The 56,421-nt window shown below is 64.5% G+C and carries 49 protein-coding genes (1 of these 49 cut by a window edge); 25 read left to right on the top strand and 24 right to left on the bottom strand.

The window, feature by feature from the left end:
• Window positions 1-7 precede the first annotated feature (7 nt).
• Window positions 8-5,752 carry an alpha-2-macroglobulin family protein gene (locus tag IGS61_RS23205; RefSeq protein ID WP_230541766.1) on the top strand — a complete coding sequence of 1,915 codons (5,745 nt, stop codon included), beginning with the start codon at window positions 8-10 and terminating at the stop codon, window positions 5,750-5,752.
• Window positions 5,753-5,769: 17 nt separating this feature from the next.
• Window positions 5,770-7,866 (top strand): penicillin-binding protein 1C, encoded by a 2,097-nt coding sequence (gene pbpC, locus IGS61_RS23200; RefSeq protein WP_230541845.1) that lies wholly within the window; start codon window positions 5,770-5,772, stop codon window positions 7,864-7,866.
• On the opposite strand, the gene IGS61_RS23195 is transcribed toward pbpC, so the two are convergent.
• The 10 genes from IGS61_RS23195 to IGS61_RS23150 all read right to left on the bottom strand — a co-directional run bounded on the left by IGS61_RS23195 (window position 7,867) and on the right by IGS61_RS23150 (window position 19,829).
• Complete coding sequence (locus IGS61_RS23195) at window positions 7,867-9,489, bottom strand: type VI lipase adapter Tla3 domain-containing protein (protein WP_230541765.1); 1,623 nt, start codon at window positions 9,487-9,489, stop codon at window positions 7,867-7,869.
• 113 nt (window positions 9,490-9,602) lie between these two features.
• Window positions 9,603-11,921 carry a T6SS effector phospholipase Tle3 domain-containing protein gene (locus IGS61_RS23190; RefSeq protein ID WP_230541764.1) on the bottom strand — a complete coding sequence of 773 codons (2,319 nt, stop codon included), beginning with the start codon at window positions 11,919-11,921 and terminating at the stop codon, window positions 9,603-9,605.
• A 92-nt stretch (window positions 11,922-12,013) separates the two neighbouring features.
• Window positions 12,014-12,700: a hypothetical protein gene (locus IGS61_RS23185; protein WP_230541763.1), complete on the bottom strand. Its 687-nt coding sequence runs from the start codon at window positions 12,698-12,700 to the stop codon at window positions 12,014-12,016.
• 63 nt (window positions 12,701-12,763) lie between these two features.
• The gene (locus IGS61_RS23180; RefSeq protein ID WP_230541762.1) at window positions 12,764-13,054 is read right to left on the bottom strand and encodes a hypothetical protein; all 291 of its coding nucleotides are present in this window, start codon (window positions 13,052-13,054) and stop codon (window positions 12,764-12,766) included.
• 105 nt (window positions 13,055-13,159) lie between these two features.
• The gene (locus IGS61_RS23175; protein WP_034758888.1) at window positions 13,160-14,506 is read right to left on the bottom strand and encodes a sigma-54-dependent transcriptional regulator; all 1,347 of its coding nucleotides are present in this window, start codon (window positions 14,504-14,506) and stop codon (window positions 13,160-13,162) included.
• Window positions 14,507-14,509: 3 nt separating this feature from the next.
• Complete coding sequence (locus tag IGS61_RS23170) at window positions 14,510-16,408, bottom strand: sensor histidine kinase (protein WP_230541761.1); 1,899 nt, start codon at window positions 16,406-16,408, stop codon at window positions 14,510-14,512.
• A gap of 122 nt (window positions 16,409-16,530) precedes the next feature.
• Window positions 16,531-17,322, bottom strand: a complete 792-nt coding sequence (locus IGS61_RS23165; protein WP_230541760.1) for an ABC transporter ATP-binding protein — start codon at window positions 17,320-17,322, stop codon at window positions 16,531-16,533.
• Window positions 17,323-17,333: 11 nt separating this feature from the next.
• Complete coding sequence (locus IGS61_RS23160; RefSeq protein ID WP_442908093.1) at window positions 17,334-18,143, bottom strand: ABC transporter permease; 810 nt, start codon at window positions 18,141-18,143, stop codon at window positions 17,334-17,336.
• Between the two features lie 42 nt (window positions 18,144-18,185).
• Entirely contained in the window at window positions 18,186-19,187 is a 1,002-nt protein-coding gene (locus IGS61_RS23155) for an ABC transporter substrate-binding protein (RefSeq protein WP_230541758.1), read from the bottom strand.
• 396 nt (window positions 19,188-19,583) lie between these two features.
• A complete protein-coding gene (locus IGS61_RS23150; protein WP_230541757.1) occupies window positions 19,584-19,829 on the bottom strand; it encodes a hypothetical protein in 246 nt (81 codons plus the stop codon).
• A gap of 481 nt (window positions 19,830-20,310) precedes the next feature.
• Between IGS61_RS23150 and IGS61_RS23145 the strand changes: the two genes are divergently transcribed.
• Together IGS61_RS23145 and IGS61_RS23140 are read left to right on the top strand one after the other, a co-directional pair.
• The gene (locus IGS61_RS23145) at window positions 20,311-20,811 is read left to right on the top strand and encodes a winged helix-turn-helix domain-containing protein (RefSeq protein ID WP_223278908.1); all 501 of its coding nucleotides are present in this window, start codon (window positions 20,311-20,313) and stop codon (window positions 20,809-20,811) included.
• A 230-nt stretch (window positions 20,812-21,041) separates the two neighbouring features.
• Entirely contained in the window at window positions 21,042-21,914 is an 873-nt protein-coding gene (locus tag IGS61_RS23140) for a zinc-dependent peptidase (protein ID WP_230541756.1), read from the top strand.
• Between the two features lie 8 nt (window positions 21,915-21,922).
• Here IGS61_RS23140 and IGS61_RS23135 read toward each other — a convergent pair whose 3' ends face one another.
• On the bottom strand, window positions 21,923-22,624 hold the full coding sequence (locus IGS61_RS23135; protein WP_230541755.1) for a LytR/AlgR family response regulator transcription factor: 702 nt from the start codon (window positions 22,622-22,624) through the stop codon (window positions 21,923-21,925).
• Window positions 22,621-24,261 carry a histidine kinase gene (locus tag IGS61_RS23130; RefSeq protein WP_230541754.1) on the bottom strand — a complete coding sequence of 547 codons (1,641 nt, stop codon included), beginning with the start codon at window positions 24,259-24,261 and terminating at the stop codon, window positions 22,621-22,623. The genes IGS61_RS23135 and IGS61_RS23130 overlap by 4 nt, the downstream gene beginning before the upstream one ends.
• Window positions 24,262-24,434: 173 nt before the next feature.
• Here IGS61_RS23130 and IGS61_RS23125 point away from each other — a divergent pair, with 173 nt between their 5' ends.
• The 7 genes from IGS61_RS23125 (at window position 24,435) to IGS61_RS23095 (ending at window position 30,868) form a co-directional block, all read left to right on the top strand.
• A complete protein-coding gene (locus IGS61_RS23125; protein WP_230541753.1) occupies window positions 24,435-26,561 on the top strand; it encodes a serine hydrolase domain-containing protein in 2,127 nt (708 codons plus the stop codon).
• 119 nt (window positions 26,562-26,680) lie between these two features.
• On the top strand, window positions 26,681-27,511 hold the full coding sequence (locus tag IGS61_RS23120) for a transporter substrate-binding domain-containing protein (protein WP_230541752.1): 831 nt from the start codon (window positions 26,681-26,683) through the stop codon (window positions 27,509-27,511).
• Between the two features lie 20 nt (window positions 27,512-27,531).
• Entirely contained in the window at window positions 27,532-28,209 is a 678-nt protein-coding gene (locus tag IGS61_RS23115; RefSeq protein ID WP_230541751.1) for an amino acid ABC transporter permease, read from the top strand.
• Window positions 28,209-28,901, top strand: a complete 693-nt coding sequence (locus tag IGS61_RS23110; protein ID WP_230541750.1) for an amino acid ABC transporter permease — start codon at window positions 28,209-28,211, stop codon at window positions 28,899-28,901. The genes IGS61_RS23115 and IGS61_RS23110 overlap by 1 nt, the downstream gene beginning before the upstream one ends.
• Complete coding sequence (locus IGS61_RS23105) at window positions 28,898-29,641, top strand: amino acid ABC transporter ATP-binding protein (RefSeq protein WP_230541749.1); 744 nt, start codon at window positions 28,898-28,900, stop codon at window positions 29,639-29,641. The genes IGS61_RS23110 and IGS61_RS23105 overlap by 4 nt, the downstream gene beginning before the upstream one ends.
• Before the next feature lie 104 nt (window positions 29,642-29,745).
• Window positions 29,746-30,312: a glycine zipper domain-containing protein gene (locus IGS61_RS23100; protein WP_230541748.1), complete on the top strand. Its 567-nt coding sequence runs from the start codon at window positions 29,746-29,748 to the stop codon at window positions 30,310-30,312.
• A 196-nt stretch (window positions 30,313-30,508) separates the two neighbouring features.
• Window positions 30,509-30,868, top strand: a complete 360-nt coding sequence (locus IGS61_RS23095; RefSeq protein ID WP_070224943.1) for a hypothetical protein — start codon at window positions 30,509-30,511, stop codon at window positions 30,866-30,868.
• Window positions 30,869-30,889: 21 nt separating this feature from the next.
• Here the strand turns inward: IGS61_RS23095 and IGS61_RS23090 are convergent, their stop codons facing one another.
• Window positions 30,890-31,756 (bottom strand): universal stress protein, encoded by an 867-nt coding sequence (locus IGS61_RS23090; RefSeq protein WP_230541747.1) that lies wholly within the window; start codon window positions 31,754-31,756, stop codon window positions 30,890-30,892.
• 86 nt (window positions 31,757-31,842) lie between these two features.
• Window positions 31,843-32,163, bottom strand: a complete 321-nt coding sequence (locus IGS61_RS23085; protein WP_150130844.1) for a hypothetical protein — start codon at window positions 32,161-32,163, stop codon at window positions 31,843-31,845.
• Between the two features lie 231 nt (window positions 32,164-32,394).
• Here IGS61_RS23085 and phbB point away from each other — a divergent pair, with 231 nt between their 5' ends.
• A complete protein-coding gene (phbB, locus tag IGS61_RS23080; protein WP_230541746.1) occupies window positions 32,395-33,141 on the top strand; it encodes an acetoacetyl-CoA reductase in 747 nt (248 codons plus the stop codon).
• Between the two features lie 175 nt (window positions 33,142-33,316).
• On the opposite strand, the gene IGS61_RS23075 is transcribed toward phbB, so the two are convergent.
• The 6 genes from IGS61_RS23075 to IGS61_RS23050 form a co-directional block, all read right to left on the bottom strand.
• The gene (locus tag IGS61_RS23075; RefSeq protein WP_230541745.1) at window positions 33,317-33,697 is read right to left on the bottom strand and encodes a TraR/DksA family transcriptional regulator; all 381 of its coding nucleotides are present in this window, start codon (window positions 33,695-33,697) and stop codon (window positions 33,317-33,319) included.
• A gap of 108 nt (window positions 33,698-33,805) precedes the next feature.
• Complete coding sequence (locus IGS61_RS23070; RefSeq protein ID WP_230541744.1) at window positions 33,806-34,222, bottom strand: VOC family protein; 417 nt, start codon at window positions 34,220-34,222, stop codon at window positions 33,806-33,808.
• 80 nt (window positions 34,223-34,302) lie between these two features.
• On the bottom strand, window positions 34,303-34,770 hold the full coding sequence (locus tag IGS61_RS23065; RefSeq protein WP_230541743.1) for a hypothetical protein: 468 nt from the start codon (window positions 34,768-34,770) through the stop codon (window positions 34,303-34,305).
• Complete coding sequence (locus tag IGS61_RS23060; protein WP_230541742.1) at window positions 34,755-35,573, bottom strand: hypothetical protein; 819 nt, start codon at window positions 35,571-35,573, stop codon at window positions 34,755-34,757. The genes IGS61_RS23065 and IGS61_RS23060 overlap by 16 nt, the downstream gene beginning before the upstream one ends.
• Window positions 35,574-35,661: 88 nt before the next feature.
• Complete coding sequence (otnI, locus tag IGS61_RS23055) at window positions 35,662-36,462, bottom strand: 2-oxo-tetronate isomerase (protein WP_230541741.1); 801 nt, start codon at window positions 36,460-36,462, stop codon at window positions 35,662-35,664.
• Window positions 36,463-36,595: 133 nt separating this feature from the next.
• Window positions 36,596-37,966: a DEAD/DEAH box helicase gene (locus tag IGS61_RS23050; protein WP_128139990.1), complete on the bottom strand. Its 1,371-nt coding sequence runs from the start codon at window positions 37,964-37,966 to the stop codon at window positions 36,596-36,598.
• Between the two features lie 290 nt (window positions 37,967-38,256).
• Between IGS61_RS23050 and IGS61_RS23045 the strand changes: the two genes are divergently transcribed.
• The 4 genes from IGS61_RS23045 (at window position 38,257) to IGS61_RS23030 (ending at window position 44,100) form a co-directional block, all read left to right on the top strand.
• On the top strand, window positions 38,257-39,978 hold the full coding sequence (locus IGS61_RS23045) for a methyl-accepting chemotaxis protein (RefSeq protein ID WP_230541740.1): 1,722 nt from the start codon (window positions 38,257-38,259) through the stop codon (window positions 39,976-39,978).
• 95 nt (window positions 39,979-40,073) lie between these two features.
• Complete coding sequence (locus IGS61_RS23040) at window positions 40,074-40,451, top strand: BlaI/MecI/CopY family transcriptional regulator (protein ID WP_230541739.1); 378 nt, start codon at window positions 40,074-40,076, stop codon at window positions 40,449-40,451.
• 3 nt (window positions 40,452-40,454) lie between these two features.
• Window positions 40,455-41,882 carry a M23/M56 family metallopeptidase gene (locus tag IGS61_RS23035; protein WP_230541738.1) on the top strand — a complete coding sequence of 476 codons (1,428 nt, stop codon included), beginning with the start codon at window positions 40,455-40,457 and terminating at the stop codon, window positions 41,880-41,882.
• A gap of 73 nt (window positions 41,883-41,955) precedes the next feature.
• Window positions 41,956-44,100 (top strand): TonB-dependent receptor plug domain-containing protein, encoded by a 2,145-nt coding sequence (locus IGS61_RS23030; RefSeq protein ID WP_230541737.1) that lies wholly within the window; start codon window positions 41,956-41,958, stop codon window positions 44,098-44,100.
• A 7-nt stretch (window positions 44,101-44,107) separates the two neighbouring features.
• On the opposite strand, the gene IGS61_RS23025 is transcribed toward IGS61_RS23030, so the two are convergent.
• Window positions 44,108-44,362 carry a hypothetical protein gene (locus IGS61_RS23025; RefSeq protein WP_230541736.1) on the bottom strand — a complete coding sequence of 85 codons (255 nt, stop codon included), beginning with the start codon at window positions 44,360-44,362 and terminating at the stop codon, window positions 44,108-44,110.
• Window positions 44,363-44,581: 219 nt separating this feature from the next.
• Here IGS61_RS23025 and IGS61_RS23020 point away from each other — a divergent pair, with 219 nt between their 5' ends.
• Both IGS61_RS23020 and IGS61_RS23015 read left to right on the top strand, forming a co-directional pair.
• A complete protein-coding gene (locus IGS61_RS23020; protein ID WP_230541735.1) occupies window positions 44,582-45,235 on the top strand; it encodes a hydrolase in 654 nt (217 codons plus the stop codon).
• A 70-nt stretch (window positions 45,236-45,305) separates the two neighbouring features.
• Entirely contained in the window at window positions 45,306-47,162 is a 1,857-nt protein-coding gene (locus IGS61_RS23015; protein WP_230541734.1) for an amidohydrolase, read from the top strand.
• Window positions 47,163-47,173: 11 nt separating this feature from the next.
• On the opposite strand, the gene IGS61_RS23010 is transcribed toward IGS61_RS23015, so the two are convergent.
• The 3 genes from IGS61_RS23010 to IGS61_RS23000 are packed head-to-tail and all read right to left on the bottom strand — an operon-like array spanning window position 47,174 to window position 49,688.
• Window positions 47,174-48,538, bottom strand: coding sequence for a vWA domain-containing protein (locus tag IGS61_RS23010; RefSeq protein WP_230541733.1), 1,365 nt, complete (start codon window positions 48,536-48,538; stop codon window positions 47,174-47,176).
• Entirely contained in the window at window positions 48,538-49,143 is a 606-nt protein-coding gene (locus IGS61_RS23005; protein WP_230541732.1) for a TadE/TadG family type IV pilus assembly protein, read from the bottom strand. Before IGS61_RS23005 ends, IGS61_RS23010 begins: the two co-directional genes overlap by 1 nt.
• Window positions 49,143-49,688 (bottom strand): TadE family protein, encoded by a 546-nt coding sequence (locus IGS61_RS23000; protein ID WP_230541731.1) that lies wholly within the window; start codon window positions 49,686-49,688, stop codon window positions 49,143-49,145. Before IGS61_RS23000 ends, IGS61_RS23005 begins: the two co-directional genes overlap by 1 nt.
• A gap of 315 nt (window positions 49,689-50,003) precedes the next feature.
• On the opposite strand from IGS61_RS23000, the gene IGS61_RS22995 reads away from it, so the two are divergent.
• The 7 genes from IGS61_RS22995 to IGS61_RS22965 form a co-directional block, all read left to right on the top strand.
• Window positions 50,004-51,614: a sensor histidine kinase gene (locus IGS61_RS22995; RefSeq protein ID WP_230541730.1), complete on the top strand. Its 1,611-nt coding sequence runs from the start codon at window positions 50,004-50,006 to the stop codon at window positions 51,612-51,614.
• Window positions 51,615-51,655: 41 nt separating this feature from the next.
• The gene (locus IGS61_RS22990; protein WP_230541729.1) at window positions 51,656-52,345 is read left to right on the top strand and encodes a response regulator; all 690 of its coding nucleotides are present in this window, start codon (window positions 51,656-51,658) and stop codon (window positions 52,343-52,345) included.
• Between the two features lie 387 nt (window positions 52,346-52,732).
• Window positions 52,733-52,900 carry a Flp family type IVb pilin gene (locus tag IGS61_RS22985; RefSeq protein WP_230541728.1) on the top strand — a complete coding sequence of 56 codons (168 nt, stop codon included), beginning with the start codon at window positions 52,733-52,735 and terminating at the stop codon, window positions 52,898-52,900.
• Between the two features lie 127 nt (window positions 52,901-53,027).
• Window positions 53,028-53,621, top strand: coding sequence for an A24 family peptidase (locus IGS61_RS22980; protein ID WP_230541727.1), 594 nt, complete (start codon window positions 53,028-53,030; stop codon window positions 53,619-53,621).
• A gap of 27 nt (window positions 53,622-53,648) precedes the next feature.
• Window positions 53,649-55,004, top strand: coding sequence for an ATP-binding protein (locus tag IGS61_RS22975; protein WP_230541726.1), 1,356 nt, complete (start codon window positions 53,649-53,651; stop codon window positions 55,002-55,004).
• A gap of 16 nt (window positions 55,005-55,020) precedes the next feature.
• Window positions 55,021-55,857, top strand: coding sequence for a Flp pilus assembly protein CpaB (gene cpaB / locus IGS61_RS22970; RefSeq protein ID WP_230541725.1), 837 nt, complete (start codon window positions 55,021-55,023; stop codon window positions 55,855-55,857).
• 24 nt (window positions 55,858-55,881) lie between these two features.
• Window positions 55,882-56,421, top strand: the 5' end (the start) of a protein-coding gene (locus IGS61_RS22965; protein ID WP_230541724.1) for a type II and III secretion system protein family protein. 996 nt of this gene lie beyond the right edge of the window; the window shows 540 of its 1,536 coding nt (coding positions 1-540); it begins with the start codon at window positions 55,882-55,884; its stop codon lies beyond the right edge, outside the window.

Genomic DNA, 56,421 nt, shown 5'->3' with positions numbered 1-56,421 from the left:
GTTACCCGTGCATGATCGTCCCCGTATTTTTTCTTCCCCGCTGTCTGGCAAGCTGGGCCCGCTGGGTCTGCTGTTGTCGCTGGGCCTGGCTATGCCGGCCTGGGCCGATAGCGGCGTAGCCTTGTTTTCACCGAGCGGCACGGTCAAGGCCGTGCGCCAGGTACGGGCCCAGTTCGCCACGCCGATGGTGCCGTTCGGCGACATGGGCTTGCCCGCGCCGTTCGCCATCGATTGCGGCAAGGCCGAGCCTGGCGTCGTGGCGGGCGCGGGGCGCTGGGCAGATGAGCGCAACTGGAACTACGATTTCGAGCGCGACTTGCCGGCCGGCGTGGCCTGCAGCTTCACCTTGAAGCCAGGGCTGAAGGACTTGGCGGGCCAGGCCTTGCAGGGCACGGCGGCGTACCGCTTTTCCACGGGCGGCCCGGCCATCGTCGAGGCCGTACCGTATGACGGCCAGCCGTATATCGATGAAAACCAGATCTTCGTGCTGGGCCTGGACGCCGCGCCGAACGAGGCCAGCGTGGCCGCCAACGCGTATTGCCGCGCCGATGGCATCAATGAAAAGATTCCCGTGCGCTTGCTCAAAGGCAAGGAACTGGAGCAGGTATTGACCCTGCGCAAGAGCTTCCTCGACCGCTACCTGACCGTGTACTTCAAGAAGCGGGGCACGCTGTGGAAAGTGGGCATGCCCGTCGCCAGCAAGGGCGCGCCGCCGCTGCCCGTCACGGTGCTGCAATGCAAGCGCAGCTTCCCGGCCAACGCCAAGGTGTCGCTCGTATGGGGCGAGGGCATTGCCAGCGCCAGTGGCATCGCCACGGACAAGGCGCAAACCCTGCAGTACAAGACGCGGCCCGATTTCACGGCCAAGTTCAGCTGCGAGCGCAGCAACCCGAAGGAGCAGTGCATTCCCTTCCTGCCCATGCGCGTGCAGTTTTCCGCGCCCGTGAGCGCGGCGCAGGTGCGCGCCATGACCCTGAAGGGCGGCGGCAAGACGTATGCGCCGACGATTGCAAAAGAGGAAGAAAAGGCGGAGTTCCTGTATAGCGCCACCTTCAACGGCCCCTTCCCCGTGCAAGCCAGTTTCGTGCTGAACTTGCCGCCGAAGCTGACAGACGATGCGGGCCGCGCCTTGCTCAACCGCGCGCGCTTCCCCATGACGGTGCGCACGGGCGAACAGCCGCCGCTGCTGAAGTTCCCGGCCCCGTTCGGCATCATCGAAGCGAAGGGCGACGGCTTGCTGCCCGTCACCGTGCGCAATATCGAGCCCGTGCTGTCAGGCAAGGAAGTCGCCCAGCCATCCGCTGCCGCCACGGGCGCCACCTTGCGCGTGCCCGACAATGACGACAAGTTCATCATCGAGTGGATGCAGCGCCTGGCCGGCGATGGCGCCGGCGGCGAGTACTGGCAGCCGTACGCCCAGTATGCGGGCAACATGAGCAAATCCGTGCTGGCCGACGCCGCCGGCGCGCGCCCCATCAGCCTGCCGCGTCCCGATGGCAAGAAAACCTTTGAAGTGATCGGCATCCCCCTGCTAAAGCCGGGCTTTTATGTGGTCGAGCTGGCCAGTCCCATCCTGGGCAAGGTGCTGCTGGGCAAACCGACGACGGCGTATATCCGCACGGCCGCGCTGGTGACGAACCTGGCGGCCCACTTCAAGCATGGCGCGCAATCGTCGCTCGTGTGGGTGACGTCGCTGGACAAGGGCGCGCCTGTTGCGAAAGCGCAAGTGGCCGTGCGCGACTGCGCCGGCAAGCTGCTGTGGCAAGGCGCCACGGGCGCGGACGGCGTGGCGCACATCCCCGGCGAGCTGGCCGCTTCCAGCTGCAAGAACAATGGCCGCTACTTTATCAGTGCGCGCAGCGGCGGCGACATGACCTTCACCCTGTCGGACTGGGTGGGCGGCATCGAAGCCTGGCGTTTCAATCTGCCCACGGACGACACGCGCGCCGACAACACCTTGCTGGCCACCGTATTCGACCGCACCTTGCTGCGCGCCGGCGAAACCGTGCACATGAAGCACTTTATACGCAAGCACACGGGCGAGGGCATGAGCCTGGTCGACAAGAACAACGGCCCCGGCAGCGCCACGTCCATCGTCATCACGCACCAGGGCAGCGACCAGAATTACCAGTTGCCGCTGCGCTGGTCCGCCAGCGGCACGGCGGAAAGCGACTGGCTCATTCCCGCCGACGCCAAGCAGGGAGAGTACAGCGTCACCATGGCGGGCCGTCCTTCCGGCAGTTTCCGCGTTGAAGCCTTCCGCGTGCCGACCATGAAAGCCGTGCTGCAGGGGCCGAAAGCGCCCGCCGTGCAGGCAAAGCAGGTGGCCCTCGATGCGCAGATCACGTATCTGGCCGGCGGCGCCGCCACGAATGCGCCCGTCAAGCTGCGCACGGTGCTGCAAGACAAGAGCGTGACGTTTGCCGATTATCCTGATTTCAGCTTCAGCAATGGCGACGTGAAGGAAGGCCTGGTGAAACAGGGCACGGGCTATGACGACGATGAAGGCGAGTGGCAGGACGAAGGCCGTGGCGGCCCCTCCGGCGCCGGAGCGACGGCCGCGCGCACGCAAAGCTTGAGCCTGGACAAGGCCGGCGGCGCGCGCATCGTCATCGACCAGCTGCCGCAACTGTCCGTGCCGCGCGACCTGGTGGCGGAAATGGCTTTCCAGGATGCAAATGGCGAGACGGCATCCGTCGCCACGCGCGTGCCGCTGTGGCCATCCAACTATGTGATCGGCATCAAGCCCGACGCCTGGGCCCTGAGCAAGGATGCGTTCAAGTTCACGGTCGCCGTGCTGGGCACGAATGGCAAGCCCGTGGCGAATGCGCCCGTCGCCGTCGATTTCTTCCAGCGCAACAGCTATTCGCACCGCCGGCGGCTGATCGGCGGCTTCTATGCGTATGAAAACAGCAGCGAAGTCGTCAAGCTGGGCCCGGCGTGCTCGGGCAAGACGGACAGCAAGGGCCTCTTGATGTGCGACGTGAAGGCGCCCGCCAGCGGCAATCTGATCCTTCGCGCCCGCACGCAGGATGCGTCCGGCAATGCGGCCGTGGCCAACCGCGAAACCTGGGTGGCCGGCAGCGGCGACTGGTGGTTCAACGCCAGCGACAATGACCGCATCGACGTCTTGCCTGAAAAGAAACGCTATGAACCGGGTCAGGAGGCGAGCTTGCAGGTGCGCATGCCGTTCCGCTCGGGCACGGCGCTGATCACGGTCGAGCGCGAAGGCATCCTCGACACCTATGTGCGCCAGCTCAATGGCCGGGAACCGGTGGTGACCATCCCGGTCAAACCGAATTACGCGCCGAATGTGTATGTGTCCGTGTTTGTCGTGCGGGGCAGGGTGGATGGCGTGCAGCCGACGGCCCTGGTCGACCTGGGCAAGCCCGCCTACAAGATGGGCATCGCGCCGCTGAACGTGGGTTGGCAGGCGCATGAACTGAATGTCATGGTCGTGTCCGACAAGGAAGTCTATAAAACGCGCGACAAGGCGGAAGTCTCCGTGCGCGTGCGCCGCGCCGACGGCAAGCCGCTGCCGGCGGGCGCCGAAGTGGCGCTGGCGGCCGTCGATACGGGCTTGCTGGAACTGATGCCCAACGATAGCTGGAAGTTGCTCGATACCATGATGGCGCAGCGCAGCCTGCAGGTGGAAACGGCGACGGCGCAGATGCAGGTGATCGGCAAGCGCCATTTCGGCCGCAAGGCCTTCCCGGCCGGCGGGGGCGGCGGCAAGGGCGCCAGCCGCGAGCTGTTCGACACTTTGTTGTTCTGGAAGGGCACCGTCAAGCTCGACGCCAAGGGCGAAGCGACCGTGCAAGTGCCGCTCAACGATTCCTTGACGGGCTTCCGCATCGTTGCGATTGCCAGCGCGGGCAAGGAATTGTTTGGCACGGGCAGCACGGACATCCGCAGCTCGCAAGACCTGATCTTGATGTCGGGCTTGCCGACCCTCGTGCGCGAAGGCGACCAGCTGCGCGCAGGCTTTACTGTGCGCAACACCTCGGCCGCCCCCCTGAGCGTGGAACTCAATGCCAGCGCGGCCGGCAAGGCGCTACCGCGCCAGAGCTTGACCCTGGCGGCGGGCGAAGCGCGCGAAACGGGCTGGGATTACCAGGTGCCGCTCGGCGCGCAAACTGTCGTGTGGGAGATCAGCGCCAAGGCGGGTAGCCATACGGATAAACTGAAAATCACGCAAAAAGTGGGCCAGGCCACGCCCGTGCGCACGTATCAAGCCACCTTGCTGCAGATCGACAAGCCCGTCAATATGTCCGTGCAGATGCCGGCCGGCGCCTTGCCGGGCCGGGGCGGCCTGCAGACGAGCTTTGTCGCCAGGCTGGGCGGCGAGCTGCCCGGCGTGCGCGAGTACATGGCCGCCTACCCGTACACCTGCTTCGAGCAAAACACGTCGAAGGCCATCGCCCTGCAAGACCAGGAGGCGTGGAACCGGCTGGCCGCCAGCCTGCCCGCCTACCTCGATGGCGACGGCTTGCTGAAATACTTTCCCATCATGGAGCAGGGCAGCGACAGCCTGACGGCCTACGTGCTGTCGGCCACCAGGGAAGCGGGCTACGCGATTCCGGAACAGACGAAGAACCGCATGGAAGCAGCCTTGACGGCCTTCGTGCAGGGCAAGATCGTGCGCCGTTCCGCGCTGGCCACGACCGACCTGGCCGTGCGCAAGCTTGCTGCGCTGGAAGCGCTGTCGCGTTCGAATAAAGTGCCGCCCGATGCGCTGGAGAGCATCAGCATCAGCCCGAATTTGTGGCCGACGTCCGCCGTCATCGACTGGAGCTTGTTACTGCAACGCACGCCAAGCCTGGCGCGCCGCGATGCGCTGCTGGCCGAGACGCAGCAGATTTTGCGTTCGCGCCTGAATTTCCAGGGCACGACCATGGGCTTTTCCACCGAGCGCAAGGATAACTGGTGGTGGCTGATGGTCTCCGGCGACGTCAACGCCAACCGTTTATTACTGGCCGTGATGGACAACCCGGCGTGGAAGGACGATATCGGCCGCCTGGTGCGCGGCAGCATGGGCCGCCAGAAGAAGGGCCGCTGGGATACCACGGTGGCCAACGCCTGGGGCACCCTGGCGATTGCCAAATTCTCGGCCAAGTTCGAGTCCACGCCAGTGACGGGCGCCAGCGCCGTCAAGCTGGGCAGCGATACGCAGGCGCTCGTGTGGAATGGCGCGGCGAAAGTGGGACCCGTGCTGCAGGCGTGGCCGAAGGGCACGGACACCCTGGGCCTGGCGCACAGCGGCACCGGTAAACCGTGGGCTACCGTGCAAAGCCTGGCGGCCATCCCGCTCAAGGCGCCCGTCTCCAGCGGCTACACGATCAGGAAAACCATTACGCCCGTGGAACAGAAAACGGCGGGCGCCTGGTCGCGCGGCGACGTCTACCGCGTGCGCCTGGACTTGTCGGCGCAGGCGGATATGAGCTGGGTGGTGGTCGACGACCCGATCCCGGCCAGCGCCAGCGTGCTGGGCAATGGCCTGGGCCGCGATTCGCAGCTGCTGACGGCCGGTGAAAAATCCACGGGCTGGGTCTGGCCCACGTTCGAGGAACGGGCGTTCGACGCCTTCCGCGCCTATTACGCGTTTGTGCCGAAGGGTAACTGGAGCGTGGAATACACGGTGCGCCTGAACAATGCCGGGGATTTCAGCCTGCCGGCCACGCGCATCGAGGCCATGTATTCGCCCGAGATGTTTGGCGAAGCGCCGAACGCGAATGTCAAGGTGGGCCAGTGAAGCGGTTGATCTTGATCATGGGCTGCCTGCTGGCCAGCCCGGTCTTCGCCGAGGCGGTCCTGACGCCGGCCCAGGTGCAGGCCGCTTACCGCAGTTCGGAAGCGCAGTTGCTGGACCGCAGCGGCGCGCCCTTGCAATCGTTACGCGTGGACATGAAGGTACGGCGCTTGCCGTGGGTGCCGCTGGCCGATATTTCTCCCGCCCTGCAGCAGGCCGTGCTGCTGGCGGAAGACCAGCGCTTCATGCGCCATGGCGGCGTGGATGTGTCCGCGCTGGCCACGGCCGCCTGGGACAATCTGTTTGCCAAGAAAGCCCGTGGCGCCTCGACCATCACCATGCAGCTGGCGGGCCAGCTCGATGCTGACTTGCAGGCGCAAGCGGGCGGACGCAGCCTGCGCCAGAAATGGGACCAGATGCGCGCCGCCCAGGCGATCGAGGATAGCTGGAGCAAGGCGCAGATTTTCGAGGCCTATCTGAACCTCGTATCGTTCCGGGGAGAGCTGCAGGGCATCGCCTCCGCTTCGTACAGCCTGTTCGGCAAGGCGCCGTCGGGCCTGAACCAGACCGATGGCATCATTTTGGCCAGCCTCGTGCGGGCGCCGAATGCGCCGCCGGCCGCCGTCACGCGCCGTGCCTGCGCGCTGGCAAAGGAGTGGCGCATGGACAGCAGTTGCCAGTTGATCGGCCAGCGCGTGCAAACGGCCTTGCAGCGCACGGCCCTGTACGCCGACCTGGCGCCTGCGCCGCAAGTGGCGCAGCAACTGCTGAAGCAGCCGGGCGCGCAAGTCGCCAGCACGCTCGACGGTGCGCTGCAGCGTTTCGCCCAGGAAAACCTGCGTCAGCAGCTGGGATCTTTGCGCGAGCGCAATGTCAACGACGGCGCCATCATCGTGCTGGACAACCGCAGCGGCGAGATCCTCGCCTATGTGGGCAATGCGGGCGGCAGCCACGTCGATGGCGTGACTGCCTTGCGCCAGGCCGGTTCCACATTAAAGCCTTTCCTGTATGAACTGGCCATCGAGCGCCGCCTGATCACGGCCGCCTCCGTCATGGACGACTCGCCGCTGGACGTCGCCACGGCGTCCGGCATGTATGCGCCGCAAAACTACGACCGCAATTTCAAGGGCTACGTCAGCGCCCGCACCAGCCTGGCCAGTTCCCTGAACATTCCCGCCGTGCGCACGGTGTTGCTGACGGGGCAGGACGGTTTTTATAACCGCCTCAAGGACGTGGGCTTGTCCAGCCTGACGGAACCGGCCGAATACTACGGCCCTTCGTTGGCGCTGGGCTCGTCGGAAGTAACCCTGCTGGAACTGGCCAACGCCTACCGCGCGCTGGCGAATGGCGGGCTGTACAGCACGGCCAGCCTGCAGCCGGGGCAGGCTGGCAAGGACCGGCGCCGCGTGATGGAGGCGGGCGCCGCCTTCATCGTGAGCGATATCCTGGCCGACCGTGCCGCGCGCAGCATGACCTTTGGCTTGCGCAACGAGCTGGGGACGAATTTCTGGAGCGCCGTCAAGACGGGCACGAGCAAGGACATGCGCGACAACTGGTGCATGGGTTACTCGGAACGCTACACGGTGGGCGTGTGGGTGGGCAATTTTGACGGCAAGCCCATGTGGGACGTGTCGGGCGTGACGGGCGCCGCGCCCGTGTGGCGCGACGTAATGGATTATCTGCACAAGAACGTGCCCAGCCATGCCCCGAAAGCGCCGCCAGGCGTGCTGCAGCAAATGGTGGCCTACCAGCCCGCGCTGGAAGCGCCGCGCCGCGAATGGTTTATTGCCGGCACGGAAAGCCCCGTCATCGCCGTGCTGGGCGACACCGTGAAGCCGCCCGCCATCGTCTATCCGGCCGAGGACAGCATCCTCGCCATCGACCCCGACATCCCGCCCGCTCTGCAGCGCGTGTTCTTCCAGGCGCAAGGCAGCCACGGCTTGCGCTGGGTGCTCGACGGCAAGGATATGGGCGGCGCAGCGGAGAGCATCAGCTGGCGCCCCGTGCCCGGCAAGCATGCGCTGGCCCTCGTCGATGACGCTGGCAAGACGGTGGCGCAGGTGGCATTCCAGGTGCGGGGCAATGCCCTGGCGCAGCTGGCCGCACAGGGAAAATAATCAATTCGATGGATAGTTCGCCGGGTCGATGGCCGGCGTGACGTAGTGCCGCAGCACATCGCCGCCGTGCGGGTGTTTTTGCGTGCGGCGTTTTTCTTCCGATGGCGGGCTGACCAGCACGATGGTCGCCTCGTCCGGATTGCGCAGGTTCACCACCGCGCTGACGCCGCCATCGCGGTAGCTGCCCATCACGCCGATGGCCATCTGCACGAACAGGGTGGCCGCGCCCGTGTTGCCCAGGCGCCGGTCCGTATCGATCCATTGCGCCGTGTTGCCGCTGTCGAGTTCCGTGCCGCCATCTTCCGCATGTTTCAGCAAAGTCTTGTGCAGCGCCAGCAGCTGCGCCTGATTGCCGCCGGTGGCCGCGACCAGGCGCGCCGGTGCGGCGGGCCGCTCGGCTTCCGGCAAGCTGCGCAAGGCTTGCTGCCAGCCCGCCTGCAGGGCGTGTTCGCGCTGGTCGCGCCGCGTGAGCGGCTTGCCGTGTTCATCCGTCAATTTGATAAAAGTGGGCCGGTGGAGGAAGCCGAAGGTGGGCAGGCGGTCCAGCTGCGCCAGCTGTTCCTTGTTAAACGGCAGGGGAAACCAGGGCGTGGGCTGCCAGTCTTTCGGCGGCTGATAGGTCTTGTGCTGAAGCCTGTCGAGCATGCTGAAGCTGCCCGTGCCGCGGATGTCGGGACGCCGGGCGAATTGCGCGGCGACGGGCAGCCATTCGGCGATGCTGGGCTGGCGCCGGGTGATGGCTGTGGGATCAGTTTCCAGGCGTGCCTGTGGCACGGTGCCCATCAAATCATAGTAGGCCAGGTACAAGCGCCGCGCCACGCCGTAGGTATTCAAATCGTCGACGCTGTCCTCGGGCGGCGCATCGTCATACGCAAACTTGCGCACGGCATCGATGCGTTCGCGCCGGGCCAGCACGAACAGGGCGGAGGCGTCGGGCATTTCGGGGATGTAGCGCCCATCCTTCACAAGTGATGGCGAATCAATTGGCCGGTACAGATCGCGCGTGGGCGTGCTGTCTTCGGAATTGAGTACGATGTAGGGTACATCGGGGTTGGCGTCAAAAAAAGCGAACACGTCTTCCAGGATGCGGTCCGGATGCTCACTGAAGCGGCGCGGACCGGCAATGAACAGATGCCAGTGCAGGCCGGAGGGGGCGGCGCCAGCGGCCAAACCTATTACCGGCGCATCGGGGCGGTCCAGCATGCGTGAATTAAAGATCGGTGGTTCTGCGTTAAACACGGGCACACCAAAATACATGGGGATGTACTTTGCGCCATTTTCCAGCGCATCACCACTGCGGCCCCCCGACATTCCCGATCTTTCCATGGCATCCCATGGATATTTTTCCTTGTCCTGTTCGCGGATGCTGGCATAGGCGTTTCCCTTCTGCAGGGCTTCCCAAAGCTTGTCCTGACGATACTTGTCCAGGGTGACGCCAAGACCGATCACTTCCAGCACATATTCCCGCTTTTCCTGCTCTGTAGGCGCCGCCTGCTGCACTTGCGGCTTTGCGATGGGTACAGGCTTGGAGGAGTGCAGCCAGCGTTCACCAAGCAATGCGGCCGCCACGATGGGCGGGATCAGCAAGAGCCATCTCAGGTGTTTCCATATTTTGCTGCTCATCGTTGCCTCCAGCAAGAAAGGTGAGTGATTGCTCAGTGCAGACCAAAGCAGTAGCAGTGCCAGTGCACCAAGGCCAGCAATGAGCGGATACGTCAAGCGCGGAAGCAAGTTGTTCATTTTGGGATGTCATCGCTGGCTTTGTGAACGACTGGCGTGATGACCGATTCGGTGCGTCTGCCCGTTACGGTTTCACACACGACGGTGGAGGGCAGGCCAGCTTGCAGGTCAGGTAACCAGGCCGGTAGCACTCCCGAACTGTAGTATTGGGCATTACCTTCGATAATTTGTCTGCGTTGCGTGGATTCAGATGCCCAATAGACGCCAAATTGCGTCAGGAACTCTTCCCATCTGCGAATAGACGGCCGGTGAGGTATCAGTGCATCTCGTTGCAGCCGCCAATCCGCCACCGCACACAAATACCGGTAAAACTGCGGATCGCTGCTCGCCTTCCCGCTGCCGATGGCCACGTCATACGCCGTCACATTGCGGTGGTTTTTCGCGTTGCCGATGATGGCGCCGTGGAAGGATTTGGGGCTGACCTCGTTCTGCCAGCGCTTGCGCGCCTGGTTCGGGGTTTCCAGCGGATCGATGTATAGCAGGTCACCGCCGCGCGGGTAGCGGGCCACGCGTTCCAGCTTGCGCCAGTCTCCCGGTTCTTTGCCCAGATTGAGAGCTTGCTCCACCTGTTTGAGTGCGGACGGACTGAAGGGGCCATAGTTGTATTCCGATTTCCGGTCGTGCAGGGGGCGAGGATCGTCGACGACTTCTCTCGGAAGTTTTCGCACGCCTTTTTTACTGGTAATGGCAATGGCCGCATCGATCGGATCGACCTCTTCGCACGGTCCTTGCTGGTCGCGCGGCAGCTTGGCCTGGTCGGAATCCTTGGGGAATTGCGCCGGCTTGACTTCGCCGCCGTCGAGTACGGCCGCCCTGGGCGCGCGCAGCGCTTCGCCATTGATCGTGCGCAAGCCTTCGCGCCGGCCCGCTTCCGTGGAAAAGATATTCCATTTGCCGGGTTTGACGGGCGGCCATGGTGCCTCGTCATGGTTGCCGCGATGGCCACGGTTGGCGCCGGCCACGTGGGCGTGGTCGTCCTCGTCTTCCAGGCGCAGGGCGAAGTCGTGCGGCGGCAGCCCGACGAGTACCGGGCCGCTGTTTTTTCCAGCTGCATCGGACCGCTGTTTGTTGGTAAAGACCCGCTGGTAAAATCCTGCGCCCAGCTCGGCCAGCGGCTTGCGCATCTGGTATTGCTTGTCCCACTGAGTAGGGCCGGCGCCCCAGATGCCTCCGTCTTTCTTGCCCTCGGTTTTCGACAGGCCATGGCCATTCTGATGATCGGGCACGCCCTGCCAGCCGATGCCTTGCATATTGTCCAGCGCCACCGTCATGTCTTCGGGACAAAAGTACAGGTAGACCTTGCCCCGGTTGTCGCGGTCCGCCTCCGCGCGCCATGCCGCGCCGGCCATGCCGTGACAGACGGCGTGATCCTTGATCTGCGCAAAGGCGGGTGTGGCATGTTTTTTTGCCACCACGCCCTGCACGATCTGCACCAGCGTTTGCAGGCGCGCATGGAAGGTCTGGCGGTCGTTGATGGCCATGTACTGCTTGCGCATGACCGCATCCTGGCCGCCGCCGAAGATGCGGCTCGATTCCGCCGCGCCGAAGAACATGGACGTGTCTTCCACCAGGCTGTAGGGTGGGTGCGTGAGGATCAAGGTGTCGGCGGGGCGCTTGCCCTCGTCGAGCAGGAAGGCCTGCGCCAGCAGCGAGATCAGACAGCCCTGGCTGTGCGCGACGATGGAAACCACGTCGTTGCTGTCGTAGTCGCGGATCATGGCGATGAGTGCGGCCAGGCGCTTGGCCGCCAGCACCATATACATGCGCCCGGGTGCCGTCATCAGGGGCCGCACGGGGTCGCCGCCCACGTCGTAGGGCGAGAACAAGCCCTTGTTCCACATGTCGGGCAGGGTGTTGGTGGCATTGCCGAACGGGCCGCCGTTCTTCGACATGTCCTTGTCCAGGCGGTTGCCGTAGCGGTCCGTGTTCTGGCCGTTGACCACTTTGCTGGCGTTGCCTTGTTCGCGAAAGCCCCAGTAAAACGGGATCACGGGGCTGTACGTCGTATCGTCAGGCTTGCGCTTGAAATAGATGGCGTCCGGATCGGCGATCACTTCACGCTTGTCGGATTCCTGCGGCATGCGGTAGGCGGCCGGGGTGAACACGTGGCCGCCGCCATACATGCGCGCATCGAGTCCCTGGCAGAGTCCCTTTTCCACGGCGCCGAAACTGGTGCCCACATCGTTGACGCCATGGATGACGATGATGTTGCCGGGCAGCTCAGGGCGGATGCGCACGATGGCGTCCTGCATGCGGCCGCAATGGAGCAGGGCGCTGCTCTTGCCGCTGGTGTAGGGAAGTTTGGGATACGCCATCGCCGCTCCATGCTGACCAGTCAGGACAGTGTAGAGAGGCGCGATGGCGGATTAGTTGCGATTACGCAAACTTTGCGGGAAAGAATGCGGTCTTACGGCGCGCTGATGATCTTCGTCAGCGCGATGCGGTACGCGGGCTGCACGTCGCCATCCTGGTCCAGCTTGTCCGTCATGATCACGCCGAAACCCTGCGCGTACCACACGTATTCGCCGCTCTTGCCCTTGCTCTTGCCGCCCACGTCGTGCAATTCGAACTTGCAGGCGTCGGGGAAGCGGCGCCCGCCCAGTTCCAGGCGTTCCCAGCCCAGGAAGGTGATCGAGAAATCGCGTTGATCGGTGCGCGTGGAGGTGGTGATCTTGTCGGACAGTCCCGCCAGCGGGTAGTGGGTGCTCGTTTGCGTGTCCGTGAATTGCACGCGCACTTCCTGGCCCGGGCGCATCCTGGCGGGGATGGCCGACTGCGGCGCGTAGACGTTCTTGCTGCGCACAGTGCCGTCTTCGTTGTAATGGACCGTGCCCGTCAGGAAGACCTGGCCGTCGCGGATGTCCTGGTAGGACGTGGCCAGCAAGACGCCGCCGTCGAGGATCAGCTGGATACCCTTGAGTTTCTTGCCTTCGAAGACTTCCTCGACGTTGACTTGCGCGTCGCCATTGTTCTTGCTGAACTTGACGCCCGTCGTCAATTCCATGCACTCGCCCACCGTCGGCGCCGCCTGTACGCCCGCGGCCGCCAGTACGCCTGCCGCCACCAACACTTGCCATGCTGCTTTCATTGTCATCCCGGCTATCTTGTAAAGGCGTGATGATAGCGTGCCCTGGAGCAATGTGGCGCAGCGCTGACCCTATTTCGCCGGGGCGACGGGGATGCTGGGCACAGCGGGTGTGGACGCCGGCGGCGCCGTCGGCTTGCCGCGCCGCGTGCGCTTGTCCGTGCGTGTTTTGGCAGGCTTGGCGTCGTGGATCAGCCTGCCCTTGTTGTCGAGCTTGTCGGACTGGTCCGATTGCTGGCCTGGATCGTTGGCATTGTTGGTGTGGTTGCCCGTCTGGTTGACGTTCGTCGTCGACTGGGCTTGCACCCAGGCGCCGCCGACGGTCATCAGGGTGGCGGCCAGCAAGAGAGCGGCGGTTTTCATGGCGGTGTCCTGTGCAGAAGTGAGTAAGAACTGGCATTCTCACACAGGAGACTGCCAGCACGGGTAGGACGCCGCCGCATGGCTGTGTCGGCTAGTTGCTAGTGCTTATCGGAATTGCTCCGTCGAGATGTCAAAGCGCTTGAGCTTGTCGTACAGGGTTTTCTTCGGGATATTCAGCGAGGCGGCCGCATCGATGACGTTGCCATTGTGGCGGCGCAAGGCTTCTTCGATGATGGAAATCTCGAAGGTGTCGACCTGTTCGGCCAAGGATGCCTCGCGGCAGCCGGCCGGGCTCAGGGTATCGTCCAGCAGGCCCAGCACGAAGCGGTCGGCCACGTTGTGCAGCTCGCGCACATTGCCGGCCCAGCGCTGTGCCATCAGCGAGGCGATCAGTTCGCCGCTGACGAGGGCGGCCGGCTGGCCATAGCGCAGGGCCGCCTGCAGCACGAAAAATTCGAACAGCAGGGGGATATCCTCGCGCCGGTTGCGCAGCGCGGGCAGGGTGAGGCTGGCCACGTTCAGGCGGTAATACAGGTCGGGCCGGAACTTGCCCTGTTCCGCCAGAACATTCAAATCTTCCTTGGCGGCGGCAATCACGCGGAAATTGACGGAAATCAATTTGTTGGAACCGAGCCGTTCCACCTGGCGCTCCTGCAGCACGCGCAGCAGTTTTACCTGCAGGGCCAGCGGCATGCTTTCGATTTCGTCGAGGAACAGGGTGCCGCCGTTCGCGTATTCGATCTTGCCGATGCGCTGGCGCTGCGCGCCCGTAAACGCGCCTTCCTCGTGGCCGAACAGTTCCGATTCGAAGATCGATTCGGGCAGGGCACCGCAATTGATGGCCACGAAAGGGTGGTCGCGCCGCTCGCTGAAGTCGTGCAGGCAGCGGGCGATGAGTTCCTTGCCGGTGCCCGTTTCGCCCAGGATGATGATGTCGGCCGACTTCGGCGCCAGGTTCAGCACCAGCTGGCGCACCTTGGCCATGGCGGCGCTGCGGCCCACGATGCGCGCCTCGATGCCGACCCGCTGTTCGAGCTGGCGGCGCAAGTTCATGTTTTCCAGCACCAGGTGGCGTTTATCCAGGGCGCGGCGGCACACTTCCACCAGCAGGTCGGCGGAAAACGGTTTTTCGATGAAATCGTAGGCGCCCCGGCGCATGGCGCCCACGGCCATCGACACGTCGCCGTGACCGGTCACGAGGATGACGGGCAGGCTGGCATCCTGTGCCACGGCGATATCGAGCAGTTTCAAGCCATCCATGCCGGGCAGCTTGATATCGCTCAATAAAATGCCGGCAAATTCGGGCACCAGGTAAGGCAGCGCTTCCTCGGCCGTGGCGACGGCCGTCACTTGCAGACCCGCCAGTTCCAGCGATTGCCGGGCGCCCTTGCGCACGACAGCATCGTCTTCCACCAGCAGCACTTGCATGCCTTCAAAATTATTCTCGTGCATTCCCTATTCCTTCGTCTCTAGCTTATTCTCCCCCGGGGCGCAGCTCAGGGTGATGGTAAATTGTGCGCCGCCCCCTTCCTGCGCGCTGCGGTTGCGCACGGCCAGGGCGCTGCCGGCCGCGCGCAGTATGCCAGCGCTGATCGACAATCCCAAGCCCAGCCCGTGTTCCTTGGTGGTATAGAAGGGGTCGAATATCTTGTCGAGCGAGGCCAGCGGGATGCCGGGGCCATTATCGGTGATATGCAGCACGGCAAGGCTGCCTTCGCGGCGCACCTGGAACCAGATCTGCACGGGTTCGCTTTCCGGCACGGCATCCATGGCATTCGTGATCAGGTTGGTAAATACCTGTTCCAGGCCGATGGCGTTGCACAGCACGATGATGTCGTCCTCCAGCCAGCTTTCATGCAGGCTCAAACGCTGCGAATGCTTGCGCGTGCGGATTTGCAGCATGGTTTGCGCAAACGCCTGGCGCACGCTGACGGGTTTGCGGGCATCGTCGCTGCGCCGCGCAAAGCCCTTCAGTTGCGACGTCACGTAGCCGAGGCGCTTGACGAGGTCGGAAATGGTCGACAGGTTGTCGAGCGCGTCGTCGATCTGGCCGCGTGCCAAAAACACCTTGGCATTGTCGGAAAATGTCTGCAGGGCGGCCAGCGGCTGGTTCAGTTCGTGCGTGACGCCGGCCGCCATCTGGCCGATGGCTGCCAGCTTGCCGCTTTGCACCAGTTCCGCCTGGGCATAGCGCAAGGTCTGCTCGGCCCGCTCGCGCTCGGCAACTTCCGCCTGCAGGCGGCCGTTCGCGTGGACGAGGTCGGCCGTGCGCTGCTCGACCTTGATTTCCAGCTGTTCATAGGCACGGGCCAGGGTTTGCTGCGCATTGAGCTTGTCGGCGATGCGGCGCCGGCGCTGGCGCGCATACATCAGGGCCAGTAGCAGCAGGGCCCAGCCCAGCGCGGCGGCGATGGCCGCGTTGCGCGCCGCCTCGTCGACCTGGTCGAGCTCGGCCAGCACGGTGATTTGCCATTGCAGCGGGCCCAGCACGCGGTTCACGGCCAGATAGTCCGCCTTGTCGGCATTGCCGGACAGGGCGGGGGCGTCGCTCGTCTGCGGGCGTTCCAGCGTCATCACGCTGGCGCCGTCGGCGAACTGGCGGCTGACGCGGTGCGGCAAGATGGGCAGATTTTCCTGCAGGAACTGACGCTGTTCGCTGATGTCTTTCTTGGCGGCCGGCGACAAAGGCGCCAGCGTCTTGAACTTGAAGGCGGGGGTGGTGGCCAGGATGATCACGCCATTCGCATCCTTGACCCAGATCTGTTCACCGGCGCCGGGCGTGCGCCACGATTGCTCGATCCAGTCCAGGTTGACCTTGGCGGCGACGATGCCGAGGATGCGCCCGTCGCGCTGCACGGGCTGCGAAATGAAGTAGCCGGCCTCGAAGGTGGAAAAGCCGATGCCGTAGAAGCGGCCGATGCCGCCCGCGATGGCGTTCTTGAAATACGGGCGGAAGCCGTAGTTGACGCCCACGTAGGAGCTGCGGTCTTGCCAGTTGCTCGACGCCAGGGTCGTGCCCTTGTCGTCGAGCACGTAGACGGCAAAGGCGCCCGCGCGGCGGTTCATGTCGACCAGGTAGGCATTGATCTGCGTCACTCTGTCGGCGCTGGGCTGTTCCAGCAATTGCGCCACCGCATCGCTCTGGGCCACGGCCAGGGGCAGGAATTCGTACTTGTTCAGGGCGCCGCCGATGGACGCCGCATACAGTTCCGCGCGCGAATCTAGCGTGCGGTGCAATTCATCGAGCTGGCGCTGCTTGACCCAGGCATACGAGGCCCACGTCAGCACGACCAGCGAGCCCACGGCCAGCAGGGGGGCAAGCAGCTGTCTCAGGGGCCATTTGCCGAATGCCATGGTGCTCCGTGTGTCGGGTTAAATACAGCGATATTGTAAAGCTGAAACCCGCAAGTCGAAGACTGGGGTCGGACCTTAAGGTCCGACCCCGGTACTTGCTTTCGGATTAGCTTGCGCGGCGATTAATCAGCAGTGCTGGCCATGGTTTCCGCGTTATGGTGCCTTTGCTGCTCTTCCATCACCATCTCGCCCAGCATGCGCTTGAGGCGGTTGAACTCGGGGTCGCTCGGGTCGCGCGGGCGGGGCAGCTCGATGGCCACGTCGCGCTTGATGGTGCCGGGACGGTAGGTCATGACGATGGTGCGGTCGGCCAGGTAGATCGATTCCTCGATCGAGTGCGTCACAAACACGATGGTGGTGCCGAAGACTTTCCAGATTTTCAGCAATTCATCTTGCAGGTTGCGCCGCGTCAAGGCGTCCAGCGCGCCGAACGGCTCATCCATCAGCATGATCGGCGAATCGAGGGCCAGCACGCGGGCGATCGCCACGCGCTGGCGCATGCCGCCGGACAAGTCTTTCGGGTAGCGGGTACGGAATTCCGTCAAGCCCAGCATGCTCAGCAGCATGTCGACCCGCTCCTTGATCTCGGCCGGCGTCTTGCCGGCGATTTCCAGGCCGAAAGCGATATTGCTTTCGATGGTCATCCATGGGAACAAGGCATATTCCTGGAACACCATGCCGCGGTCGGGGCCGGGTTCGGTGATCAGCTTGCCGCCGGCCAGGATCTGGCCCGACGTGGGCTGCGAAAAGCCGGCGATGGCGTTCAGCAAGGTCGACTTGCCGCAGCCGGACGGCCCCAGCAGGCAGATGAACTCGCCGCTGGCGATTTCCAGGTTGATATCCTTCAGGGCGATGACGTCCGCGCCGCCCGTGGTGAAGATTTTATTGACTGCATTGATATTGATCGTGGTCATGGCCGTTCCTCTCAGTGTTCCAGGCCGCGGTGCCACTGCAGCAAATGATTATTCAGGGCATTCATGGCCATGTCGATGGCCAGGCCGAACAGGCCGATGGTAAACATGCCGGCGATAATCTTGTCAGACCAGAAATATTCGCGCGCTTCCAGGATGCGGAAACCGAGGCCGCTGTTGACGGCGATCATTTCCGCCACGATCACGACGATGAAGGCCGTGCCCATGCCGATGCGCGCGCCGGCCAGGATGTACGGCGTGGCCGCCGGCAGGATGACGCGGCGGAACATGGTCATCTGGCTGGCGCCCAGGTTGCGCGCGGCGCGGATGTAGATGCCGTCGACCTGGCGCACGCCGGCGATGGTATTCATCAGCACGGGGAAGAAGGAACCGATGCTGATCAGGAAGAAGGCGGGCGGGTTGCCCAGGCCGAACCATAAAATGGCCAGCGGAATGTAGGCGATCGGCGGAATCGGGCGCAGCACCTGCACCAGCGGGTCGAACAGTTTATAGATGGTCTTGTTGGTGCCCATCAGCAAGCCCAGCGGCAAGGCCAGGCCGGCGCCGATGGCAAAGCCGCCCAGCACGCGCGACAGGCTGGCCCAGGCGTCGTGCGGCAGTTCGCCGGAGAACATCCACACCAGGTAATTGCCCGCTTCGGGCGTGTACGCTTGCATCGGGATCAGGTATTCATACCATTTCACCAGCACGGCCACGGGCGAAGGCAGGATTTGCGGGTTGATCCAGCCGAAGGTCGACATGGCTTGCCACAGCAGCAGCACGGCGACGGGCACGGCGGCGCCGTGCGCGAAGCGTTTCATCATTTGCATATTCATCGTGACACTTTCAGATTAGCGAGGTCGTGGTTAGCGTGGGACATAGGACTTCTTGGCTTTTTCCAGCAGGTCCAGCTTGACCCAATCCTTGGCGGCAGGCGCCTTGGCCATGCGGCCCACGCCGAATTTCACCATGTAGTCGGTGGTCAGCTGCACGTGGCTTTGCGTGATGTCTTCCGTGAAGATGGCGTTGTCGATGGCGTCGCGGTAATCCTCGGACGTGATCTGGTTCTTGAACATCGATTCGCGCACGTATTTTTCCGCCAGTTTCGGGTCGGCCAGGAAGGCGCGGGTGGCGGCGACGAAGCAATCCATGAAGCGCTGGGCCACGGCCGGCTTTTCCTTGTACATCTTTTCCGTCATCACGAGGGCGCGCACGGGCTCGCCCAGCGGCGTGTCGTAGGGCTTGATGACGGCCGCGCCATATTTCTTGTGGATCGCCTGCGTCGAGTACGGTTCGGACTGGCTCATGACGTCGATGTCCTTGGTCAAGAGCGCCTGGTTCAGGTCCGGGTAGCCCATGTACAGGATCTGCACGTCCTTGCCCGGCTTGTCGGACCAGGTCAGCTTGGCCTTGGTCAGTTCGGCAAACAGCAGGATTTCCTGCGGGCCGCCGCGCGTGACGCCGACTTTCTTGCCTTTCAAGCCAGCAATATCCTTGATGTTCAGGTCGGGCCGGGCGACGATCTGCACGCCGCCCTTGGCGAAGCCGCCCACCAGATACACGGGCAAGCCCGTGGCGCGGCCCGTGATGGCCGCTTCCAGCGCGCTGGCGGACACGTCGATTTCGCCGGCGATCATGGCCGGCACGATGTCGAGGCCCTTGGCGAAGATGCGTTCCTCGATCTTCAAGTCGTATTTGGGCGCGATTTCCTTCATGTAGGCAACGGCGCCGTAATGGGCGAATTTCAGGTTGCCCAGGCGAACCAGGTCGGCCGCATGGGCGGCCAGCGGGAATTGCGCGGCCAGGGCGACGGCCACGGCCAGTGCCTTGGTGTTGAGGAAGGACGAGATGCGGAAGGTGCGTGCCATGCTGTTGTCTCCAAAAAAGGTAGATGGTTTTTATATTGGGTGAGGCTGCCGCTCTGATGGCGCTTATGAAAATATAAAAGCATCTTCCGTGCCAGTGGAGCGCATTTTGGCGTTTATTGCAAGTGATTGTTTATAAAGGCTTAATTTGAATCTATTGAAAATGGGAAATGGCGAGATTCCGCCTTTCCGCACGGCGAGGGGAAAGACTGTGCGGATTGCCGCATTGCGGCCGCTGCTGGCGAGGCGTGCCGGCGCCGCAGATGCGGGTGAACCTTCATGGCGCGGGCGACTCCAAACGTAAAAAAACGCGTTGCAAACCGGCTGGCAACGCGTAACTCCCCCGTGGAGTAGGGATGGCGCCGCGTGGGCGCCTGATGGAGGCCTTCGTCTGTCGCCTTATTTCGGCGTGGCGGGCGGCAGGGCGGGCGCGGTGGCGGGATCGGTCAGCGGCGCAGGCGGCGTCGTGCTGCCGGGGCCCGCTTCCGGCATGGCTGGCGTGACGGGGGCAGGCATCACTTGTGGCGTGGAGGCGGGATTCGGCGCCGTTTCGGGCAGGGGCGCTTCGGCCGGTTTTTTACAGGCGGACAAGGTGACGAGCAAGGCGGCGGCCCACAGGGCAGGCATTAGGGCAGGCATTTTCATGATGTTTCCTTTGCAAGAGTCGAAGGATCGCGGTGCGGGCGGCAGGCGCCGCGCGCGAAGCTTGAATTTATTGCAATGGCGACTCTGCTTCTGTTCGCTATTTCACTTTGTGCCATGTATGGGACACAGTGAATGAGACACAGTGTTTTTTTAGATGCCTTTTTTAGATGCCACGAGAGAAATGATTCAACAGGGAAATATTTTTCACTTTCTTGCTTCTAATGTTCGTTAACGCACAGACCAGCGCCGCCGGCACAGGCATTCTGTGTCCAGACGCTCAGGATTCGTGGCGTTCTGGTATAAAAATTGCCAAGAACTTAACAATCCGGGCTACCGGCAATCGTTTAAAAGGAGTATTCAAATGCATGCAATGACTCAGTCTCACGTGAAGAGCGAATTAAAGGCAGCGCACCAGGAACTTCGTAGCCCCGAAAAAGGCTCGCAAATGGTCGAACGCGCAGCACCCATCCCCCCGGAACGCATGAATCCCATTTCCATGGCACCGATCGAGCGCGTGCGTTCGACGTCGGCCACCCTGCGCCGCATCGAAAACATGCAAAAACTGATCGGTGAATTGTCGCTGCACGAGATGCTGGCCGACGAAATCGCCTGGTTCCTCAAGTTTTCGCCATCGGGCGCCCGCAAATACATCCGCGACCTGCGCGAAGCGGGCGTGATCGAACTGGCCCGCTACATCGAAGGCACCGCCACCTACCTGGGCAAGGCAGTGTACCAGCTGACGCCGGACCCTGAGCGCGTGCGCGCCTTCCTGGCCGCCATCGTCCAGCCGAAACGCGAAGGCGCGCCACCGCGCAAGGACCGTCCCGGCTTGCGCGAGCAAAGCATGGCAGGCAGCGGCCGCCACTTCCACATCCTGGCCGATGACACGCATTACGCCATCCGCGTCAACCGCGGTCCCGTGACGCGCGATCCGCTGGTGGCCGCCTTGTTTGGCGCGCCACAGCAAAAGTCGGCCGAGTAAAACCTATCGGTTTTGTCAGGCGTTGTGACGTAATAGAAGCCGGGTTGCAACCCGGCTTTTGGCGTTGGGGCAAGCCCTTTGACCTTGGCGGATTGAAAAGATATTAATCAACCCCATGTGGGCTGGACTGCCGCCCGCAACGCGCGGGTTCACTTGAAGGAGCTGTCCTTGTCTGCCTACGCCGTGTTTTCCTGCCCCCATGCCTTCATTGTCCTGACGCGGGCCGCCGCATGAACCCGCTGCTGTGGATCGCCCTCGTCACGGCAGCCATCGTCTTTTCGCTGTGGTTCCCCCGCTGGCGCCTGAAGCGGGCCCTGGCGAAACCCTTGCCGGCCGAAGGCCTGGCCGTGCTGGAAAGCAATATTCCCGTCTACCGGCATATGCCGGCGCCGCTGCAGGAACAGTTGCGCCGCCTGGTCGTGCAATTTTTGTATCAGAAGAAATTCGTCGGTTGCGGCGGCCTGGAGATCACGGACGAGATGCGCTACACCATCGCCGGCCAGGCGTGCTTGCTGTTGCTCAATCGCCAGACCCAGGTGTATCCGGAACTCGATACCATCCTCGTGTATCCCACGGAATTCATCGTCACGCGCGATGAAGTGGGGCCGGGCGGCGTCGTCACGCCATCGGCCAACGGCTTGTTGGGCGAATCCTGGGGCGATGGCCGCGTCGTGCTGGCCTGGGACCACGTGCAGCGCGGGGCGGCCGACTGGACCGATGGCCACAACGTGGTGCTGCATGAATTCGCCCACCAGCTCGACAGCGAATCGGGCGCCGCGAATGGCGCGCCCTACCTGCCCAGCGTGTCGAGCTACCGCAGCTGGGCCACGGTGCTGTCGCGCGACTTCGACAACCTGCGCCACGACGCCATCTATCAGCAGCAAAGCGTGATGGACCACTACGGCGCCACGAATCCCGCCGAATTCTTTGCCGTGGCCACGGAAACCTTCTTTGAAAAACCGTACCAGATGGCCGAGCACCACGAAGAACTGTATGCGCAATTCTTGCAGTACTACAAGGTTGACCCGCGCGACTGGATGGCGCCGCCCGTGGAACCCGAACACATGGCCTCTCCATTCCCGAACTTTGCGCCGCACTGGTAAACGGGACTTCAGCCCAGCAGCCGCCGTTTCAGCGCGGGATAGCTGCTGCGCGACACGGGAATACCCGTGCTGGTCTGCGTGTCGAGTGCGTACTTGCCGCCCGCGGCGATCTGCAGCCGCTTGAAGCCCAGGCTGTTGACGAGGTAGGAGCGGTGCACGCGCACGAAGTGGGGCGGCAGCAGGGCCATGAGCTTGTCGATCGGCAAGTCATGAAAACACTGTTCGCCGCTGCGCAGCACGATATTGCTGTAGTGGCCATCGGCTTGCACGTGATCGATGTCGGCCATGGCGATCCATTCCAGCGCGCCCCGTTTCTTGACGGCCAGCGAGGCCGCTTGCGTATGCCGCCCCGTGTAGCGCTGCAACGCCTTGTGCAGCCGTTCGCGGCTGAAGGGCTTGGCGACGAAGTCGAGCACGCCGAATTCGAAGGCCGTGATCGAGCGCTCCGCGTGGGCCGAGACGATGATGGTCTGGAATGGGGCTTGTTGGGCCAGGCGCAGCAGGTCATAGCCATCCCCGCCGTGCAAATTTAAATCCAGCAGCAGCAAGTCGACCTGCTCTTGCCCCTGCTTCTGCGCCAGGGCGGCCAGGGCTTGCGGGACATTGTCATGCAGCACGAGATTGCTGAGTCGCGCGCCGAAATGCGCGCGCACTTCGCGTTCCAGGCCTTGCGCGATCAGCGGTTCATCTTCCAGTATCAATACGTTCATGGGGCCGCCGGCAAGGTAAAAGTGAGACGCCAGCCAGCCTGATGCTGTTCGCTGGCATAGTGGGCCGCATCGCCAAACACGGCATGCAGGCTGGCGCGGATGTACTGTTCGCCCACGCCGCCGCCCGCATGGGGGCGCGTCTCGCCTTCGGGCAGGACCAGCGTAAGTATTTGCGTTTGCGCAAGCCTGGCGCTGCGCAGCACGAAGTGGGCACCGTGGCGGTAGCGGTTGTGGCTGAACGCGTTTTCGAGCGCCGTCAGCAACAGGGCGGGCGGCACGGCGATGCCCGCCGCGTCGCCATCGAGCAGCAGGCTGCACGGCTGCTGCAGCCGCGTGCCCATGATGCTCAGGTAGTTCTGGCACAGGGCCAGTTCTTGCGTCAGGGCGATGCTGGGCTGCTGGGCAAATTCATTGAGCATGCGCAACTCGGCCCCCAGCGCCTCGATGAAGGTTTCGGCCGCCTGCGGCGATTGAGCGTTGAGTTCGCTGATCAGGCTCAAGGAATTCATCAGGAAATGCGGCTGCATGCTTTTGCGCAAGAGCTGGTTTTCCAGCTGCCGGGCGCGCGCCGCCTTGCCGCGTTCGCTCAACAGCTGGGCCAGCAATTGCGCGCACAGGGGCAGCAGCAAGAAGCACACGACGAGGGCGAAGCCGCCTTCGGCAAACTGGCTGCCCGTCAGCAGGAACAGGGTGCACGAGGCCAGCGCGATCAAGGTGCCGCCGCGGCTGCCCGGCAGGCGGCGCCACAGGGCGCCCAGGTTCAGCAGCAGGCTCGCCGCCAGACCCGTCATAAACATCAGCCAGCAGCTGGCGTCGAAATGCGCGGGCAAGGCGCCGGCCAGCGCGCTGCACGCCAGCAACACCGCCGCCGCCAGCGGCCAACGGGGCAGGCGGTACGCCGTATAAAAATACAGGGGCAGCAGGGCAGAAAACAGCCACGTCAGGGTGCTGACGGCATACAGGCGCGGCAAGTGCCAGGGGTAGGCATAGCCGGTAACGCTGCGCCAGAGTTCCACCACCAGCAGCAGCGCCGCCGCCAGGCACAGCGCGGTAAACATGGCCCAGTGCCGCTGCCGCTGGTACAGCACCGTCAAGGCGAGGAAGAGCAGGGCGACGGCGCCCAGCGCGCCCGCCAGCAGCAGCGGCGGCAGCCTGTACCAGGCCAGCGCCGCGCGGTAATCTTGCCGGTCGACCAGATACAGCGCATAGAATGGCGACGCCAGGCGCGCCGGCGCCTGCTGCGTCGACAGCAGCAGGCGCAGGTGGTGCTTGCCCACGGCCAACTGTTGCGGCGTCAGGTGGATGGCGAAATCGATGTCGCCCGGCCTTTCATCGACAACCTGGCGGGCCGGCTGGCCATTGCTGCCGATCAAGTTGCCATCGAGCCACAGCTCGCTGGAAGCCAGCGCCGACAGCACCAGCAGCTGCGTCGACGAGGGCGTGGCGGCCAGGACCAGTTCGCGCTCGACGCACAGCAGCTGGCCCGGCCGGAGCAACTGCCGCAGCGCGGCGGCTGGCGCGGAGGGCGTGTTGCCGCAGGCGCGCCAGCCTTCGTCCAGCGGCAGGCGATCCATGGCGCCGGCGAAAGAGGGCAAGGCCAGGCAGCACAGCAACAGGTAGCGGAAGAAAGGGGGCATGGCGGGCATTGTAGCTGCTCATTTGCTACTCCTTTGCAACATTTCCATGCTCCCCGGTGCCGTTCATGCAGTCCGCGTGCATTTCGTGCATCGCCCGCCTATGGCGCTGTCATGATGCTTATCATGCATCAGCGCCGCGTGGTGGACGCGGCCCTCACCATGGAATCATGACTATGCAAAGCAGCAAATACTACGGTTTCGCCGGCGCGCTGGCGCTGTTGTGCGGCGTGGCGCAGGCCGCCCCCGCGCCTTCCTCTGTTTCACCCGCTGCTCCTTCCGCCGCGCTGGCCGCGCGCCTGGCGGACTTCGACGGCTGGGTGGCCCGGCGCATGGCCGCGCAGCGCATCCCGGGCGTGACCGTCGGGTTCAGCCAGGGCGACGTGGAATGGGTAAAAGGCTATGGCTATGCGGACCTGGAAAACCGCGTGCCGGCCACTGCCCGGTCCAGCTACCGGCTGGCGTCCGTCACCAAGCCCATGACGGCGGTGGCCATTTTGCAACTGGCCGAGCAGGGCAAGATCGACCTCGATGCGCCCGTGCAAACCTATGTGCCGTACTTCCCCGTCAAACCGTTTACTGTCACGGTGCGCCAGTTGCTGGGCCACCTGGGCGGCATCGACGCCTACCGCAATAGCCAGGCGGAGCAGCATTTCAAGGAGCACAAGGATACGCGCCAGTCCATCGCCGTCTTCGAACAGTTCGACCTGGTGGCCGAACCGGGCACGCGCTTCCGCTACACGAGCTATGGCTATAACTTGCTGGGCGCCGTCATCGAGGGCGCCTCGGGCGAAAGCTATGGCGGCTACATGCGGCGCCACGTGTGGGGGCCGCTGGGCATGGACACCACCGTGCTGGACGACCCGGACGCCGTGATCGCCCACCGCGTGCGCGGCTACCGGCTGGCCGGCACGGCATTGAAGAATTCGGAATTCGTCGACATCAGCAGCCGCTTTTCCGCCGGCGGCACGCGCGCCAGCGTGCCCGACATGCTGGCCTTCGGCCGGGGCGTGCATGAAGGCAAGATTCTGTCGGCGGCCAGCGTGGCGGCCATGGTGCAGCCGATGGCCACGCGCGCGGGCCGCTTGACGCACTACGGCATGGGCTGGGAAATCCTGCCGACGGGCGGGCGCTACGCCATTGCGCACAGCGGCCAGCAGCCGGAAACCGTGACCTATCTGTACAGCTTTCCCTCGCGCAAGCTCACTCTTGCCGTCGCGTCCAATCTCGAGCGCGTCAATCCGGAAGCCTTCGTGCAGCGCCTGTTCGAGGTGGTCACGGGCGAACCTTGGCAGCTGAACACGTATATCGCCGACGCGGGCGCGCAGCGCGCTTACCAGGTGGCGCAAGGCTTGTTCGAGGAAGGCCGGGCCTACGCCGAGCGCACGGATCAAGCGTATGCGGATGCGGCCGCCACGCGGGCAGCCTTTGCGCAAATCAACCAACAAGCGCTGGCGCCCGACGCCACGGCCGCGCGCGCCTTCATCGAAATGGCCCGCCATCCCGCGGGAGGGCGCGTGTTTCTCACGGCCGGCGCCAGCATGGCCGGGGCATTGCGCGAATCGGGCGCCGACCTGAATACCTATTCGCGCGGCGGCGCGCTGGCGTTTGCGCGCGACTATATTCTGTTGTCGCAAGGCAAAGCGTCCGGCACCTTGCCCCGTTTCGATCCTGCCTTCGAGCAAGCCATCGTGGCCCTGGCCGCCAGCTGGGACCGCACGGCCGCCATCGCCTGGCCGCAGGCCCCCGTATCCATCGCCGCACTCGATGGCCAGCTGCGCGCAGCCTTCCGCGGCCAGCGCGCCTATCCCGATTTCGTGCCTGAGCTGCTTGAGCTGGCGCAAGCATCGGCCGCGCGCGGCGAAGCGGAGGCGGCGCTGGCGGCCGGCCGCCTGGCCGTGGAACTGTATCCGCTCAGCGACGGCGCGCATGCGCTGCAGGGCTTGACCTTGCTGCGCGCCGGCAAGACAGAACCGGCCCTTGCCGCCCTGCGCGTGTCGCTGGCCCGCGACCCGCTGGGTGCGGCCAGCCCGGCGGCGCTGAACCTGGAAGCGTATCGATTGAAAGGCAGCGGCGCCGTGGCGCAAGGCATGGCCGTGCTGCAGGCGGCCGTCAGTCTGCATCCGCAGAACGCGAACCTGCACGACAGTCTGGCCGAGTTTTATGTGGAGCAAGGCTTGCGCCCGCAGGCCGTCGAGGCTTACCGCCAGGCATTGCAGCTTGACCCCCGCTATCCGGGCGCCGTGGGGGCCAGGGCGGCGATCCTGCGCCTGGGCGGCGAGACGAAGGCGCTGGCGCCTTAGCTGAGGTCTTCACTGATGCCTTAGATGAATTCTTCATAAGCAAGGCTGAAAAGATTCCTTTTTGGAAATAAGGACGCTGCGGTCTAATGGCGGCATTCGTTATCCACCAGAGGAATCCCATGCAGACCCGTCTTCATTTCGCCGCCCTGTTATTCACCAGCATCGCCTTCACTCAGGTGGCGCAAGCGGACCAGCTGGCCGCCATCAAGGCGAAGGGCGAGCTGGTCTGCGGCACCCTGGGCACGGACGAGCCGAACAGTTTCATCGACGCCAGGTCGCGCCAGCTGGTCGGCTATGAAGTGGACCTGTGCCGCGCCATCGCCCAGGGCCTGGGCGTCAAACCGGTGATCAAACAGCTGGCCGTGGCCGCCCGGATTCCCGAATTGCAGCAGGGCCGCATCGATATCCTGACGGCATCCTTGACGCACAACAAGGAACGCGAAGCGCTCGTCGATTTCTCGCTGTCCACGTTCTACACGGGGCAGCGCGTGCTGGTGAAAAAAAGCAGCAATATCACGACGGTCGCGGGACTGGCCGGCAAGAAAGTGCTGACCGTCAAGGGTGGCACGCAGGAACCGAATATTCGCAAGGCCGTGCCCGGCGTGGAGGTGGTGACGTTCGAGACGGCGGGCCAGGCGTATTTGGGCTTGCAGCAGGGCAAGGGCGTCGGCTATGTCGACGATGAAGTCTCGCTGCTGAATAATTACGCCAAGCTGGGCGCCGCGCAAAAGGACTATATTGTGCTGCCGCAAAACATCAGCGAGGAAGTGTTTGCCTTCGGTATCCGCAAAGGCGAGAAGGGCGTGAAAACGGCCGTCGACCAGGTGCTGCGCGGGCTGGAAAAGTCGGGCGAGGCGGAAAAACTGTTTTTCAAATGGTATGGCCCGACGAGCAATGTGAAATTTGAAAAACGCACATTCAAGATCGAATCGGACAAGATCGACGCCTGAACCTTGCCTGACGCTTCCGCATGTTTGATCTGAACTTTTTGCTGGCCGGCGACTACCGCGACTGGCTCGTCTCCGGCTTGCTGCTGTCCCTGCAACTGATGGGCATTACCTTGCTGCTGGCCCTGCCGCTGGCGTGCGGCGTGGCCATGCTGCGCCTCGCCCCGTCGCGCCTGCTCAATGGGCTGGGCGTGGCGTACGTTGAGCTGATCCGCAACGTACCGTTGCTGGCCCATTTCCTGTTCTGGTATTTCGGCGCGCCCGAACTCTTGCCCGACTCTTGGAAGGAGCGCTTGTATGCCGGCAATATTGAAGCCGTCAGCGCCGTCACGGCCCTGACTTTATATACGGCCGCCTACATGGCGGAAGACATCCGCAGCGGCATCCGCGCCATTCCCGCCCAGCAATTCGAGGCGGGCCGGGCGCTGGGCTTCAGTTTTCTCGCCACCATGCGCCTGTGCATCGTGCCGCAGGCGCTGCGCCTGGCCGCGCCGCCGCTGCTGTCGCAAACCCTGACCCTGTGGCAAAACACCAGCATCGCCACCGTCATCGGCGTAGCCGAGCTGATGTACCAGACGCAGCGCGTGGAAGCGGCCTCGTTCCGCAGCGTCGAGGCCTTCGTCTTCGCCAGCGCGGCCTACCTGGCCGTCTCGCTGCTGATCGCGGGCCTGGCGGCCTTGCTGCAAAGGAAGGTGTCCTGATGCTGGAACTGCTGCATGATTACTGGCTGTATTTTCTGGTGGGACGCTATCCCGAGGGGCCGCTGGGCGGCCTGGCGCTGACGGTCGTGCTGGCCAGCCTGGCGCTGGTGCTGAGCCTGCCCTTCGGCTTGCTGTTGGGACTGGCGCGCCTGAGTCCCTGGCGCCTGCTGCGCTGGCCCGTCGCCGTGCTGATCCATGTGGTGCGGGGCATCCCCTTGCTGCTCGTCATTTTCTGGGCGTATTTCTTCCTGCCCAGCATCACGGGGCATGAAAGCGGGCAATTTGGCACCATGCTGGCCGCCCTCGTCATTTTCGACGGCATTTATCTGGCGGAAATCGTGCGCGCCGGCGTGCAAGCCGTGCCGCGCGGGCAGGTGGAGGCGGCCCGTTCGCTGGGTTTGAACTATCTGGACAGCCTGCGCCAGGTGGTGCTGCCGCAGGCGCTGCGCCACATGCTGCCCTCGCTGGTGAACCAGTTCGTCTCGACCATCAAGGAAACCTCGCTCGGTTACATCATCGGCCTGGCCGAAGTGTCGTTCATCGCTTCGCAAGTCAATGGCCTGGTGCTGACCAAGCCCGTGCAAGTGTATTTCTTGCTGGGCATGACGTATTTTGTTTTGTGTTTCAGCCTGTCGCGCGCCGCCTTCTGGCTCGAGCGGCGCCAGGCGCGTCTCCTGAAAGCGGCTAGATGATTACCTTTGACAACGTCAACAAATACTATGGCGAGTATCACGCCTTGCGCGAGATCAATGAACACGTGGCCAAGGGCGAGGTGCTGGTCGTGTGCGGGCCGTCCGGCTCCGGCAAGTCGACCCTGATCCGCACCATCAACCGCCTGGAGCCGATCGCTTCGGGCCGCATCGCGGTGGCGGGCCAGGATATCCACGCGCCGGGGCTGGACGTGAACGCCTTCCGTTCGCATATCGGTTTTGTCTTCCAGCAATTCAACCTGTTTCCCCATTTATCGGTGCTGGACAATTGCGCGCTGGCGCCGCAGCGCTTGCGCGGCCTGAGCCGCAAGGAAGCGGAAGAGCGGGCGCTGGCCCTGCTGGAACGGGTGGGCCTCGCGCACAAGGCGCGCGCCATGCCGGCGGCCCTGTCGGGCGGCCAGCAGCAGCGCGTGGCGATTGCCCGCGCGCTGGCCATGCAGCCGCCGCTGATCCTGTTCGACGAGCCGACCAGCGCGCTGGACCCGGAAATGGTGGGCGAGGTGCTGCAAGTGATGCGCGACCTGGCGCAGGGCGGCATGACCATGGTGTGCGTCACGCACGAGATGGGCTTTGCCCGCGAAGTGGCGGACCGCGTCTGGTTCATGGATCACGGGCAAGTGCTGGAGCGGGCCACGCCCGAGGATTTCTTTGCGCGGCCGCAACATGCGCGCGCACGGCAATTCCTGGCCGATATCCGCAGCCCGCTGGGCCTTCCCGCCTGACGATTACGCGGCTGTGTGCGTAAGCGAACGGTCTGTCGGCGTTGTCCGGCGCACGCTATCGAGGCGGCGCGCGGTGCGCCAGCAGCCGACCAGGAGGGCAGATCATGTCACGCATCATCGCAGGTCATTTTCAGTTGCAGGAACAGGTCGACGCCGCGCGCGCCGCCCTGAACCAGGCGGGCTTTTCCGATAGCCGCATCAGCGCGTTCTTTGTCAACCAGCCAGGGCAGCACGATCTGCACGCGCTCGGCGGCGACCGCGACATCTCGCCCGGCGCCCGGGAGACGCCCACGGGCGTGGTGGAAGGCGTGGCAGTCGGGGCCGCCGTCGGGGCGGGCATCGGCGCGGCCACCACCCTGGCGACGGGGCCGCTGGGGCCCGTCGTGGGCGCGCTGGTGGGCGCCCACGTGGGCTCGCTCTACAGTTTCAACAAGATGAAGGAGGCGGGCGAAGCCGAGAAGAACGGCGACGGGAATGGCGAAAACCGCCGCCAGCCGCGCCATCCGGGCATGCTGATCGCCGTGGCGCTGGGCGGCCTCGACGAACGCGAACGGGCGCTCGAGGCGCTGCACCGGCTGGGCGCCGAGCATATCGAGGAAGCGGAAGGCACGATCGCCAATGGCGACTGGCTCGACTTCGACCCGCTCAGCATTCCCGTGCTGGTGGCGTGAATCGCCGCCTCTGTGGTGCAAAAGGCATAAATTCCGCGCTGCACGAAATTTAGGTATGATCCTTGTTAGTATGAGTAATTATTGGTAAACAATGCCGACAGGGATAGTTTCCGCGCGCCCGAAGTGACACTGGACCAAGGTGACTGCCCGTAGTACTTGCCTCGCATGCTAACGAGTATGGATAGGAGGGCGCGTCATGACACAGGCATGGTTCATTCTGACACGGGCCGATGGGCGCGACATCTGCGCGCCCTCGCCGGCACAGCTGGCCGATGCGCTGGCCGAGGTGTACCGGGGCGGTGCCGTCACGCCGGACGGCAGCCCGGCCGCCGTCTTGTTGCGCTTTGGCTACGACGACGGCTTGATGTATCAGGTCGAAGTCGCTAGCGGAGGCGAAGTCACTTTCGAGGAATGGTCGGACCGCGATTGTGAAATCGCCCTGGCCAGTCCGCGCCACATGTCGGCCCTGCCGCAGGACGATGCGCTGCAGCTGTGGCAGTGGCTGGCGCAGCGCCAGGTGGCGAAGATCCGCAGCCAGCCCTGGCAGGGCGGCTAGCCTTGCCGTCTTTGCAGCGCGCTAGTGCGCCATCAGCACGGGAATCGTCATGCTCTGCAGAATCGTGCGCGTGACGCCGCCGAGGATGGTTTCGCGCAGGCGCGAATGGCCATACGCTCCCATCACCAGCAAGTCGGCCGACAGGTCGGCGGCCTGCGACAGCAGGGCCTCGCCGATATCGCCGCGCCGCACGCCCCCGCCATCGAGCAAATGCAGCCGCGCTTCCACGCCGTGGCGCGCCAGGTAGTGCAGCAATTCCGCGCCCGGCTGTTCACCGTGCTCGGCCGCGTGTACCTGGGCGTCGAAGATGGCGACGTGGACTTGCCCGGCGCGCTGCAGCAGGGGCAGGGCGGCGCTCACGGCGCGGCTCGCTTCTTTGCTGGCGTTCCAGGAAATGAGCACATTGCGCGCCGCTGCCGGCGGCGCCAGCAGGGGCAGCGGCGGCGCATACGGCACGATCAGCACGGGGCGGCCCGAATGCAGCAGCACATAGGCGGGAAAGTCGCGCATCACGGACGGCGATTTATCCTTGGCATTGTATTGGCTGATGACGACCAGGTCCGCATAGCGGGCCAGCAGGCTGATGCCGCCCGCCGCCTCGTCGTCGACGACGCGCGGTTCGTACGAGACGACGCCGGCCGCGCGCACCTGCTGTTCGAAACCGTCGAGGGCGCGCGTGGCCCGCTCGCGCAGGAAGTTCAAATGCAAGCTCAGGTTCGGGTCGGCATCGAGGTCGGGCTGGTTCTGGTACAGCAGGCGCGACACGCCCGTCAGGGCCACGCCCGTCAGGTGGCCGCCGCACGCCTGGGCGATGCTGGCGGCCGCTGCGATGCGGGCGGCGCGTCCGGCGCTGTCGTCGATGTGGAGCAATACGGTCTTGTACGTCATGGCCTGGCCTCTCGCTGTGCGGTAGTGGCCATTCTGGCACAGTCCGGGGCGCCTGCCGCGCACGACTGCGGCCGGCGCCTGCCGCTTCAGCTCATGGCGATGATGATGATGTCGGCGTCGCAGTTGCGGTAATGAATCACGATGACGATGACGCGCCGCAATTGCGCCGCTTTTTGCGCCACCTCCAGCATGGCGCGGCTGGCGCGGTTCTTCATCGTCACCTGCACTTGCGAGGCATCGCTGACGGGGATGCCCATGGCCTTCAGCGCCGCCTTCGGATTGGCCATCAGGGCCAGCGCATGCTGTGGATCGAGCTCCGCCTGATGCACCGATTCCACGTCGCTCATGCCGGGATTGATGTCGTTGAACAAGTCCCTCAATGCTTCTGTGTCGTCCTGGATTTCCATCGCGCTCTCCTTTGGATCATGCCATCAGGCAAGGATTATCTGCCTTGCCCGCCGAGGTGCCATCACCTCTCCGATGAGTATGATTTTGATAATTTTTAGCATATGGACACAGCGCAGACGAACGCGGCAATAAGCAGACCGGGCCTTTGATCTGGCGCAATGTCCGCTTCAAAAGCGCCACCTACACTTGATCCCACGCAGAACAACCATAACAAGCGGGGAGAGACAGCAATGAAGGAACAAAAGGTAGCGCTGGTGACGGGGGGCATGGGCGGCCTGGGCACGGCCTTGTGCCGCCGCCTGCATGCGGCGGGCTTTGCCGTCGTGGCGGCGCATACGCCGGGCAACACGCGGGTGGAAAGCTGGCTCGACGAGCAGCAGGCACAGCAGTATTATTTTCATCCGCTGGCGCTCGACGTGACGGACTTTGCTGCCTGCAGCGAAGCCGTCGGCAGGGTGCTGGCGCAGTTCGGCCGCATCGACGTGCTGGTCAACAACGCCGGCATCACGCGCGACCAGAGCATGCGCAAGATGGAATTGCCGCACTGGTCCGAGGTCATGCGCACCAATCTCGACAGCCTGTTCAACATGAGCAAGCAGGTGCTGGAACCCATGCTGGCCAATCGCTGGGGCCGCATCATCAATATCTCGTCCGTGAATGGCCAGAAGGGCGCGTTTGGCCAGTGCAACTATGCGGCCGCCAAGGCGGGCGTGCATGGCTTCAGCAAGGCGCTGGCGCTGGAAGTGGCGCGCCACGGCATCACCGTCAACACGGTTTCGCCCGGCTATTTGCGCACGCAGATGGTGACGGCCGTGCCGGCCGATATCCTGGAAACGAAGATCCTGCCGCAGATTCCCCTGGGCCGCCTGGGCGAGCCGGACGAGGTGGCGGCCCTGGTGGCTTACCTGGCATCCGACGAGGCGGCGTTCGTCACGGGCGCGAACATCGCCATCAATGGCGGACAGCACATGAGTTGATCGGGCGTGCAGCTGGATATTTGAAGCAGGGCAATGGCAGTAGAGGAGACCCGTCCACCCAGCCGGCGCATAGACGCTGGCGGAGGACGGCAGGCAGCATGGTAGTCACGCGGGAAAACAGGGGGCAGGGCAGCGATGCCTTGCCCTTTGTTGTCGTGCCGCCGTGACGCTCCCATCAGGGTAGCGGGCGCCGGGCTTTTTCCAGCCGCGTCTGGCAATCGATGCACAGCCGGGCTTCGGGGCGCGCGTTCAGGCGCGACAGGCCGATCGCTTCGCCGCAGTTGTCGCACAGGCCGTAGCTGCCGTCGGCAAACTTGGCCAGCGCGTGCTTGATGATGGCCAGTTGCGCCAGGTTGTGCTCGGCCGCTTCGCTGACGAGGGCGTTCAGGGTGCGCACGCTGGCATTGTCGGCCGGCGAAGCTTCGACTTCATTGAGCAGCGAGGCGCGCGCATCGGCCTCGGCCGTTTCATTCTCGATCTGTTCCAGCAACGCCAGCTTGCGTTGCTCCAGCACGCCCTGCAGGCGCTGCAACTGGTCCTGTGGCAATCCATTCATGGCTGTCCCCGATAGGCGTCTCTCCTCTATGGTAGTCCAGGATGGGCGCTTCTGCTTGCGCTACTACCCGCGCCGCGTTTGACGCGGCGCAGGCAGGCGCGGGCCGTTCTATGCTGGCTCTTTCAGGCAGTTGACCATCCAGGCCACGCCGAACTGGTCTTTCAGCATGCCGAAGCGCTTGGCCCAGAACGTTTCCTGCATGGGCATCTGGATGTTGCCGTCACGCGCCAGCGCGTCGAACGCCCGTTCCGCCTCTTCCGGCGTGTCGACGGTCAGGCAGACCGAGCTGCCGCTCATGCCCTTGGCGCCCTCGTCGCAGCCGCCGTCCGAGCCCATCAGCATGGTCGGCCCCAGCTGCACGGAGCCGTGCATGATCTTGTCGTACCAGTCTTCCTTGACTTGCTCCTGGCCTGGCGTGCCCCGGTACGGCATCAGGCACAGGTTGTCGCCATGCAGGTGCTGGCGGTAATATTCCAGCGCTTGCGCGCAATTTCCATTGAATTGCAAATACGGTTCGATACGCATATTGGCCTCCTCTGGTGGTTCCGCCGGCACGATTGCCAGGCGGGGACGTCCCAGTATAGGCGTTCGCCGGCCGATTTCAATCACTCCGGCGTCATCTCTTGCAGCCGCTCACGCACCTTGCCCAGGGTGCCGAGGATGCGCTCGGGATTGCCGGCGAGGACGGCGCTGCCCAGGTGCAACAAGCTCGTCGCCAGGCTGATCCAGTGCCGCACGTCGTCGTTGCGGGCGATGCGCAAACGCACCGTGTCGAGCAGGCCGCTGAGCTGGCGCTGCGCCGTTTCCAGGCCGGCCACCGTGTGCCCGGCGGCATCGGCATACAGCTGGTTGGCTTGCTGGCGCAAGGCCACTTCCAGGGCGAAGACGGCCTGTGCCTGGCTGTGGCTGATGCCGTTCTCTCCCTGGCTGGCGCGCTTGCGGATGGCGCGCATGACGGCGCCATGCAGGGTGACGGCCGCCTGCGACAGGCTGTCGGCCAGTTGCTCGACGCGCATGGCGCTGCTCAGGGCCGCTTCGCGGCGTTCGCTGCTCCTGCTTACTGATCCGTCCATCTTGCCTCCGTGGTGGTGAGGGCGGCAGCGAGCTGGGCATGGCCGCGCGCCAGTGCCGCCAGTTGCCGGCGCGCCAGGGTGTGGCGCAGGCCAAGCAGCCGGTATTCTTCGGTTTTGCTTTGTTGCATGTTTTTCGCCAGCACGGACAGCAGCCGCTGCTGCGGCGTGTCGGCATACGCGATTTCCACCTCGAGCAAGCCGAGCACCATGTCGCGCTCGTTATCTCCGCTTTTGTCGTACAGCGCCAGCAAGCTGTCGAGCGCCGCCAGCAAGGCTTGCAGCGGCGCGTCGCCATCGTGCAGCACTTGCGCCAGGTGTGCCTGCTGGCTGGCCGCCCCGCCCAGGCGCGACAGTTGCTGCAGCAATACGGTGTAGGCGCTGACGTGGCGGTCGTCGATGCCGCTGCCGGGCCAGGCGCGGATGGCGGCGCCGGCGCCGGCCAGTTCCGGCTGCACGTCATACGCATCGGCATTCGCCAGCCGGCCCAGCGCCTGCAGGTACAGGCGCACGGCCTGCGCCAGGCGCGCGACGTCCGCCTGCGCGGCGCGGCGCTGCGCATCGAGCAGGCGTTCGCGCGCGTCTTCAGCCGGCGACAGGTAGGGGCGGGCGCGCTGGTAGCTGTCCACGTGGCGCTGCGACAGTTCGTTGAAGGCAGTCAAGGCATCGGTGCCGGCGGCCAGGGCGCGCACCTGCGCCAGGTCGGTGCGCGGGCTGGCGCAGCCGCACAGCAGCACGGCCAGGCAGAGGGGCAGGCCGAGGCTATGGCAAAGGGCGCGGCGAAGGCGGGCGGGCAGGGTGGACACGTCACCTCTCGACAGTAAGTACTGTATGGAAAGGTATTGTCGTGCCGGCCAGCGCTGCCCGCCTTGTGCGGGCGCAAGCGCGCTGCGATCAGGCGCCTGTTGTGCCCGTTGTGCCCGTCAATTGCGCGCGCCAGCCCAGCCCGGCAACGGTGTCGCTGGCGGGCCGGTATTCGCAGCCGACCCAGCCCGCGTAGCCGATCTGGTCGAGCAGCTTGAACAGATGGCGGTAGTTGATCTCGCCCGTGCCCGGTTCATGGCGGCCCGGCGTGTCGGCGATCTGGATGTGGCGGATCAGGGGCAGCAGGGCGCGGATGGTGTTGCTCAGCTCGCCTTCCATGCGCTGCATGTGATAAATATCGTATTGCAGGAAAATATTGCTGCGCTGACAGTCGGCGATGATGTCGGCCGCTTGCTGGCTATGGTTCAGAAAGTAACCGGGCATGTCGTAGCGGTTGATCGGCTCGATCAGCACGTTGATGCCGTGCGGCCGGCAGGCGTCGGCCGCATGTTGCAGGTTGCCGATCAGGCTTTGCCGGGCCCGCTCCAGGCTCATGCCTGGCGGCACGATGCCGGACATGCAGTGCAGTTGTTTCGCCCCCAGCGCCAGCGCGTAGTTGAGCGCCAGCTGCACATTCGTGCGGAATTCCTCGCCCCGGCGCGGATCGCAGGCGATGCCCCGCTCGCCGTGCTCCCAGTCGCCGGGCGGAAAGTTGAACACGGCCAGCTGCAAATGGTGGCGTTCCAGCCGCATGGCAATCTGGCGCGCCTCGACGGCATAGGGAAACAGGAATTCGACGGCATCGAAGCCCGCTTCCCTGGCGGCGGCAAAGCGGTCCAGGAAGGGCAGTTCGGTAAACATCATGCTGAGGTTGGCAGCGAAGTTCGGCATGGCAGCACGCAGGTGAGGAAGATGGATACTATCCTAGCCCAAATTGCCAATCAGTGGCGTGCATGAAAAAACCGTTCCAGAAACAAGTCCTGGAACGGTTTTGATTGCTGCGATACGCGCTTACAAGCGGGTATTATCGGCCGCGGCCACCAGATCTGTGATTCGCCGCCGAACGCGGCGCATTGCCGGAACGGTTGCCGCCACCGCCGCCGCCCGACGGGCCGGCGCTGCGTGGCTTGGCGCCGCTGCCGCCCGTTTTCACGCGCACGACGGCGCCGGCTGGCGCGCGGCTGTTGTTGCGGTGGCCGCCGGTGCCGCTGCGCAATTGCACAGGCTGGGCGCGGGCGTTCAGGTCCGGCTCGAAGCCGGGGATGACTTCGCGCGGCAGGGTTTGCTTGATCAGCTTTTCGATGTCTTTCAACATTTCGTGCTCATCCACGCAGACCAGCGACACGGCTTCGCCCTTGGCGCCGGCACGGCCCGTGCGGCCGATACGGTGCACATAGTCTTCCGGAATGTTCGGCAAGTCGTAGTTGACGACGTGCGGCAACTGGTCGATGTCGATGCCGCGCGCGGCGATGTCGGTGGCGACCAGCACTTGCAGGGTGCCATCCTTGAACTCCGACAGGGCGCGCGTGCGCGCCGACTGGCTCTTGTTGCCGTGGATGGCCAGGGCGCCGATGCCGTCCGCGCCCAGCTGCTCGACCAGTTTATTCGCGCCATGCTTGGTGCGCGTAAACACCAGCACTTGCGTCCAGTTGTTCGACTTGATCAGGTAGGACAGCATCGGGTGCTTCTTGTCGCGGTCGACGGGATGGATCTTTTGCTTGATCACTTCCACGGTCGAATTGCGGCGCGCCACTTCGATCATGGCCGGCTTGTTCAGCAAGCCGTCGGCCAGGGCCTTGATCTCTTCCGAGAACGTGGCCGAGAACAGCAGGTTCTGGCGTTTCGGCGGCAGCACGGCCAGCACTTTCTTGATGTCGCGGATGAAGCCCATGTCCAGCATGCGGTCGGCTTCGTCCAGGATCAGGATTTCCACCTTCGACAGGTCGACGGTGCCCTGGCCCATGTGGTCGAGCAAGCGGCCCGGCGTGGCGACGAGGATGTCGACGCCATGCTTCAATTGCTTGATTTGCGGGTTGATGCCGACGCCGCCGAAGATCACGGCCGAATTCAGCTTGGTGTACTTGCTGTAGGCGCGCACGCTTTCCTCGACCTGGGCGGCGAGTTCGCGCGTCGGGGCCAGGATCAGGGCGCGGATGGGGCGCGTCGAGGTGTTGCTGGTGATGGCAGCGCCATTCGCGTCGGTGGACAGGCGGTGCAGCACGGGCAGGGTGAAGCCGGCCGTCTTGCCGGTACCGGTCTGTGCGCCGGCCAGCAAGTCGCCGCCAGCGAGCACGGCGGGAATCGCCTGCGACTGGATCGGGGTCGGCACGGTGTAGCCGTGTTCGGTAACTGCACGTACGATAGCGTCGGACAATCCGAGGGAGGAAAAGGACATGGTAACTTTATTGTGAGATCGGCCTGTCGCCATCGTGGGGCGCCAGTCGCAGGCAATCAGATTAGGGGTCGAAAGACAGCGGCAAGGGGACTGGTCATATGTGCCGCACACGCGAAGTATAACAGCATGGCAAAAAACCGCCGAGTTTGTTTAAAGTATGCAATGCCACAGGTAAAAGAAATACATGGCCAGGGCGCGCCTTTTCATGCCGTTTTTCATTATTATTGCCTGTAGCACTCCATTCGCGGGACTCAGCGCGGCGCCGGGGTGTTCACTCCCGGAGGACTATCATGCGTATTGCCGATCTTCGCATCGCCACCCGCCTGTATGGCGGTTTTGCCACCATCGTCCTGTTGCTGGCCGCCCTGGTCACCGTCGCCACGCTGAATGTCGCGCGGCTGGCCGACGCCAATGCCATCAACACCCACACCTACCTGGTACTGGCCGAAAACAGCGCCATCCTGGAAAGCCTGATCAATATGGAAACGGGCCAGCGCGGCTATGTGATCACGGGCGTGGAGGCCTCGCTGGAACCGTACCAGGCGGGTCAGGCCGCGTTCGGCGCGCACCTGGACAAGGCGCGCGCCCTGACCAGCGACAATCCGGCCCAGCAGGAGCGCCTGGCAAAACTCGATGCCGCCAAGCAAGCCTGGCTGGCCGGCGCGCTCGAACCCGTGATCGCCATGCGGCGCGCCGTGGCGCAGGGCACGGCGGCCATCGAGCCCGTGCTGGCGCTGGAAAAGGAGGGACGGGGCAAGCAGGCCATGGATGCCATGCGGACCTTGCTGGGCGAGATCGGCCAGGCGGAAACGGCGTTGCTGGCGCAGCGCTCGGAAGCGGCGGCGGCCTTGCAGGCGCGCACGCACTGGACCTTGCTGGGCGGCGGCGCGGCGGCGCTGTTCCTGGCCGCCCTGATCGCCTGGTGGCTGGCGCGCAACATCAGCGTGCCGCTGCGCTCGGCCATCGGCGTGGCCAGGCAGGTGGCGCAGGGCGACCTGACGGTGCAGGTGGAAGTGCGTTCGAAGGATGAGACGGGCGAACTGATGCAGGCATTGAAGGACATGACGGCCAGCCTGCTGCGCATCGTCACCGAGGTGCGGGGCGGCACGCAAGCCATCGCCACGGCTTCGCGCCAGATCGCATCGGGCAACCTCGACCTGTCGGCCCGCACGGAACAGCAGGCCAGTTCGCTGGAGGAAACGGCCTCGTCGATGGAAGAACTGACCGGCACGGTGCAGCAGAACGCGCAGAATGCCCATGAAGCCAACGGCCTGGCCGCATCGGCCTCCGCCGTGGCGGGCAAGGGCGGCAGCGTGGTGGCGCAGGTGGTCGACACCATGGGCTCGATCAACGACTCGTCGCGCAAGATCGTCGACATCATCGCCGTCATCGACGGTATCGCGTTCCAGACGAATATCCTGGCCTTGAACGCGGCCGTGGAGGCGGCCCGGGCGGGCGAGCAGGGGCGCGGTTTTGCCGTCGTCGCCACGGAAGTGCGCAACCTGGCACAACGTTCGGCTGGTGCCGCCAGGGAAATCAAGGCCCTGATCAACGACTCGGTGGCGCAGGTGGAGAGCGGCGCGCGCCTGGTCGACGAGGCGGGCCACACCATGCACGAGATCGTCGACAGCGTGCACAAGGTCAGCAGCATCGTCGGGCATATCTCGGCCGCCAGCGATGAGCAGCGGGCCGGCATCGAGCAAGTCAACCAGGCGATCAGCGAAATGGACCATGTGACCCAGCAAAACGCTTCCTTGGTGGAAGAGGCCGCCGCTGCGGCGGAAGCCATGCAGGAGCAGGCGGCGCGGCTGGCCGATGCGGTGGCCGTGTTCAGGACGGCGCAGGTGGACGCCGTCGCGGCGCCGTCACCCCGGCCCGCCGTGCGCCGTCCCGTGCCGCTCAAGGCGGCGCGCGCACCTGCCCGCCTCAGCGGTAAACCCGTGGCGCGCCATGCGCCGCAAGTTCCGGCCGACAAGCAGCGCCCGGGGGAAGACGAGTGGGACGAGTTTTAATGTCGCAGTGCATGTGACAGTTGTCGCAAAATAGCGCTTGCGTGCATGTGACTGTTGTCGCATAATTGTGTCAATAGTCACTAAAAGGATGCACCATGAGCACGCCCTCCGTCACCGAATTGTCGTTATTGAAAGCCTTGTGGAAAGACCACCCGCTGTCCGCGCGTGAATTGCACGCCAGGGTGGAAGACGAGCTGGGCTGGTCGTTTTCGTCCACGCGCAAGACGGTCGAGCGCATGCTGGACAAGGGCATGCTGCTGCAGCGCAGCGTGCATGGCGTGCTCGTGTATGAAGCGAACGTGGACAAGGTGGCTACCCTGGCCGCGTTTGCCCACGACTTTGGCCGGCGCGTGATGGAAATCGATAGTCCCTTGCCGGTCAGTATGTTTACGGGCAGCAAACTGGTGGACCAGCAGGAGCTGGCGGCGCTGGAGCAGCTGCTGCAGGACTGGCCGCTCGAGGGAAAGGAATAGGCGATGCTGCTGTTTTCTCTCACGCTGTTGCAGGCCAGCGCCGCCTGTCTCGTGACGGGCCCGCTGCTGTGGGCAATGCTGAGCCTGGCGCAACGGCGCTGGCCCGCGCTGGCGGCGCAGCGCAGCGTGTGGCTGGGCGCCCAGCTGGTGCTGGCCGCCGTGTTTGTGCTGCCGCTGCTGCCCGACGCGCGGCAGCTGAGCGTGGTGCCCGAGGTAAGCGTGCCCGTTTTCCTGGCCGGCACGGCGCCCGGCGCGCCGCTGGCCATGGCGGCGCCGGTTGCCGGGCTGCCACCGGCTGCTTCCTGGCTGGCCCTGGTGCCGTCCGCCTGGGGCCTGATCTATTTGCTGGGCGTCGCTTGCGCCGTCTGGCGCTGGCGGCGTGGCCACGCCATGCTGCGCACCTTGCTGCAACTGGCGCGGCGCCGCCGCCTGCCTGGCATGGATGTGCTGGAAGTGGACGCGCCGATCTCGCCGATGCTGGTGGGCGTGTGGCGGCCGCGCTTGCTGTTGCCGGCGCACCTGGCGCAATTTACGCCGGAACAGCGGCAGCTGGTGATTGCCCATGAGCTGACCCATGCCCGCCGGCGCGATCCCGTGCTCCTGCTGCTGGCCAATCTGCTGCAGGCGCTGCTGTGGTTCAATCCGGCCGCGCGCTGGCTGGCCGGCCAGCTGGCTTGGGCGCAAGAGCTCGGTTGCGACCGCCAGGTTCTGGCGGGCCGCCCCGCGCGCCAGCACCAGCAATATGCGGCCGCCCTGGTCCGGCAGCTGGGACTGCAGGCGCAGCCGCTGCCGGGGCTGGCCTTCGGCGGCGGCGGCATGGCCGAGCGCCTGCGGCGCATGCGTGACGGGCAGGAGCGCCCGCCTGCGGCCCTGCGGGTGCTGACGGCGCTGCTGCTGTGCGCGATCGGCGCGGCCAGCCTTGCGCTGCAGCCGGCACTGGCGTGGGCCGTGGCAGCCGCGCCGGCAACCATGCCCGCTGCGACGGCGACGGCGCCAGCGCTCTGGCGCAATCCCCTCGATACCATGCGCGTGACCGGCTTCTTTGGCGTGGTGCGCCAGCTGACGCCGCGGGGCCATCGCGGCATCGATCTGGGCGCCAGGCGCGGCACGCCCGTGCATGCGGCGGCCGACGGCATCGCCAGCGTCAGCGAAGATGCGCGCCTCGGCAAGGCCGTGCGCATCGACCATGGCGGCGGCGTCGAGTCGCTGTATGCCCATCTCGACCGGGTCACGCTCACCACCGGCATGGCCGTCACGGCGGGGCAGGCCATCGGCACCGTGGGCGCCACCGGCCTGGCGACGGGACCGCATCTGCATTTCGAGGTGATCCGCAACGGGCGTTTGCAGGACCCGCAACAGTGGCTGGCCGGTCTCGATGCCAACGCCACCGCGCGCGCCCTGCGCACGCGCAAGGAGCAGTTCGGCCGCTAGTGTTACCTGGCCGCGGGTCGGGTGAGCGCGCGAGCGCACAGTCGACTCCACCACAACCCTTTCAGGATTCCCCATGCGATTGAGTATTGTATTGTGCAGCCTTGCGCTGCCGTGGACGGCGCACGTCCGTGCCGTGGACGTTCTCCCTTCCGTGACGGTCACTGCCGGCAAAGTGGACCAGCGCCGCAGCGACACCGTCGCCGCCATCGTCGTCGGCCACGAGGAACTGATACGCCAGGGCGAGCGTACCTTGTCCGACGCCCTGAAGCGCCTGCCCGGCGTTACCATCGGCGGCACGGCTTCGGGCACGGCTGGCGGGCAAATCCAGCTGCGCGGGCTGGGTCAGGGTTATACCCTGGTCATGCTCGACGGCGTGCCCGTGCCGCCCGGTTTTTCGCTCGACTCCCTGGATCCGGAACTGGTCGAGCGCGTGGAAATCATGCGCGCCGCCACGGCGCAATTTTCCGCCCAGGCGATCGCCGGCTCCGTCAATATTGTGCTGAAAAAATCGGGCAAGCGGCGCGAGCGCACTGTCAAGCTGGGGGCGTCCGGCAGCCATGGCATGCCCGCCGGCAGCGCCACCGTGCAGTGGTCGGACAAGGACGGGGACCTGTCCTACGCGCTGGCCGGCACGCTCGCGCACACGGGGCGCCGGGGCGTGCTCGATGAATGGAACCGCGCATACGATGCCGCTGGCAGCCCCACGGTGCTGCGCCATATGCCGCTGACGGAGCGCGTGACCAGCGATGCGTTCGAGCTGGCGCCCCGCCTGCAATGGGCGCTGGCGGGCGAAGACAGCCTGGCCTGGCAAAGCCTGGTCACCTTGCGCCGCGTGGCCAGCCGCCGCCAGGTGGTGGAAACGGCTTATCTGGGCGGTCATACCGACTATCCGCACAACGACGCCGCCTTCAGCCAGGACAGCGGCACCGTGCGCAGCGATCTGCACTGGTTGCGCAAGCTGGGGCAAGGGGCCAGCCTCGATATGAAACTGGGCCTCGATGTCAACCACCGTGGCAGCGACTATCTGTTCCAGGGCGTCAGTGCCGCGCCCGGGCCGGCGAATGTGCGCCGCGTCGATGCGGGCGTGGACGAGCTGGGCGCCCAGACCAGCGGCACCTACCGCCGGACGCTGGGCGCGGGGCACGCGCTGGCGGCGGGCTGGGATGCGGGGCACCGGCGGCGCGCCGAGTTTCGCCGCGAGCGCCAGCTGTCGCCGGGCGGGCCGCCCGTGCTGCCGGACGCAGACTATGCGGCCACGCTGCGGCGCCTGGCCCTGTTTGCGCAGGATGAATGGGATATCTCCGCGCGCTGGTCGCTGTCTCTGGGGCTGCGCTGGGAAACCTGGCGCACGGCCAGCGCCACCGGTGGCGCGGACGCCGTCGACGTGCGCGCGCAAGTGTGGAGCCCCGTGCTGCACAGCCTGTGGAAGCTGGCCGGCAAGGATCAGGTGCGCCTGGCCGTCACGCGCACCTACAAGGCGCCGCAGATTTTCCAGCTGATCCCGCGGCCCTACCTCAACGACAACGGCAATAGCCCCGCGAATCCCGACAACCGGGGCAACCCGGCGCTGCGCCCGGAGCTGGCGTGGGGCCTCGATGCGGCCTACGAATACTATCCGGCAGGCGGGGCACAGGGCGCCATGCTGGGCGCCAGCGCCTCGCTGCGGCGCATCGGCGACGTGATGCTGGACCGCCTGTACCAGGACCACGGGCGCTGGGTGGCCACGCCCGTCAATCAGGGCAGGGCGCAGGTGCGCGGCATCGAACTGGAAGCGAAGCTGCCGTTGGCGGCGCTGTGGGCGGGCGCCCCCGCGCTGGACTTGCGGGCGAACGTGGCGCGCAACTGGTCGACGCTGGACGCCGTCGCCGGCCCGGACAACCGCCTCGATGGCCAGCTGCCGTGGAGCGCCAACCTGGGCGCCGATTACCGGCTGTCCAGCAAGCCCTTGACCGTGGGCGGCAATCTGCATTACCAGGGCGGCGGACGGTGGCGCGAGTCAAGCCAGCTGCTGGCCTGGCAGGGCGCCCGCCGCGAACTGGACCTGTACGCCTTGTGGAAGTTCAGCGACCAGCTGCGCCTGCGCGTGTCGGGCGCCAATCTGCTGCGGCAGCCTGAGCGCGCGCGCAGCCTGTATGCGGATGGCGCCGGCAGCCTGTTGCGCACGGTCGATACGGGCAGCTACCGCACCCTGCGCGTCATGCTCGAAGGCTCCTTGTAGGCCTTGTTCAGTCGTCGATCTCCGCGACGACGTAAGCGATGCCCTGCGCATCGAGCCAGGCGCGCACGGCGTCCAGGCCGTGCCACGGGTCCGGGCGCAGGTGCTGGCAGACATACAGGCCGGCGGCCGTCAGCCTGGCGTCCGTGTCGGGCATGGCGTTGCCGGGCGGGCGCGGCGCCGGCGCCGCCAACTCTGGCAGCCGCGCGAGGTGCTGGCGCTGTTCCGGCGTCAGGCTGGCCGTGATCCTGAATTCAAATCCCATGTTTTCTCCTTGATTTGCGGGCCGCCGCAGCGGCTATTTTTCATTATCGAAAAAATTGCACATAGCTTGGCATTCTTTCCGTTTTTGTTTTCAAAGTATCTCGTCCATACTGCATAGCACTGGCCCGGCACACACAGCGTGACGCAAGGGCAGGAGCAGAAGCACCGTACAACGACATCCCTTTTTTTATATTCAATTATTTTCACCAAGGAAAACATCATGCCTATCGCCACCGCCCAAGCCGCCCAAAAACTGCTGACCCCTGACGATCATACCCTGATCATGATCGACCACCAGTCGCAGATGGCGTTCGCCACCCGTTCGATCGACCTGGCCTTGCTGCGCAACAATGCGGCCCTGGTGGCGAAGGCGGCGGCGCAATTCAATGTGCCGACGATTTTGACGACGGTGGCGGCCAAGTCGTTCTCCGGTCCCATCTTCGACGAAATCCAGTCCGTCTTTCCCGACCAGGCGCCGGTCGACCGCACGACCATGAACACCTGGGAAGACGCGCGCATCGCCGACAAGGTGAACGGTTACGGCAAGGGCAAGATCGTGCTGGCCGGCCTGTGGACCTCCGTCTGCATCGTCGGCCCCGCCCTGTCGGCGCTGGCGCAGGGTTTTGAGGTGTACGTGATCGCCGACGCCAGCGGTGACGTCTCCGATGAAGCCCATGCGATGGCCATGCAGCGCATGATACAGGCGGGCGCGCAGCCGATGACGTCCGTGCAATACTTGCTGGAACTGCAGCGCGACTGGGCCCGCGGCGAGACCTACAATGAAACGGTGGCGACGGCCGTGGCGCACGGCGGCGGCTATGGCCTGGGCTTGATCTACGCCAAATCCATGTTCAACGCCAGCGAAGGTCATTGAGCTTTCATTGATATCGCGCCAGCGCCGCCCGCCGGCGGGGCGGTATTCTTCACCTGAACCGGGAGTTTCCATGCACGCAAGCACGATTTTACTGAATGGCCGTTTCCACACGGTCGACAGGGCGCAGCCGCTGGCGTCCGCCGTCGCCATCGCCGACGGCAAGTTCCTCGCCGTCGGCGACGTCGAAGACGTGATGCGCCATCGCGGCCCCGCCACGCAGCTGATCGACCTGGCTGGCCGTACGGTGATTCCCGGCCTGAACGATTCGCATCTGCACCTGATCCGGGGCGGCTTGAACTACAACCTGGAACTGCGCTGGGAAGGCGTGCCGTCGCTGGCCGACGCCTTGCGCATGCTCAAGGAGCAAGCCTTGCGCACGCCGAACCCGCAATGGGTGCGCGTGGTGGGCGGCTGGACGGAATTCCAGTTCGCGGAAAAGCGCATGCCGACGCTCGATGAAATCAACGCGGCCGCGCCCGACACGCCCGTCTTCATCCTGCACCTGTACGACCGCGCCCTGCTCAACCGCGCCGCCCTGCGCGCCGTCGGCTACGATAAAAATACGCCGAACCCGCCCGGCGGCGAGATCGTGCGCGATGGGGCCGGCAACCCGACGGGCTTGCTGATCGCCCGGCCGAACGCCATGATCCTGTATGCCACGCTGGCGAAAGGCCCGAAGCTGCCGCTGGAATTGCAAGTGAACTCCACGCGCCAGTTCATGCGCGAACTCAACCGCCTCGGTATCACCAGCGCCATCGACGCCGGCGGCGGCTTCCAGAATTATCCCGAAGACTACGCTGTCGTCGATGAGCTGGCGCAAAAGGAGCAGTTGACGATACGCATCGCCTACAACCTGTTCACGCAAAACAAGGGCGCGGAATTGCAGGACTTCCAGAAGTGGACGGGCATGATCAAGCCCGGCGACGGCACGGATTACTACCGGCACAACGGCGCCGGCGAAATGCTGGTGTTTTCCGCCGCAGACTTCGAGGATTTCCTCGAGCCGCGCCCCGAGCTGGCGGCCGGCATGGAAGACGAGCTGGAAAAGGTCGTGCGCCACCTGGTCGAGCAGCGCTGGCCGTTCCGCCTGCACGCCACCTATGACGAATCGATCGGCCGCATGCTCGACGTGTTTGAAAAGGTCAACCGCGACACGCCGTTCGGCGGCTTGCACTGGCTGTTCGACCACGCGGAAACCATCAGCCCGAGAAACATCGACCGCGTGAAAGCGCTGGGCGGCGGCCTGGCCATCCAGCACCGCATGGCCTTCCAGGGCGAATATTTCGTCGAGCGTTACGGGGCCGAGGCGGCCAAAGCCACGCCGCCCGTGCAGCGCATGCTGGACGCGGGCGTGCCCGTGGGCGGCGGCACGGATGCCACCAGGGTCGCCAGCTACAACCCGTGGACGGCGCTGTACTGGCTCGTTTCCGGGCGTACCGTGGGCGGCCTGGCCCTGACGGATGCGGCGGGGCGCCTGTCGCGCGACACGGCGCTGGAACTGTGGACGGCGGGCAGCGCCTGGTTTTCCAGCGAGCAAGGCAAGAAGGGGCGCATCCGCGAGGGCATGCTGGCCGACCTTTCCGTGCTGTCGGCCGATTACTTTACGGTGCCGGAAGAGGCGATCAAGTCCATCGAATCCGTGCTGACCATGGTGGGCGGCAAGGTCGTCTACGCCCAGGGAGAATTCATGGCGCTGGCGCCGCCGGCCATCCCCGTGCTGCCCGAGTGGTCGCCCGTGCGCGCGGTGCCCGGCCATTACCGGCCCGCAGCCAGGCCGGCGCAAGCGCAAGCCATGCTGCCGCACCAGTGCGCGGGCGCCTGCGGCGTGCATGCGCATGCGCACGACCGGGCGCGCAAGTCGGCCGTGCCGATCAGCGATTTTTCCGGTTTCTGGGGCACCCTGGGCTGCAGCTGCTTCGCCTTCTAGGCGGCCGGGCCTTATTTCGAAAGGCGCAGGATGGCCGAGGCGAGCCGCGTGAAACAAGGGCTCAGGTCGCTTTCGGTGGCCGCATAGCAGTACAGGCCCATGGGTTCGGCCGGCTTGCGGCAACGCGTTGGCGCATCGCTCGTGTTGGCCATGCAGCGCAGCAAGTCTTCGCCGATTTCATTGTCCGGCCCTGCCATGCCCTTCAGCGCGGCGCCCATGCCCAGGGTAAAGATGTAGGTTTTTTCCAGGCGCGCCTTGCTGGCCATCGCTTCTGCCAGGTTGCGCGATGCACGGTGCATATTGGTCCACTGAAGTTTTCTGGTGGACATATCTTTGCTCACTGCACGCGGCGCAGTGGTCACGATAGGGAATTCGCGTGCCGTCGGATCGTCGGCCTGGGCGGGAGGATTGTGCGCGTTATACCAGGCCGGCAATTCACTGATCAGGTTTCTGGCGCAATAGGTCTCGGGCGCGAGCTTGGTGCTGGTTGCATCGATACGGTACAGTCCATCTGTCGCAAAACCGCTCGATGGTAAATCGTCGTACACGGCCAGCGCTCCCGCTTTCGTGCAATTGCCCGTGGTAGCGGGAAAAAAGTAAGAGGAAAAGGCGGACGGCGAGCCGTCGGAAAAGAACACGATGACGCGCAGGCTGGAGCGATTGACCTGGCTGATGCCCTTGAGTTGATCAAGGGCATTCCACATGCCTTCCGAATAATTCGTGCCGCCTTCAAACTTGTAGCCATTGATGGCATTGCCAGCCTGCGTGCGATTGAAGCCGCGATCGCTTGTCTTGATCGGCAGATCGAGTTGCGCGCCGCTGGCAAAATGCAGGAGGCCGACGCGGTCCACGGTGGAATTGAATTTATTCAGGAAGGAAATGCCCGCCGCCCGCACGGCGTCGGCATTGTTTTTCAGCGACCCCGACGTATCCATCACCAGCACCATATCCAGGTCCTTGCGGATGGTTTGCGCGCTGGCGGCCACGTTCAGGGTCTTGAAGCCGAGTATGCCCATCAGCGAGACGGGCAGGGAGGCGGTGGCCGAGACGTCGATGGTGACGGTGCCCTTGTCGAACGTGACGTCGACGGGATTCAGGGTCGGCGTCGAGAGCAGGAACTGATCCGGATAATTGATATCAAAAAACTCCTTGGCCGACTGGCGCGCGCTGGCTCGCTGTTCCGCTTCCGAGTTGCCTGTAGTAACGCCGCGCGCCGCCGCCAGGCTGGCCGAGTCGACGGCCGCATTGAGCTTGGCCTTGACGAAGTAGCCGAGGGCCGAATCGATGGCCAGGCCCGCCGAGGCGATCAGGACGACGGCCGACAGCGCCACCATGATCAGCACTTGGCCGCTTTGCCGCTTGTGTGGAATGCGCATCAGAATATCGTCATCGAAGTCAGGTTGGGGCCCAGGATGGGCGTCGTGCTGTTGCCAATTTTCAAGGTGCCGAAAAGCATGTCGAAATTGTAGAAAGTTTCCACGGCGTAGATCAGCTCGCCGTCCGCCAGCTGGTTCTGCATCAATGCCACCGTGGGAGCATAGTCGTCCTTGGCGATGCTGGTGCACGTGCCATTGCTCCAGCTGCTGCATTGCCACACCTGGCTGGCGGGCAGGTAGCCGCTGGCCTTGGCGCCGGCGTCCCAGCGGTACTGTTCCAGCACGATATTGCGCAAGCCGCTCTTCGCCGTGTAGCCCATGATCTTGGTGACGTAGATCATGCCGCGCCTGTTCATGTCCAGCGGCGGCGTGCTGGCGGCCAGCGCATTCATGATGGTCTGGCTTGAGCCGCTCAGGTCGGACGTCGAGCGCGAGGCCAGGTTGGCGCCTTCGCGGCTGATGTTGAGCAGGATGATCTTGGCCTGGATGGCGCGCGACAGGTCGACCACCATGAACAGCAGCAGCGCCAGCAGCGGCAGCACGATGGCAAATTCGATGGCGGCGATGCCGCGCGCGGCGCGCCGCGCAAGAGGGCGGGAGCGCATCACAGGCCGCCAAAGCTTTCATTGCGCATGGTGGCGGCCACGACGTAGGGCGATTTGCCGTCCTTGTAGAAGGCGGCCATCAGCGGCGTGGCGAATTTCCAGTTGTATGCGACGGAAATGACGACGATATCGCCGCTGTTGCCGAACATGCCGGTGCTGGTGCCGCTGGTGCCATTGACCGTGATGACGGGATTGACTTTGTCGTAGATGCCCATGGAACTGGCTTTCATCTTTTGAATGACGGCCTGGTAGCGCTGCTGGTTGCTGCTGGCCGGATCGAGATCCTTGTTGCCCGTCACGGCATAGCGTGCGCCTTCTCGCACCGCATGCTGCATGGTGAGATTGGCGAAATAGGCCATGCTCAGTTCGATCATGCCGATCAGCAGCAGCAGGAAGACCGGGGCAATGATGGCAAACTCGACAAGGGTGGCGCCAGCCTGCCGGATGCTGCGTGGCGGAGGGCGGGAAAAGCGGGCCGTAGCCTTGCTGAGCATCATTTCGGGTATCCAGGTAAAGGCTTGCGCCTGCGTTTTATGGCAATGCATTCAAATCAATTTGCCTCAGCTCATTTTATCGCGCTTTGCGCGAGTGAGGTTCGCATTAAAATGCACGGAAATCAAGTTTATTATAATTTACATAGTCAATGGCGGGCTGCCCATTCCTAATTTGTATTCCTGAGAGTAATATGCGGAGCGTACGGAAATTAAAAAATAATTAAGCAATTTCCGGCATGCCGAACCGATGGTGCTTTTTGCAAAGATGAAATGAGTATGCTGCAACAGCAACAATTGCAATGGGGAAAGAATGGCGTGCCAGCCTTGCCGCCGGAGGAGCATGCTGACTTGCAAATAATCTCAGGCATGCGCTTATTCTTGGCCGTGACGGCATTATTGGCACTGATGCTCAATTCCGGCAGCCAGGGCTTGTCCGGGCAATTGGCTTGGGTAATTTTCCCCCTGTATGTGCTGTATGGCGCGGTATTGCTGGTTTTGCTGCATTTTCATCGCGGCAGCGGCAAATTGGTGTATTGGCTCGACGTATGCTGGTGCGGCCTGATCGTGTTGTGCACCGGCGGCGGCGAGAGTTACTTTTTCCCCGGGTTTTTCTTTGCGATCCTGGCGTCCTCGTTCCAGCGGGGATACGATGAAGGCGCCCGCATAACGCTCGCTTCCTGTGCCATGCTGGTGCTGGCGTCGGTGCTGTCGGAGCAGGAGCCGAATCTGCCGCAGCTGCTTTTGCGCACGGCGTTTGTCCTGGCGCTGGGCTGCATGATCGCTTGCTGGGGTGGCCTGAGCGTGCAGCACAAGCGCCGCCTGGCCTTGCTGCGCGAGGTGGGCCAGCAATCGAATCCCCGTTTCGGGGTCGATCATACGGTGGCGTCGATGCTGGAGAAGGCGCGCGTCTTCTTTGGCGCCAGCAGTTGCATCCTGGTCATGCGCGAGGGCGGCGCCGCGCATTGGCAGTTGCGCACGGCGCTCGACGACAGCCGGGGAAATGGCGGGCGCGTCAGCCAGATGAGCGAAGCGGCCGTGGCGCCGCTGATGGTGTTCGAGGCCAGCCAGAGCGTACTGTACGCGTCGTCGCTGCGTTCGCGCCTCGGGCTGGCGCATGCCTGGCAGGGCAAGGCACGCGCCAGCGCCAGATGGCAGCGGCTCGACATCGACGCGACGCAGGGCACCGCGCTGACGGAACTCTTCGATGCGCGGTCCTTCATCAGCGTTCCCTTGCCTTTGCATAAGGGACAGGGCCGGCTGTACGTACTGGCGTCCACAACCCGGCTGTCGAAGGCCGACGCCATGTTCTTGACGCATATCGTTGCACAAGTATTTCCCCAACTGGAGAATATCGCCATTCTCGACAAGCTCGCCTCCGGCGCCGCTTACCGCGAACGGCAGAAAATTGCCCGCGATTTGCACGATTCGACCATCCAGCCCTACATCGGCCTGCGCCATGGCTTGAGCGCCTTGCGGGGCAAGGTGGCCGCCGGCAGTCCCCTGCTGGCCGACCTCGACAAGCTGATCGACATGAGCGGCCAGGTGATAGCCGACTTGCGCCAGATGGCGCAGACGGTGCGCGGCGGCAAGGAGCGGTACGACGAGCCGGAGCTGCTGGCGGCCCTGCGGCGCCAGGCGCAACAGTTGAAGAAATTCTTTGGCATCGACATCGAGATTGTCTCGGACCGGACGTTCCTTCTCAGCGACAGGCTGGCGGCGGAAGTGTTTCAGATCGTCAATGAAGGCATGAGCAACATCCGCAGGCACACCACGGCCCGCGAGGGCTGCGTGCGCCTGGCCTGCGGGACGCATGCCGTGTCGATCTCGATCGAAAATGCCGCCGAGTCCGGCGCACCGGGGCGCGTGCCGTTCATGCCCGCTTCCATCGCTGAACGCGCGCAGGCGCTGGGCGGCACCGTGCAGGTTGGCCAGGCGGCTGGCGGCGCCACGGCGGTGCGTATCGAAATTCCCGTGTAAGGGCCCGGCCCTGCGCGCCGTGGCACATTGAAGGTAAGCCTATGTCAAGTCTGCATCCCATCCGCGTCATGCTGGTCGACGATCATAAAACCATGTTGTGGGGCCTGGAAAAAATGCTGGAGGACGCGTGCCCGGCGATGACAGTGGTCGCCAGCGTCAGCAATATTGGCGATGCCGTGGCGCTGGCCGGCAGCTTGCAGCCCGATATCGTCGTACTCGACGTCGATCTCGATGGCGTGTGTGCCGTCGATTCCGTGCCGGCGCTGGTGGCCAACGGCGTCACGCGCGCGCTGATGTTCAGCGGCACGCGCGACCAGGAAGTGCTGGCCCGCGCCGTGCGCAGCGGTGCGCGCGGCGTGATCGGCAAGGAAGTGGCGGCGGAACAGCTCATCGATGCCATCGCGCGCGTGCACCGCGGCGAACTCTGCCTGGACCAGGCTTTGCTGGGCAGTCTGCTGGGAGCGCTGATCAAGCCGGTCCCGGCACCGGCGGCGCCCGATCCGGAGGCGGCGCGCATCGCCCTGCTGACCCTCAAGGAACGCAAGATCGTTGCCATGATGGTGGAAGGCAATGGCGCACTCAACAAAACCATAGCGCAGCGCGCCTTCATTTCCGAGCAAACCTTGCGCAACCATTTGACGTCGATTTACAGCAAGCTGGACGTGGCCAACCGCCTGGAACTCTATGTCTACGCCTTGAAGAACGGCCTTGCGGGGCCCCAGGAATGCTGAATCCAGTACAAATGTACTGATATTGCAAAAGAAAAAAGCTCTTTTGTACCAGTTAAAAAATTACTTTTATCTGATTAATATCACTATTTATTTATTTATAATATATGAATCGGCAATCGGTAAATGCCGCTGAATTAGTCAGACTGATATTGCGAATAGGGCCAAGGGCAGGAAAGTCCGGAAAAAAATGATACGCCAGGCATCGTGTATTTAATGCGCGGTTGGCGCAGCAATTCATTTTCCGCTTATGCCTGGCGATGCTCGCCGATCGCCTTGGCGTGCCTGCTTGTACTTTCGCCCATATGCAAGGATCCGTGGCATAGATCCACTTCTGGCTGTATCCGCAGTTGTCATGACGTTGTAAAACTTACTCTGAATGGATTAATCATGAATTTCATCAAAAATTTTATCGCTGAAGAAGATGGCGTTACCGCAATCGAATACGGCCTGATCGCCGCGCTGATCGCTGTCGCGATCGTTGGCGTCGTGAAAACTGTGGGTACCGATCTGGGTGCCGTATTTACCAGCGTTTCGAAGAACTTGACAGGCAAGTAATCGCCACGCGTGCTATGGCAGTGCGCGCCCCTCCGGGCGCGCGCCGATGGTGGCCCGGATCAGCCGCATGGCGCCGGGCCATCGTCGTTTCTGCCCCAGTCCTTGTCTTTCCCGCGCCGGATAATCCATGTATACCGCTCTTTTCCTGACCTGGTCGCCGGCAGTCCTGCTGGCCGGCTTGCTGCTGCTGGCCGTGTGCCACGACGTGCGCAGCCGCCGCATCCCGAATCGCCTGGTGTTTTCAGGCGCGCTGGCAGGATTGTTGCTCAACGCAGCGTTGCCGGCCGGTGCAGGCCTGTTGTCGGCCACGCCCGGCGCGCTCGGCTTCTGGCCGGCCCTGGGCGGCCTGGCCCTTGGCCTGGCGTTGCTGCTGCCGATGTATGCGCTCAAGGCGCTGGGCGCCGGCGACGTGAAATTGATGGCCATGGTGGGGGCCTTTGTCGGTCCGCACGCCGTTTTCTTTTGCCTGCTGGCCAGCCTGCTCGCTGGCGGCGTGCTGGCGCTGGCCGTGGCCGCTTATCACGGCACCTTGCGCCAGGTCGGCAGCAATAGCTATCACATGGCCTTGAACAGCTTCATGCGTGCCATCGCGGCGCAACGGCCCGATATCGACGCGCCGGTCGCGCCCAGCGGCAAGTTGCCGTATGCCATAGCCATCGCCAGTGGCACCGCGCTCTACCTGCTCCTGGCCGCCGGCGGCCAGCTGGGACTCTTCGCATGACCGCTGGCGTCTTCCGCACCCGTACCCATGCCTGCTGATCTGCTTGCCGCACCGGCTTCCCAGCGTGCCCCGCGCACCGTCGAAGAGACGGGCTTGCCCTTTTTCTTCCTGGTCGAACTGCTGGTCAAGGTGCTGTTCCAGCGCGGGCAGCTGCACCTGCCCGAGCTGGCCAGCTACGTCAAGCTGGGCCTGGGCGTGATCGACCCCGTCATGGTCTTCATGCGGCAGGAAAAAATGTGCGAGGTCATGCGCCGCGGCGCCAGCGGCACCGATGCCGACCTCCACTATCAGTTGACGGACAGCGGCCGCCAGCGCGCCCTCGAATGCCTGGCGCGCAATGCCTATGCGGGCCCATGCCCGGTGCCGCTGGCCGCCTATAACGCGCAGGTATCGGCGCAAAGTGTTGCCAACATGCATGTCACGCGTCCGCAGGTCGCGGCCAGCTTCGACGGCGTGGTGGTGAATCAGACCGTGCTCGACCAGCTGGGCGCGGCCATGAATTCCGGGCGCGCCATTTTCATCTACGGCGCCGCCGGCAGCGGCAAGACGTATCTGGCCGAACGCCTGCAAGACTTGCTGCAAGGGGACATTGCCTTGCCTTACGCCATCATGGTCGATGGCGAAGTCGTGCCCTTCTATGACCCGGTGCTGCATCTGCCGGCGGCGCAGCAGGCGGAAGCGCCGGCCGGCATCGAGCGCGCCGTGCAGCTCGACGCGCGCTGGGTGCGCGGCGTGCGCCGCCCGGCCGTGCTCACCGGCGGCGAGCTGACCCTGGAAATGCTGGACCTGCGCTTCGACGGCGTAACGCGGCTGTACCGCGCGCCGCCGCACCTGAAGGCCAACAACGGGATTTTCATCATCGACGACCTGGGGCGCCAGCGCTGTTCTCCGCTGGAACTGATGAACCGCTGGATCGTGCCGATGGACCGCGCCATCGATTACCTGTCGCTGCATAACGGCCATACCTTCCAGGTGCCGTTCGACGTGGTGGTGGTGTTTTCCTCGAATTTCCTGCCCGAGCGGCTGTCGGACGCGGCCTTCCTGCGCCGCCTGGGCTACAAGATCGAAGTGCCGGCGCTCAGCGCGGCGCACTACGAAACCGTGTTTCGCCAGACCTGCGCCACCTGCGGCGTGGCGTTCGACGCGGAGGCCTTTGCCTTCCTGCTGCAGCGCCATGCACGCGGCGCGACGCCCTTGCTGGCCTGTTATCCGCGCGACCTGCTGCGCCAGGTGCGCGACCTGGCCCGCTACGAAGGCACGCCGGTGCAACTGAGTGCAACGGTGCTGGACTGGGCCTGGAACAATTATTTTGCCGGCGCGAACCAGCGCCAGGGCGCGGACGACATGGCCGTGCAAGAGCGGCGCGAACAGAAATCAAGCTGAAGTCAGAGGAAAAACGATGCGAAATACCCGTGCTTTACTTATGTTGCTGCTGGCCCTCGTGCTGGCCGGTGCCGCCGTGCTGACGGCGGCGATCTGGATGGGCGGCCAGAGTACGCCCGCGAGCCAGCAGATCGTCGTGGCCCTGGTCGATATCGGCGTGGGCACGAAGATCAGTCCGCTCATGCTGCGCAGCATGGACTGGCCCGCCGGCGCGCAGCCGCCCGGCGCCTTTACCGACAGCAAGGCGCTGGACGGACGCATCACGCGCACGGCCATCAGCCTCGGTGAACCGGTGCTGGAAAGCAAACTGGCGCCGCCGGGCACGAGCGGCGGCCTGTCCTCCATCGTGGCCGATGGCAAGCGCGCCATGACCGTGCGCGTCAACGATGTGGTGGGGGTGGCGGGCTTTGCCTTGCCTGGCAACTTTGTCGACATCCTCGTCAATACCCAGGACGACCGGGCCAAGGCCAGCGGCGGCGCCGAGCTGGCCATTTCGAAGATCGTGCTCGAGCGCATCCTGGTGCTGGCCGTGGCGCAGGAATCGAACCGCGACGACAACAAGCCCAAGGTGGTCAATGCCGTCACCCTGGAATTGACGCCGGACCAGGTGGAAAAGCTCGACCTGGCGCGCAGCGTGGGCACCTTGTCGCTGGTGCTGCGCAACCAGATCGACCCGGCGCCCGTCAACACGGGCGGCGCCACCAAGGAGTCGCTGCTGGGACTGAAGCCGCTGCTGCCCGTCGCCGCGCCGCGCGCGGCTGCACCGGCGCGCCAGGCGCCGCGTCCCGCCGCGCCACCGGCCGAGAGCGTCAAAGTGATCACGGGCATGGATACCCGCGTCCAGCAATTCTAACCATACCAGTAGCAGGGATAGTCGATGACCTCATTTTGTAACCGTATCGCCAGGCCGCGCTTGCGCCTGGCCCTGGCCCTGAGTGGCTTGACGGCGAGTTTGCTGTGGCCGCCTGGCGCCAGCGCCGCGCCCGCCGTGCGCAAGGTGGACGCCGCCAGCCAGGCCGCCCCCCTGTCGCTGGGGGGCGATATCGCCCGGCTGGGGCCGCCGATCCGCTTGTCCGTCGGCAAGTCGACCTTGCGCAGCCTGACGCGGGCCGTCTCGCAGATCGCCGTCAATGATCCGAAGGTGGCGGGTGCCAGGCTGCTGGGCAGTTCCAGCGAGCTGTATATCTGGGGCCTGGCCCCGGGCAGTACCAATCTGATTCTGTGGGACAAGGAGCATCGTCCCGTGATCGTCGATATCGAAGTCGGAATCGATGCCGACGGCTTGCAGGCGCAGCTGGCGCATGTGTTTCCCCGTGAAACAGATCTCAAGGCCAGTTCGGCCGGCGGCGCCATCGTGCTGACGGGCATGGTTTCGGATGCCGTCAAGGCCAGCCAGATCATGGCCATGGCCACGGCG

This window comes from Janthinobacterium sp. FW305-129 (genome assembly GCF_020858115.1).
Taxonomy (GTDB): domain Bacteria; phylum Pseudomonadota; class Gammaproteobacteria; order Burkholderiales; family Burkholderiaceae_D; genus Janthinobacterium.
This window is presented reverse-complemented; position numbering and strand designations above follow the sequence as displayed.

What these genes read in the sequence shown, in the direction of transcription:
- IGS61_RS23150 (WP_230541757.1), bottom strand. Translation starts at nt 19,829, where the DNA reads ATGAAAATGCCTGCCCTAATGCCTGCCCTGTGGGCCGCCGCCTTGCTC.
- IGS61_RS22990 (WP_230541729.1), top strand. Translation starts at nt 51,656, where the DNA reads ATGTCAAGTCTGCATCCCATCCGCGTCATGCTGGTCGACGATCATAAA.
- IGS61_RS23065 (WP_230541743.1), bottom strand. Translation starts at nt 34,770, where the DNA reads ATGGACGGATCAGTAAGCAGGAGCAGCGAACGCCGCGAAGCGGCCCTG.
- IGS61_RS23035 (WP_230541738.1), top strand. Translation starts at nt 40,455, where the DNA reads ATGCTGCTGTTTTCTCTCACGCTGTTGCAGGCCAGCGCCGCCTGTCTC.
- IGS61_RS23045 (WP_230541740.1), top strand. Translation starts at nt 38,257, where the DNA reads ATGCGTATTGCCGATCTTCGCATCGCCACCCGCCTGTATGGCGGTTTT.
- IGS61_RS23000 (WP_230541731.1), bottom strand. Translation starts at nt 49,688, where the DNA reads ATGCATTGCCATAAAACGCAGGCGCAAGCCTTTACCTGGATACCCGAA.
- IGS61_RS23170 (WP_230541761.1), bottom strand. Translation starts at nt 16,408, where the DNA reads ATGGCATTCGGCAAATGGCCCCTGAGACAGCTGCTTGCCCCCCTGCTG.
- IGS61_RS22995 (WP_230541730.1), top strand. Translation starts at nt 50,004, where the DNA reads ATGCGCTTATTCTTGGCCGTGACGGCATTATTGGCACTGATGCTCAAT.
- IGS61_RS23095 (WP_070224943.1), top strand. Translation starts at nt 30,509, where the DNA reads ATGACACAGGCATGGTTCATTCTGACACGGGCCGATGGGCGCGACATC.
- IGS61_RS23110 (WP_230541750.1), top strand. Translation starts at nt 28,209, where the DNA reads ATGCTGGAACTGCTGCATGATTACTGGCTGTATTTTCTGGTGGGACGC.
- otnI (WP_230541741.1), bottom strand. Translation starts at nt 36,462, where the DNA reads ATGCCGAACTTCGCTGCCAACCTCAGCATGATGTTTACCGAACTGCCC.
- phbB (WP_230541746.1), top strand. Translation starts at nt 32,395, where the DNA reads ATGAAGGAACAAAAGGTAGCGCTGGTGACGGGGGGCATGGGCGGCCTG.
- IGS61_RS23155 (WP_230541758.1), bottom strand. Translation starts at nt 19,187, where the DNA reads ATGGCACGCACCTTCCGCATCTCGTCCTTCCTCAACACCAAGGCACTG.
- IGS61_RS23090 (WP_230541747.1), bottom strand. Translation starts at nt 31,756, where the DNA reads ATGACGTACAAGACCGTATTGCTCCACATCGACGACAGCGCCGGACGC.
- IGS61_RS23005 (WP_230541732.1), bottom strand. Translation starts at nt 49,143, where the DNA reads ATGCGCTCCCGCCCTCTTGCGCGGCGCGCCGCGCGCGGCATCGCCGCC.
- IGS61_RS23040 (WP_230541739.1), top strand. Translation starts at nt 40,074, where the DNA reads ATGAGCACGCCCTCCGTCACCGAATTGTCGTTATTGAAAGCCTTGTGG.
- pbpC (WP_230541845.1), top strand. Translation starts at nt 5,770, where the DNA reads ATGGGCTGCCTGCTGGCCAGCCCGGTCTTCGCCGAGGCGGTCCTGACG.
- IGS61_RS23140 (WP_230541756.1), top strand. Translation starts at nt 21,042, where the DNA reads ATGAACCCGCTGCTGTGGATCGCCCTCGTCACGGCAGCCATCGTCTTT.
- IGS61_RS23115 (WP_230541751.1), top strand. Translation starts at nt 27,532, where the DNA reads ATGTTTGATCTGAACTTTTTGCTGGCCGGCGACTACCGCGACTGGCTC.
- IGS61_RS23145 (WP_223278908.1), top strand. Translation starts at nt 20,311, where the DNA reads ATGAATCCCATTTCCATGGCACCGATCGAGCGCGTGCGTTCGACGTCG.
- IGS61_RS22980 (WP_230541727.1), top strand. Translation starts at nt 53,028, where the DNA reads ATGTATACCGCTCTTTTCCTGACCTGGTCGCCGGCAGTCCTGCTGGCC.
- IGS61_RS23130 (WP_230541754.1), bottom strand. Translation starts at nt 24,261, where the DNA reads ATGCCCCCTTTCTTCCGCTACCTGTTGCTGTGCTGCCTGGCCTTGCCC.
- IGS61_RS23030 (WP_230541737.1), top strand. Translation starts at nt 41,956, where the DNA reads ATGCGATTGAGTATTGTATTGTGCAGCCTTGCGCTGCCGTGGACGGCG.
- IGS61_RS23075 (WP_230541745.1), bottom strand. Translation starts at nt 33,697, where the DNA reads ATGAATGGATTGCCACAGGACCAGTTGCAGCGCCTGCAGGGCGTGCTG.
- IGS61_RS23165 (WP_230541760.1), bottom strand. Translation starts at nt 17,322, where the DNA reads ATGACCACGATCAATATCAATGCAGTCAATAAAATCTTCACCACGGGC.
- IGS61_RS23190 (WP_230541764.1), bottom strand. Translation starts at nt 11,921, where the DNA reads ATGGCGTATCCCAAACTTCCCTACACCAGCGGCAAGAGCAGCGCCCTG.
- IGS61_RS23180 (WP_230541762.1), bottom strand. Translation starts at nt 13,054, where the DNA reads ATGAAAACCGCCGCTCTCTTGCTGGCCGCCACCCTGATGACCGTCGGC.
- IGS61_RS23105 (WP_230541749.1), top strand. Translation starts at nt 28,898, where the DNA reads ATGATTACCTTTGACAACGTCAACAAATACTATGGCGAGTATCACGCC.
- IGS61_RS23160 (WP_442908093.1), bottom strand. Translation starts at nt 18,143, where the DNA reads ATGATGAAACGCTTCGCGCACGGCGCCGCCGTGCCCGTCGCCGTGCTG.
- IGS61_RS23070 (WP_230541744.1), bottom strand. Translation starts at nt 34,222, where the DNA reads ATGCGTATCGAACCGTATTTGCAATTCAATGGAAATTGCGCGCAAGCG.
- IGS61_RS22985 (WP_230541728.1), top strand. Translation starts at nt 52,733, where the DNA reads ATGAATTTCATCAAAAATTTTATCGCTGAAGAAGATGGCGTTACCGCA.
- IGS61_RS23015 (WP_230541734.1), top strand. Translation starts at nt 45,306, where the DNA reads ATGCACGCAAGCACGATTTTACTGAATGGCCGTTTCCACACGGTCGAC.
- IGS61_RS22975 (WP_230541726.1), top strand. Translation starts at nt 53,649, where the DNA reads ATGCCTGCTGATCTGCTTGCCGCACCGGCTTCCCAGCGTGCCCCGCGC.
- IGS61_RS23195 (WP_230541765.1), bottom strand. Translation starts at nt 9,489, where the DNA reads ATGAGCAGCAAAATATGGAAACACCTGAGATGGCTCTTGCTGATCCCG.
- IGS61_RS23135 (WP_230541755.1), bottom strand. Translation starts at nt 22,624, where the DNA reads ATGAACGTATTGATACTGGAAGATGAACCGCTGATCGCGCAAGGCCTG.
- IGS61_RS23085 (WP_150130844.1), bottom strand. Translation starts at nt 32,163, where the DNA reads ATGGAAATCCAGGACGACACAGAAGCATTGAGGGACTTGTTCAACGAC.
- IGS61_RS23025 (WP_230541736.1), bottom strand. Translation starts at nt 44,362, where the DNA reads ATGGGATTTGAATTCAGGATCACGGCCAGCCTGACGCCGGAACAGCGC.
- IGS61_RS23125 (WP_230541753.1), top strand. Translation starts at nt 24,435, where the DNA reads ATGCAAAGCAGCAAATACTACGGTTTCGCCGGCGCGCTGGCGCTGTTG.
- IGS61_RS23020 (WP_230541735.1), top strand. Translation starts at nt 44,582, where the DNA reads ATGCCTATCGCCACCGCCCAAGCCGCCCAAAAACTGCTGACCCCTGAC.
- IGS61_RS23100 (WP_230541748.1), top strand. Translation starts at nt 29,746, where the DNA reads ATGTCACGCATCATCGCAGGTCATTTTCAGTTGCAGGAACAGGTCGAC.
- IGS61_RS23175 (WP_034758888.1), bottom strand. Translation starts at nt 14,506, where the DNA reads ATGCACGAGAATAATTTTGAAGGCATGCAAGTGCTGCTGGTGGAAGAC.
- cpaB (WP_230541725.1), top strand. Translation starts at nt 55,021, where the DNA reads ATGCGAAATACCCGTGCTTTACTTATGTTGCTGCTGGCCCTCGTGCTG.
- IGS61_RS23050 (WP_128139990.1), bottom strand. Translation starts at nt 37,966, where the DNA reads ATGTCCTTTTCCTCCCTCGGATTGTCCGACGCTATCGTACGTGCAGTT.
- IGS61_RS23010 (WP_230541733.1), bottom strand. Translation starts at nt 48,538, where the DNA reads ATGCGCATTCCACACAAGCGGCAAAGCGGCCAAGTGCTGATCATGGTG.
- IGS61_RS23120 (WP_230541752.1), top strand. Translation starts at nt 26,681, where the DNA reads ATGCAGACCCGTCTTCATTTCGCCGCCCTGTTATTCACCAGCATCGCC.
- IGS61_RS23185 (WP_230541763.1), bottom strand. Translation starts at nt 12,700, where the DNA reads ATGACAATGAAAGCAGCATGGCAAGTGTTGGTGGCGGCAGGCGTACTG.